At 71.8% G+C, this 56,111-nt stretch carries 52 protein-coding genes and 1 tRNA gene (1 of these 53 running past the window's edge); 27 read left to right on the top strand and 26 right to left on the bottom strand.

Annotated features, from left to right (window positions below; all coding sequences use genetic code 11):
- The 3 genes from ACLJN9_RS06930 to topA all read left to right on the top strand — a co-directional run.
- Window positions 1-113, top strand: partial view of a hypothetical protein gene (locus ACLJN9_RS06930; RefSeq protein WP_410810264.1) — the 3' end only. 430 nt of this gene lie to the left of the window's left edge; the window shows 113 of its 543 coding nt (coding positions 431-543); its start codon lies off the left edge, out of view; it ends in the stop codon at window positions 111-113.
- Window positions 104-874 carry a hypothetical protein gene (locus ACLJN9_RS06925; RefSeq protein ID WP_410810263.1) on the top strand — a complete coding sequence of 257 codons (771 nt, stop codon included), beginning with the start codon at window positions 104-106 and terminating at the stop codon, window positions 872-874. Before ACLJN9_RS06930 ends, ACLJN9_RS06925 begins: the two co-directional genes overlap by 10 nt.
- 372 nt (window positions 875-1,246) lie before the next feature.
- On the top strand, window positions 1,247-4,147 hold the full coding sequence (gene topA / locus ACLJN9_RS06920) for a type I DNA topoisomerase (protein WP_410810262.1): 2,901 nt from the start codon (window positions 1,247-1,249) through the stop codon (window positions 4,145-4,147).
- A gap of 187 nt (window positions 4,148-4,334) precedes the next feature.
- Here the strand turns inward: topA and ACLJN9_RS06915 are convergent, their stop codons facing one another.
- The gene (locus ACLJN9_RS06915) at window positions 4,335-5,651 is read right to left on the bottom strand and encodes a D-arabinono-1,4-lactone oxidase (protein ID WP_410810261.1); all 1,317 of its coding nucleotides are present in this window, start codon (window positions 5,649-5,651) and stop codon (window positions 4,335-4,337) included.
- Window positions 5,652-5,876: 225 nt separating this feature from the next.
- Here ACLJN9_RS06915 and ACLJN9_RS06910 point away from each other — a divergent pair, with 225 nt between their 5' ends.
- Window positions 5,877-6,476: a TetR/AcrR family transcriptional regulator gene (locus ACLJN9_RS06910; protein ID WP_252416343.1), complete on the top strand. Its 600-nt coding sequence runs from the start codon at window positions 5,877-5,879 to the stop codon at window positions 6,474-6,476.
- 49 nt (window positions 6,477-6,525) lie between these two features.
- On the opposite strand, the gene ACLJN9_RS06905 is transcribed toward ACLJN9_RS06910, so the two are convergent.
- A complete protein-coding gene (locus ACLJN9_RS06905; RefSeq protein ID WP_410810260.1) occupies window positions 6,526-7,734 on the bottom strand; it encodes an amino acid deaminase/aldolase in 1,209 nt (402 codons plus the stop codon).
- A 341-nt stretch (window positions 7,735-8,075) separates the two neighbouring features.
- Here ACLJN9_RS06905 and tmk point away from each other — a divergent pair, with 341 nt between their 5' ends.
- From tmk to ACLJN9_RS06875, 6 genes are all read left to right on the top strand, one after another.
- Window positions 8,076-10,175 carry a dTMP kinase gene (gene tmk / locus ACLJN9_RS06900; protein ID WP_410810787.1) on the top strand — a complete coding sequence of 700 codons (2,100 nt, stop codon included), beginning with the start codon at window positions 8,076-8,078 and terminating at the stop codon, window positions 10,173-10,175.
- Window positions 10,175-11,428 carry a DNA polymerase III subunit delta' gene (locus ACLJN9_RS06895; RefSeq protein ID WP_410810259.1) on the top strand — a complete coding sequence of 418 codons (1,254 nt, stop codon included), beginning with the start codon at window positions 10,175-10,177 and terminating at the stop codon, window positions 11,426-11,428. Before tmk ends, ACLJN9_RS06895 begins: the two co-directional genes overlap by 1 nt.
- A gap of 122 nt (window positions 11,429-11,550) precedes the next feature.
- Complete coding sequence (locus tag ACLJN9_RS06890) at window positions 11,551-11,880, top strand: YbaB/EbfC family nucleoid-associated protein (protein WP_410810258.1); 330 nt, start codon at window positions 11,551-11,553, stop codon at window positions 11,878-11,880.
- A gap of 1 nt (window position 11,881) precedes the next feature.
- Window positions 11,882-12,187, top strand: a complete 306-nt coding sequence (locus ACLJN9_RS06885) for a hypothetical protein (RefSeq protein WP_410810257.1) — start codon at window positions 11,882-11,884, stop codon at window positions 12,185-12,187.
- Window positions 12,187-12,867 (top strand): hypothetical protein, encoded by a 681-nt coding sequence (locus ACLJN9_RS06880; protein WP_410810256.1) that lies wholly within the window; start codon window positions 12,187-12,189, stop codon window positions 12,865-12,867. The genes ACLJN9_RS06885 and ACLJN9_RS06880 overlap by 1 nt, the downstream gene beginning before the upstream one ends.
- Window positions 12,868-13,166: 299 nt before the next feature.
- Window positions 13,167-14,003: a stage 0 sporulation family protein gene (locus tag ACLJN9_RS06875; protein WP_410810255.1), complete on the top strand. Its 837-nt coding sequence runs from the start codon at window positions 13,167-13,169 to the stop codon at window positions 14,001-14,003.
- Window positions 14,004-14,113: 110 nt separating this feature from the next.
- On the opposite strand, the gene ACLJN9_RS06870 is transcribed toward ACLJN9_RS06875, so the two are convergent.
- Window positions 14,114-15,877, bottom strand: a complete 1,764-nt coding sequence (locus ACLJN9_RS06870; RefSeq protein WP_410810254.1) for a metallophosphoesterase family protein — start codon at window positions 15,875-15,877, stop codon at window positions 14,114-14,116.
- A 144-nt stretch (window positions 15,878-16,021) separates the two neighbouring features.
- Between ACLJN9_RS06870 and ACLJN9_RS06865 the strand changes: the two genes are divergently transcribed.
- A tRNA-Thr gene (locus ACLJN9_RS06865) sits at window positions 16,022-16,098 on the top strand.
- 197 nt (window positions 16,099-16,295) lie between these two features.
- Here ACLJN9_RS06865 and ACLJN9_RS06860 read toward each other — a convergent pair.
- From ACLJN9_RS06860 to ACLJN9_RS06830, 7 genes are all read right to left on the bottom strand, one after another.
- Window positions 16,296-19,343 (bottom strand): AfsR/SARP family transcriptional regulator, encoded by a 3,048-nt coding sequence (locus ACLJN9_RS06860; protein ID WP_410810786.1) that lies wholly within the window; start codon window positions 19,341-19,343, stop codon window positions 16,296-16,298.
- 290 nt (window positions 19,344-19,633) lie between these two features.
- Window positions 19,634-21,022 carry an N-acetylmuramoyl-L-alanine amidase gene (locus ACLJN9_RS06855; protein WP_410810253.1) on the bottom strand — a complete coding sequence of 463 codons (1,389 nt, stop codon included), beginning with the start codon at window positions 21,020-21,022 and terminating at the stop codon, window positions 19,634-19,636.
- Window positions 21,022-21,180, bottom strand: a complete 159-nt coding sequence (locus ACLJN9_RS06850) for a hypothetical protein (RefSeq protein WP_410810252.1) — start codon at window positions 21,178-21,180, stop codon at window positions 21,022-21,024. Before ACLJN9_RS06850 ends, ACLJN9_RS06855 begins: the two co-directional genes overlap by 1 nt.
- A 317-nt stretch (window positions 21,181-21,497) precedes the next feature.
- Complete coding sequence (locus ACLJN9_RS06845) at window positions 21,498-22,040, bottom strand: ALF repeat-containing protein (protein ID WP_410810251.1); 543 nt, start codon at window positions 22,038-22,040, stop codon at window positions 21,498-21,500.
- A 143-nt stretch (window positions 22,041-22,183) separates the two neighbouring features.
- On the bottom strand, window positions 22,184-22,837 hold the full coding sequence (locus ACLJN9_RS06840) for a class I SAM-dependent DNA methyltransferase (RefSeq protein WP_410810250.1): 654 nt from the start codon (window positions 22,835-22,837) through the stop codon (window positions 22,184-22,186).
- Window positions 22,838-22,865: 28 nt separating this feature from the next.
- A complete protein-coding gene (locus ACLJN9_RS06835) occupies window positions 22,866-23,366 on the bottom strand; it encodes a hypothetical protein (protein WP_410810249.1) in 501 nt (166 codons plus the stop codon).
- Window positions 23,367-23,420: 54 nt separating this feature from the next.
- Window positions 23,421-24,038, bottom strand: a complete 618-nt coding sequence (locus ACLJN9_RS06830; protein WP_410810248.1) for a pyridoxamine 5'-phosphate oxidase family protein — start codon at window positions 24,036-24,038, stop codon at window positions 23,421-23,423.
- A 184-nt stretch (window positions 24,039-24,222) separates the two neighbouring features.
- Between ACLJN9_RS06830 and ACLJN9_RS06825 the strand changes: the two genes are divergently transcribed.
- From ACLJN9_RS06825 to ACLJN9_RS06815, 3 genes are read left to right on the top strand one after another with little or no spacing between them, the layout of a single operon-like run.
- The gene (locus ACLJN9_RS06825; RefSeq protein WP_410810247.1) at window positions 24,223-24,729 is read left to right on the top strand and encodes a DUF2231 domain-containing protein; all 507 of its coding nucleotides are present in this window, start codon (window positions 24,223-24,225) and stop codon (window positions 24,727-24,729) included.
- Window positions 24,726-25,280: an Hsp20/alpha crystallin family protein gene (locus ACLJN9_RS06820; protein WP_410810246.1), complete on the top strand. Its 555-nt coding sequence runs from the start codon at window positions 24,726-24,728 to the stop codon at window positions 25,278-25,280. The genes ACLJN9_RS06825 and ACLJN9_RS06820 overlap by 4 nt, the downstream gene beginning before the upstream one ends.
- 9 nt (window positions 25,281-25,289) lie before the next feature.
- Window positions 25,290-26,399 (top strand): glycosyltransferase family 9 protein, encoded by a 1,110-nt coding sequence (locus ACLJN9_RS06815; protein WP_410810245.1) that lies wholly within the window; start codon window positions 25,290-25,292, stop codon window positions 26,397-26,399.
- 13 nt (window positions 26,400-26,412) lie between these two features.
- On the opposite strand, the gene ACLJN9_RS06810 is transcribed toward ACLJN9_RS06815, so the two are convergent.
- Together ACLJN9_RS06810 and rfaE2 are read right to left on the bottom strand one after the other, a co-directional pair.
- Complete coding sequence (locus ACLJN9_RS06810) at window positions 26,413-27,291, bottom strand: glycosyltransferase (protein ID WP_410810244.1); 879 nt, start codon at window positions 27,289-27,291, stop codon at window positions 26,413-26,415.
- The gene (rfaE2, locus tag ACLJN9_RS06805; protein ID WP_410810243.1) at window positions 27,288-29,177 is read right to left on the bottom strand and encodes a D-glycero-beta-D-manno-heptose 1-phosphate adenylyltransferase; all 1,890 of its coding nucleotides are present in this window, start codon (window positions 29,175-29,177) and stop codon (window positions 27,288-27,290) included. Before rfaE2 ends, ACLJN9_RS06810 begins: the two co-directional genes overlap by 4 nt.
- Before the next feature lie 121 nt (window positions 29,178-29,298).
- On the opposite strand from rfaE2, the gene ACLJN9_RS06800 reads away from it, so the two are divergent.
- Together ACLJN9_RS06800 and ACLJN9_RS06795 are read left to right on the top strand one after the other, a co-directional pair.
- Complete coding sequence (locus ACLJN9_RS06800) at window positions 29,299-29,841, top strand: type 1 glutamine amidotransferase domain-containing protein (RefSeq protein WP_410810242.1); 543 nt, start codon at window positions 29,299-29,301, stop codon at window positions 29,839-29,841.
- Window positions 29,842-29,951: 110 nt separating this feature from the next.
- A complete protein-coding gene (locus tag ACLJN9_RS06795; protein WP_410810241.1) occupies window positions 29,952-31,628 on the top strand; it encodes an MDR family MFS transporter in 1,677 nt (558 codons plus the stop codon).
- Window positions 31,629-31,644: 16 nt separating this feature from the next.
- Here the strand turns inward: ACLJN9_RS06795 and ACLJN9_RS06790 are convergent, their stop codons facing one another.
- A complete protein-coding gene (locus ACLJN9_RS06790; RefSeq protein WP_410810240.1) occupies window positions 31,645-32,136 on the bottom strand; it encodes an NUDIX domain-containing protein in 492 nt (163 codons plus the stop codon).
- A gap of 71 nt (window positions 32,137-32,207) precedes the next feature.
- On the opposite strand from ACLJN9_RS06790, the gene ACLJN9_RS06785 reads away from it, so the two are divergent.
- Window positions 32,208-33,842 (top strand): fatty acid--CoA ligase, encoded by a 1,635-nt coding sequence (locus ACLJN9_RS06785; RefSeq protein WP_410810785.1) that lies wholly within the window; start codon window positions 32,208-32,210, stop codon window positions 33,840-33,842.
- 151 nt (window positions 33,843-33,993) lie between these two features.
- On the opposite strand, the gene ACLJN9_RS06780 is transcribed toward ACLJN9_RS06785, so the two are convergent.
- The 6 genes from ACLJN9_RS06780 to ACLJN9_RS06755 form a co-directional block, all read right to left on the bottom strand.
- Entirely contained in the window at window positions 33,994-35,004 is a 1,011-nt protein-coding gene (locus ACLJN9_RS06780) for an NADPH:quinone reductase (RefSeq protein ID WP_410810239.1), read from the bottom strand.
- Between the two features lie 101 nt (window positions 35,005-35,105).
- Complete coding sequence (locus ACLJN9_RS06775; protein ID WP_410810238.1) at window positions 35,106-35,762, bottom strand: HAD family hydrolase; 657 nt, start codon at window positions 35,760-35,762, stop codon at window positions 35,106-35,108.
- Between the two features lie 65 nt (window positions 35,763-35,827).
- Window positions 35,828-36,658 (bottom strand): SCO6745 family protein, encoded by an 831-nt coding sequence (locus ACLJN9_RS06770; RefSeq protein ID WP_410810784.1) that lies wholly within the window; start codon window positions 36,656-36,658, stop codon window positions 35,828-35,830.
- A 189-nt stretch (window positions 36,659-36,847) separates the two neighbouring features.
- On the bottom strand, window positions 36,848-37,570 hold the full coding sequence (locus tag ACLJN9_RS06765; RefSeq protein ID WP_410810237.1) for an FKBP-type peptidyl-prolyl cis-trans isomerase: 723 nt from the start codon (window positions 37,568-37,570) through the stop codon (window positions 36,848-36,850).
- A 111-nt stretch (window positions 37,571-37,681) separates the two neighbouring features.
- Window positions 37,682-38,320: a DUF4241 domain-containing protein gene (locus ACLJN9_RS06760; protein WP_410810236.1), complete on the bottom strand. Its 639-nt coding sequence runs from the start codon at window positions 38,318-38,320 to the stop codon at window positions 37,682-37,684.
- 73 nt (window positions 38,321-38,393) lie between these two features.
- A complete protein-coding gene (locus tag ACLJN9_RS06755) occupies window positions 38,394-39,416 on the bottom strand; it encodes a Ku protein (RefSeq protein WP_410810235.1) in 1,023 nt (340 codons plus the stop codon).
- An 85-nt stretch (window positions 39,417-39,501) separates the two neighbouring features.
- On the opposite strand from ACLJN9_RS06755, the gene ligD (ACLJN9_RS06750) reads away from it, so the two are divergent.
- From ligD (ACLJN9_RS06750) to ACLJN9_RS06735, 4 genes are all read left to right on the top strand, one after another.
- Complete coding sequence (ligD, locus tag ACLJN9_RS06750) at window positions 39,502-40,443, top strand: non-homologous end-joining DNA ligase (RefSeq protein ID WP_410810234.1); 942 nt, start codon at window positions 39,502-39,504, stop codon at window positions 40,441-40,443.
- A complete protein-coding gene (ligD, locus tag ACLJN9_RS06745; RefSeq protein WP_410810233.1) occupies window positions 40,433-41,344 on the top strand; it encodes a non-homologous end-joining DNA ligase in 912 nt (303 codons plus the stop codon). The genes ligD (ACLJN9_RS06750) and ligD (ACLJN9_RS06745) overlap by 11 nt, the downstream gene beginning before the upstream one ends.
- A 100-nt stretch (window positions 41,345-41,444) precedes the next feature.
- Entirely contained in the window at window positions 41,445-42,002 is a 558-nt protein-coding gene (locus ACLJN9_RS06740) for a TetR/AcrR family transcriptional regulator (RefSeq protein ID WP_410810232.1), read from the top strand.
- An 84-nt stretch (window positions 42,003-42,086) separates the two neighbouring features.
- Window positions 42,087-43,511, top strand: a complete 1,425-nt coding sequence (locus tag ACLJN9_RS06735) for an MFS transporter (RefSeq protein WP_410810231.1) — start codon at window positions 42,087-42,089, stop codon at window positions 43,509-43,511.
- Window positions 43,512-43,577: 66 nt separating this feature from the next.
- Here the strand turns inward: ACLJN9_RS06735 and ACLJN9_RS06730 are convergent, their stop codons facing one another.
- Window positions 43,578-44,726, bottom strand: coding sequence for a hypothetical protein (locus tag ACLJN9_RS06730; protein ID WP_410810230.1), 1,149 nt, complete (start codon window positions 44,724-44,726; stop codon window positions 43,578-43,580).
- A 141-nt stretch (window positions 44,727-44,867) separates the two neighbouring features.
- Here ACLJN9_RS06730 and ACLJN9_RS06725 point away from each other — a divergent pair, with 141 nt between their 5' ends.
- Window positions 44,868-45,623, top strand: a complete 756-nt coding sequence (locus ACLJN9_RS06725; RefSeq protein WP_410810229.1) for a TIGR03089 family protein — start codon at window positions 44,868-44,870, stop codon at window positions 45,621-45,623.
- A 112-nt stretch (window positions 45,624-45,735) separates the two neighbouring features.
- On the opposite strand, the gene ACLJN9_RS06720 is transcribed toward ACLJN9_RS06725, so the two are convergent.
- Window positions 45,736-46,002 carry a hypothetical protein gene (locus ACLJN9_RS06720; RefSeq protein ID WP_410810228.1) on the bottom strand — a complete coding sequence of 89 codons (267 nt, stop codon included), beginning with the start codon at window positions 46,000-46,002 and terminating at the stop codon, window positions 45,736-45,738.
- A gap of 479 nt (window positions 46,003-46,481) precedes the next feature.
- Here ACLJN9_RS06720 and ACLJN9_RS06715 point away from each other — a divergent pair, with 479 nt between their 5' ends.
- Window positions 46,482-46,691 carry a GntR family transcriptional regulator gene (locus tag ACLJN9_RS06715; RefSeq protein ID WP_410810227.1) on the top strand — a complete coding sequence of 70 codons (210 nt, stop codon included), beginning with the start codon at window positions 46,482-46,484 and terminating at the stop codon, window positions 46,689-46,691.
- A 6-nt stretch (window positions 46,692-46,697) separates the two neighbouring features.
- Here ACLJN9_RS06715 and ACLJN9_RS06710 read toward each other — a convergent pair whose 3' ends face one another.
- From ACLJN9_RS06710 to ACLJN9_RS06700, 3 genes are all read right to left on the bottom strand, one after another.
- Entirely contained in the window at window positions 46,698-46,886 is a 189-nt protein-coding gene (locus tag ACLJN9_RS06710) for a hypothetical protein (RefSeq protein ID WP_410810226.1), read from the bottom strand.
- Window positions 46,887-47,162: 276 nt separating this feature from the next.
- Window positions 47,163-47,951, bottom strand: coding sequence for a hypothetical protein (locus ACLJN9_RS06705; protein ID WP_410810225.1), 789 nt, complete (start codon window positions 47,949-47,951; stop codon window positions 47,163-47,165).
- 143 nt (window positions 47,952-48,094) lie between these two features.
- Window positions 48,095-49,774 (bottom strand): DNA repair helicase XPB, encoded by a 1,680-nt coding sequence (locus ACLJN9_RS06700; protein ID WP_410810224.1) that lies wholly within the window; start codon window positions 49,772-49,774, stop codon window positions 48,095-48,097.
- A gap of 163 nt (window positions 49,775-49,937) precedes the next feature.
- Here ACLJN9_RS06700 and ACLJN9_RS06695 point away from each other — a divergent pair, with 163 nt between their 5' ends.
- Together ACLJN9_RS06695 and ACLJN9_RS06690 are read left to right on the top strand one after the other, a co-directional pair.
- Entirely contained in the window at window positions 49,938-50,822 is an 885-nt protein-coding gene (locus ACLJN9_RS06695; protein ID WP_410810223.1) for a L,D-transpeptidase family protein, read from the top strand.
- Between the two features lie 93 nt (window positions 50,823-50,915).
- A complete protein-coding gene (locus ACLJN9_RS06690) occupies window positions 50,916-51,152 on the top strand; it encodes a hypothetical protein (protein ID WP_410810222.1) in 237 nt (78 codons plus the stop codon).
- Between the two features lie 35 nt (window positions 51,153-51,187).
- Here the strand turns inward: ACLJN9_RS06690 and ACLJN9_RS06685 are convergent, their stop codons facing one another.
- On the bottom strand, window positions 51,188-53,674 hold the full coding sequence (locus tag ACLJN9_RS06685) for a helicase-associated domain-containing protein (RefSeq protein ID WP_410810221.1): 2,487 nt from the start codon (window positions 53,672-53,674) through the stop codon (window positions 51,188-51,190).
- An 84-nt stretch (window positions 53,675-53,758) separates the two neighbouring features.
- On the opposite strand from ACLJN9_RS06685, the gene ACLJN9_RS06680 reads away from it, so the two are divergent.
- Window positions 53,759-54,382, top strand: a complete 624-nt coding sequence (locus ACLJN9_RS06680) for an HAD family hydrolase (protein ID WP_410810220.1) — start codon at window positions 53,759-53,761, stop codon at window positions 54,380-54,382.
- Between the two features lie 28 nt (window positions 54,383-54,410).
- On the top strand, window positions 54,411-54,797 hold the full coding sequence (locus tag ACLJN9_RS06675; RefSeq protein ID WP_410810219.1) for a cold-shock protein: 387 nt from the start codon (window positions 54,411-54,413) through the stop codon (window positions 54,795-54,797).
- Here ACLJN9_RS06675 and ACLJN9_RS06670 read toward each other — a convergent pair.
- Window positions 54,758-55,606 (bottom strand): 1,4-dihydroxy-6-naphthoate synthase, encoded by an 849-nt coding sequence (locus ACLJN9_RS06670; RefSeq protein WP_410810218.1) that lies wholly within the window; start codon window positions 55,604-55,606, stop codon window positions 54,758-54,760. The two genes, ACLJN9_RS06675 and ACLJN9_RS06670, sit on opposite strands and share 40 nt — an antisense overlap.
- Between the last annotated feature and the right edge of the window lie 505 nt (window positions 55,607-56,111).

Genomic DNA, 56,111 nt, shown 5'->3' with positions numbered 1-56,111 from the left:
GCGCCGCGGTGGAGACCCTCAACAAGGAGTACGACGCCAGTGCGCTGGACACCAGCCGGCTCAACTCCGAAGAGCTGAAGAAAGCCTTCGACGAGGTGCCGGAGTGTCGCTGAGCGGGTCCGGCGACACCGGTGCGGCTCAGCCGCTGCCGGCGCTGTTCCCAGCGCCCGAGCCTGACGGGTCGGCACGACCACGCAGCGGCCCGGCCACGTCGTCGCCACGACGGCGCAGCGGCCCGGTCACGTCCGGGGCGAGCCCGCCGTCTCCCGCGGCACAGCAGGCCGAGGACGCGATGCGGCAACTGGTCTTCTTCGGTGCGGAGGCGGCCGAACCAACGGTCGCCGATCTGGCCGGACTGCTCGCCGGCCCGGGCGAGGTGGTGCGGATGGGCGGCACCGCCCGCCTCTCGGTGCGGGTGGACGCCGCCTGGCGGGTGCACGTGCTCGTCGCCGAGTTGGCCCTGCGCGGGCTGGCGGCGAGCTGGGAGCCGATCGGGGACGAGCGACACGCCGTCCGCACCTCGTACACCCGGGTTGTGCAACCGCTCGCGGTCGCCTGGCTGCACGGCCCGGTGAAACGCCCGCCGGCCACCTTCCACCTCACCGGTCGGCGGCTGCGGCTCTGGCTCGCCGCCGCCGGGACGCCGGAGCCCTCCGGCGGCTTCCTGCTGGGGCTCGGCGAGGGTGACCAGGAGTGCTGGGAGCCGATCGGCACGGCACTCGCCGCCGCCGGCCTGGACGGCGCCCTCATCGGCCCGGGCGAGGGCGGCCCGGGGTACCGGATCAGCGGCCGGCGCCGGTTGGGTCGGCTCGCCGAGCTGGTCGGGGGGCCGCCGCGCGCGGCGCCGGCAGACGCCTGGCCGACTCGACCCTGATCAGGCGACGAGACCGGTCACTGCGCCCAGAGGAGCAGGTGGCCGGCATGGCGGCCGCGTGTCCGGTGCCGGACAGCCGGCGGGTCGATACAGGCGGAAAACGGGCCGGTCGGACCTCGACCGAGAGTCCGCCATCATCACAGTGACCCGCTTCGAGCCCTACCCACGGTGTACGGTGGCGCCGTCCGGCAGTGCCGAGCACGGCGGGGCGGGAGTTGACCGCCGCGCCGGAGCGGTTTGCGGCCCGCGAAACCCGAAACGCGGGCGGCGCGTTACGTTGGACATCCGGACCGCCGGTGCGACGGCGGGGTCGAGAGCGGTCGCTGTCCGGGCGCCGGCAGACCACGAGCAGGAGTGAGGTCGGGGAGAGACGTGCCGAGCAACGCTGGAACCACCCGTCTGGTCATCGTCGAGTCACCGGCGAAGGCCAAGACGATCTCGGGCTACCTCGGCCCGGGGTACGTCGTGGAGGCCAGCTTCGGTCACGTCCGCGACCTGCCGCGTAACGCCGCCGACGTGCCGGCCAAGTACAAGAAGGAACCCTGGGCCCGGCTCGGGGTGGACGTGGACAACGGCTTCCACGCGCTCTACGTCGTCTCCGCCGACCGTAAGCAGCAGATCAGCAAGCTGATAAAGCTGGCCAAGGAGGTCGATGAGATCTTCCTTGCCACGGATGAGGACCGCGAGGGCGAGGCGATCGCCTGGCACCTGGTGGAGACGCTCAAGCCCAAGGTGCCGGTCAAGCGGATGGTGTTCCACGAGATCACCAAGCCGGCGATCCAGGCGGCGGTGGCCAACCCGCGGGAGATCGACCGCGACCTGGTCGACGCCCAGGAGGCCCGGCGGATCCTCGACCGGCTCTACGGCTACGAGGTCTCCCCGGTGCTGTGGAAGAAGGTCATGCCGAGGCTCTCGGCGGGCCGGGTGCAGTCCGTGGCGACCAGGATCGTGGTCGAGCGGGAGCGCCAGCGGATGGCCTTCCGCACCGCCGAATACTGGGACATCCTGGCCACCCTCGCCGTGCAGAACCCCGGCGAGGGGCCGCGCACCTTCAACGCCACCCTGATCGCGCTGAACGGCGACCGGATCGCCACCGGCAAGGACTTCGAGCCGACCACGGGTCGCGTCCGGGCCGGCGCCGGCGTCGTCCACCTCGACGAGGGCGGGGCAAGGGGCCTCGCGGCCCGGCTCGACGGGCGGCCGTTCACCGTCACCCGGGTCGAGGAGAAGCCCTACCGTCGCCGCCCGTACGCGCCGTTCATCACCTCCACGCTCCAGCAGGAGGCGGCCCGCAAGCTGCGCCTGTCGTCGCAGCAGACGATGCGCACCGCCCAGCGGCTGTACGAGAACGGCTACATCACCTATATGCGTACCGACTCGGTCAACCTGTCGGAGACCGCCATCTCGGCGGCCCGCCGTCAGATCGTCGAGCTGTACGGCGAGCGCAGCGTCCCACCGGAGCCGCGTCGCTACACCGGCAAGGTGAAGAACGCGCAGGAGGCGCACGAGGCCATCCGCCCGGCGGGAGACAACTTCCGCACCCCGGGCGAGGTCGCCAAGGAGCTGTCCGCCGAGGAGTTCAAGCTCTACGAGCTGATCTGGCGCCGGACGATCGCCTCGCAGATGACCGATGCGGTGGGCTCCAGCGTCTCGGTGCGCATCCGCGCGGTCTCCACCTCCCAGGAGGAAGCCGACTTCGGCGCCACCGGCAAGACCATCACCGACCCGGGCTTCCTGCGGGCGTACGTCGAGTCCAGCGACGACGAGAACGCCGAGGCCGAGGACGCCGAGCGCCGGCTGCCGAACCTGGTCCGCGATCAGGCCCTCACTGCCGACGAACTGGCCGCGCAGGGCCACCACACCCAGCCGCCGTCGCGCTACACCGAGGCGTCGCTGGTCAAGGCCCTGGAAGAGCTGGGCATCGGCCGCCCGTCCACCTACGCGTCGATCATGCAGACAATCCAGGACCGGGGGTACGTCACCAAGCGCGGCCAGGCGATGATCCCCACCTTCCTGGCCTTCGCGGTGATCGGGCTGATGGAGCGGCACTACCCCCGCCTGATCGACTACGACTTCACGGCCAGCATGGAGAACGAGCTGGACGAGATCGCCGGCGGTGACCACGCCGCGGTCGACTTCCTCACCGCGTTCTACTTCGGCAGCGCCAACGGTGCCGGCGACCAGGACATCGCCCGCTCCGGCGGTCTGAAGAAGCTGGTCACCGAGAACCTCAGCGACATCGACGCGCGCAGCGTCAACTCCATCCCGCTCTTCACCGACGACGACGGCCGCGAGGTCGTCGTGCGGGTCGGCCGGTACGGGCCGTACCTCCAGCGTGAGTTGCCTGGCGGCGTGGCTCAGACCCCAGCGGGCTCGGCGTCAGCGGGCTCGGCGTCAGCGGATTCGGCGTCAGCGGGCTCGGCGTCAGCGGGCTCGGGTGAGGGCGAGGAGGGCGGTGCTCAGGGTGACCGGGCGCCGATTCCCGAGGGCCTGGCTCCGGACGAGTTGACCCCGGAGAAGGTGCACGAGCTGTTCCTCGGCGGCAGCGGGGAGCGCAAGCTCGGCGACGACCCGGGCACCGGCGAGCCGATCGTGCTCAAGTCCGGCCGGTTCGGCCCGTACGTGTCCAGTGGCGAGCGGAAGTCCTCGCTGCTGCGCTCGCAGACGCCGGACTCGCTGACGCTGGAGGAGGCGCTGAAGCTGCTCAGCCTGCCCCGGCTTGTCGGCGTCGCACCGGACGGCGTGGAGGTGTTCGCCAACAACGGCCGCTACGGTCCGTACGTCAAGCAGGGCGAGGAGTTCCGATCGCTGGACTCCGAGGACACGATGTTCACGGTGACCCTGGACGAGGCGCTGGCACTGCTGGCCGCCCCGAAGACACGGGGCCGGCGGGCAGCCGCGCCGCCGCTGCGCGAGATGGGCGTCGACCCGTCGACCGAGAAGCCGCTGGTGATCAAGGACGGTCGGTTCGGCCCGTACGTCACCGACGGGGAGTTCAACGCGTCGTTGCGGCGCGGACAGACCCCGGAGGCGCTGACCATCGAGGAAGCCTCGGAGATGCTGGCCGACAAGCGGGCCAAGGGACCGGCGCCGAAGAAGAAGGCAGCGGCGAAGAAGGCTCCGGCGAAGAAGGCCACCGCAACCAAGAAGACGGCCGCCGCGGCGAAGTCCACCGCCGCGAAGAAGACCACCACCGCCAAGGCGACCACCACCGCCAAGAAGACCCCGGCCAAGAAAGCCACCCCTCGCAAGGCCCCCACCAGCACGGAGTGACCCTGCGCTACGAGATCCGTCAAGGACGCGCTCTCCAATGCGCCAGACGTAACCGGCCCCTAGATCTTGGACAGTTCCCGTGAAGGCGGAACGGTAACTGTCCAAGATCTACGACTTGCCGCGGCCGGGGTGCGTCTGTGTCACCTGGCGACCCGCGTCGGGCTGGTCTGGTCGGCGAGGACAGGCGTCAGGCGCCGAGGATTCGGTTCAGGTGGGGGTTGGTGAAGACTCGGTCGGGGTCCAGGCGGTCTCGGAGCGTCTGGAAGTTGGCGAAGCGGGGGTAGGCGGTGGCCAGCGAGGCGGCGTCGCGGTAGTGCAGCTTGCCCCAGTGCGGGCGACCGCCCAGCCCGGCGGCCACCTCCTCGAAGGCGCGGAAGTACGGCTCGTACGGCATGCCGACGTACTGGTGCACGGCGATGTAGGCGTTGTCCCGGCCGTAGCCGTGCGACAGCCAGATGTCGTCGGCAGCGGTGAACCGCACCTCGACCGGGAAGAGCACCTTGAACGGCAGCCCGTCGACGATCCGTTGGAGCGCGGCCAGCGCCTCGGGTAGTGCCTCGCGGGGCAGGCCGTACTCCATCTCCACGAAGCGGACCCGGCGCGGGGTGCAGAACACCCGGTCGGAGCGGCCGGTGTAGCGGCGTTCGGTGAGCGCGCGGGCGGACACCGCGCTGATTCCCGGGGCCAGCGCCGGTACGGCGCGGCCGACCCGGCAGGCGCCGGCGAAGACGGTGTTGGCCAGGAAGTCGTCGTCGAGCCAGCCGCGCCAGCGGGGCAGCGGCCGGTCGTCGACGGGTACCCGGTTGTTGGTCTTGACCTGGACGCGCGGGGTGTAGGGGAACCAGTAGAACTCGACGTGGTCGTGGGCGCCGATCAGCGTGGGAAGGTCGCCGAGCACGTCGGCCAGCGCGGCGGGGCGTTCGTGGGCGTGCAGCACGAAGGCGTCCACGCAGCGCAGGGTCACCTCGACCAGCACGCCGAGCGCGCCGAGCGACACCCGGGCGGCGGCGAGGACGTCGGGGTGCTCGCCGGCGGAGCAGCGCAGCACCTCGCCGGTGCCGGTGACCAGTGTGATCGCCTCGACGAAGGTGGACAGACAGCCGTAGCCGGCGCCGGTGCCGTGGGTGCCCGTGGAGATCGCGCCGGCCACCGTCTGCGCGTCGATGTCACCGAGGTTGGGCAGGGCGAGGCGGTGCCGGGCGAGAAGGGCGTTGAGCGCCCGCAGGGTCATCCCCGCCGGTACGGTGACCAGCCGGCGCTCGGTGTCCACCCGTACCTCGGTGTTCAGCTCGGACAGTTCCATCCGCCGGTCGTCGGCGAGCGCGATGGCGGTGAAGGAGTGGCCGCTGCCGGTCACCCGGATCCGGCCGCCGTCGTTGGCGGCGGCGCGTACGGCCTCGGCGACGTCGGCCGGTGAGCCGGGGCGCAGGATGGCGGTGGCGCTGCCCCGCTGGTTGCCGGCCCAGTTGGACCAGGCGGTGGTGAGTGGTGCGGTACCGACCATGCGCACTCCCGGAGATGAATATGAACTGACTTCATATCAGGAACGTTGTACCTGGTAAATACCGCAATCGAGGTCCGCTCGTTGTACCGGTAGTCACGGTTTCGTGACGTGGAGATATGTTCATCCGTCGAAGGGGGGTGGCGCCGAGTGTCCACACCAGCCGCCACGACCGGGCCGCTGCGCCGCGTACCGGTGCAGGGTCGAAGTGTCGCGCGGGTACAGCGCATGTTGGATGCCTGCGCCGAACTCGTCGACGAGGTGGGGTACGAGGGTTTGACCACGACCCTGCTCGCCGAGCGTGCCGAGGTGGCGATCGGGTCGGTCTACCAGTTCTTCCCGGACAAGCGGGCGATCGTGCAGGCGTTGACTCTGCGCACAATGGAGTCCTACCTCCAGCGGCTCGACGAGCGGTTCGCCTCTGACGAGATGACACACTGGTGGGACGGCGTCGACGCGGGGATCGATGAATACATCACGATGCACCGCACCGTTCCAGGTTTCCGTACCCTTCACTTCGGCGACGTGGTCGACCTGCACCTGCTCGACGAGCAGCGGGACAACAACGGCGTCATCGCCGACCAGTTGGCCCGGGTGCTCACCGAGCGTTTCGGGCTGACCGACGTACCGAAGCTGCGATTCGTGCTGGAGATCGCCGTGGAGGCGGCCGACGCGCTCATCAAGCTCGCGTTCCGCCGACGGTCCGATGGCGACGAGCGGGTGCTGCTCGAGGCGAAGGCGCTGATCCGGGAGTACCTGCACCGCCAGGTCGACGGCCCGGAGAGCGATCGGTACACCGCCGAGCAGCCGGCGACCCAGCCGGCCTGACCCCGCCCCGCGCCCGCCCCGGCGGGCCGGCGCGGTGCAGCGGGTCAGTTCAGAGGAACGCCTGACCCTCGCCCCGATAGGTGGGCACGGTCGCCACCACCGCGTCGCCCTCGACAAGGTGCAGTTCGTTGACCCGCTCGCACAGCTCACCGGCCTTGGCGTGCCGGAACCACACCCGGTCGCCGATGCGCAGGGTGGCCGCCGCCGCGCCGGAGAGCGGGGTCTGCACCTCGCCGGCGCCCTCGGTGCCGACGAGCTTCAGGCCGGGCGGCAGCCACGGCCGGGGCAACCTGCTGTCGGCGGCCGGGCCGGAGGCGATCCACCCGCCGCCGAGCACGGTCGCCAGCTCCGGCGTCGGCCGGCGGACCACCGCGCAGGCGAAGAACGCCGCCGGGGTGGGGCGCCAGGCCCGGTAGGCGTCGAACAGCGTCGGCCCGTACAGGCCCGATCCCGCGGTGACCTCGGTGACCGCGGGATCGGCGCTGGTCGCGGCCACGCTGCCGGTCCCGCCGCCGTTGACGAACTCCAGGTCGGCGTGCTCGCGGACCGCGGCGACCGCCGCGCCCCGGCGGGCCAGCAGTTCACGGTACGACCCGCGCTGGGCCAGCCGGATCGCGCCGGCCAGCAGCGTCTGCCCCGGCGGCGCGTCGCCCAGGCCGGCGATCTGCGCCTCGTACGACATGAGCCCGACCAGCCGGAAGCCGGCCCGACCGGCGACGGTGGCGGCGAGCGCGCCGGCCGCCCGCGCGCTGTGCACCGGTGAGCGGCGGACGCCGACGTGCACCCGTCCGCGCAGCGGTCGCCAGGAGGCGTCCAGATCCAGGCAGACCCGCAGCTCGGGGCGCTGCCCGGGGGGTCGTACGGCGTCGAGGAGGTCGAGTTGCCCGGTGCCGTCGATCATCAGGGTGATCGCGGTGGCCAGCGTGGGGTCGGCGGCCAGCTCGGCGACCGCCGCCCGGTCGGCGCTCGGGTAGGCGACCAGCACGTCGTCGCTCACTCCGGCGCGGACCAGCCAGATGGCCTCGGGCAGGGTGAACGCCATCACGCCCCGCCAGCCGGGTCGGGCGAGCGCGCGGCTGATCAGCTCTCGGCTGCGGACCGACTTGCTCGCCAGTCGGACCGGCTTGCTGGCGGCGCGGTCGGCCAGAGCGGCCGAGTTGGCGTCGAAGGCGGTGAGGTCGATCACCGCGTACGGCGGGTCGAGGTGGGCGGTCGCCCGATCCAGACGCTCGCGAAGTTTGTCGCTTTCGATGGCCACGTGTGCACGCTAACTGTCCGACGATGAATGCGAAACACCCTCGCGTACGTCCGGGCTGCGGCTGGTGCCTTCGGCGGCCTAGGCTCAGCGAGCAGGAGAATGTCGCCGGTGGGGTGGCCCCCCACCAGGTCTAGAGTGTTCCACCGGAGGTGCCCAGCGATGGGCCGGCACGTGGAGGTACGGCCATCGAAAGCCAGAACAGCGGCGAGTCGTCCGGCGTGTCGCGCTCCGGCGGCCAGCCCCGCAACGCCGACAGCGCCGGTGCCGCCGCGGACTCCGGAAACCCGGCCAACCAGTCCGACAGTCAGGTGGACCCGTCCGGCTACGCCGCCATCCGGTCGGTGCTGCGCATCCGACCGTTCCGGCGGCTCTGGCTCGTGCTCGGCGCCGCCTCCTTCGGTGACTGGCTCGGCCTGCTGGCCACTGCCCTCTTCGCCGCCTCCCAGGTGCAGGGCAGCGGTGCCCAGGGCGCCGCGTTCGGCGGGGTGACCGCGATCCGGCTGCTGCCCGCACTGGTGCTCGGCCCGGTGGCCGGCGTCTTCGCCGACCGCTTCGACAGGCGTTGGACGATGGTCATCTGTGACCTGCTGCGCTTCGTGCTCTTCGCGTCCATCCCGCTCTACGCCCTCACCGGCGCCGCGGGCGGCCTGGTGGTCGGCTGGGCGCTGATCGCCACCTTCCTGATCGAGTCGCTCACCCTGCTGTGGATCCCGGCCAAGGAGGCGGCGGTCCCCAACCTGATCCCCCGCGCCCGACTGGAGGCGGCCAACCAGCTCACCCTGATCACCACCTACGGCCTCACCCCGGTCGCCGCCGCCATCGGCCTCGCCGTTCTCGACCGCGGCGTCAGAGGCGCCGTCGGCGGTGATCTACCCTCCTGGGCTGAGCCGGCTCAGCTCGCACTCTGGATCAACGCCGTCTCCCGGCTCGCCACCGCGCTGGTGGTGGCGTTCGGGATCAAGGAGATCAGCGAGGCGCAGCGCGGCGAGACGGAGCGTGCCGAGCAGAGTATGTTCCGGCAGTTCTCCCAGGGCTGGAAATACATCGGCCAGACCCCGCTCGTCCGCGGCCTGGTGCTGGGCATCTTCGGCGCGTTCGCCGGCGGCGGCATCGTGGTCGGCACGGCCAAGTTCTTCGCCAACTCGCTGGGTGCCGGTGACGCCGCGTTCTCTCTGCTCTTCGGCGCGATCTTCGTCGGCCTGGCGCTCGGCATCGGGCTCGGCCCGATGATCGTCAAGGACATGTCCCGGCGCCGCTGGTTCGGCATGAGCATCGTGCTGGCCAGCGCCGCCGTGATGACGCTCGCCTTCGCGATCCACCTGTCCATGGCGATCGTCGGCGCGGTGCTGGTCGGCGCCGGCGCCGGGATGGCCTTCCTGGCCGGCACCACCCTGCTCGGCGGGGAGGTGGCCGACGAGGTACGCGGTCGGGTCTTCGCGGTCGTGCAGATCGGCACCCGACTGGTGCTGATCCTGGCCATCGGGCTGAGCAGCGTGCTGGTCGGCGTCGGCGGCTCCCGAAAGCTGACCATCGCCGACCTCGGCATCTCCGTCTCCTCGACCAGGCTCCTGCTGCTCGCCGCCGGTGCCGCCGGCATCTTCGCCGGGATCAGCGCGTTCGGCCAGATGGACGACAAGAAGGGTGTGCCCGTCCTCGCCGACCTCTGGGGCTCCATTCGGGGCCGGCCGCTGATGCCGGCCGAACCGTTCGTCTCCGCCGGGCTCTTCGTGGTCTTCGAGGGCGGCGAGGGCGCCGGCAAGTCCACCCAGCTCGCCGCGCTCGCCGAACGGCTGCGCGGCCAGGGACGCGACGTCCTGGTCACCCGCGAGCCGGGGGCGACCGCGGTCGGTCAGCGGATCCGGTCGCTGGTGCTGGACACCTCCGGCGACGAGGCGCCGTCCCCCCGGGCCGAGGCGCTGCTCTACGCCGCCGACCGGGCGCACCACGTGGCCGCCGTGGTCCGGCCCGCACTGGTCCGTGGCGGCGTGGTGATCAGCGACCGGTACGTGGACTCGTCGCTCGCGTACCAGGGCGCCGGGCGGACGCTCCCGGTCGACGAGGTCTCCTGGCTCTCCTCCTGGGCCACCGGCGGGCTCAAGCCCGATCTGGTGGTACTGCTGGACGTCGAGCCGCGGACCGGCCTGTCCCGGGTGGCGTCGCGCAGCGCGGGCGTCGACCGGCTGGAGGCCGAGTCGGTCGCCTTCCACGAGCGCGTCCGGTACGCCTTCCTCGACCTCGCCGCCGCCGACCCGAAGCGTTACCTGGTGCTCGACGCGTCCCGACCGGCCGAAGAGATCACCGGTCAGGTGGTCCGTCGGGTCGAGGAGATGCTCGGCAAGCCGGGCGGCATCGTGCACCCGCGCCCGGCTCAGGGCCCGGACACCTCGGTGCAGCCCGAGTTATCCGACGCGGAGCTGGTGACGATGGAACATCGGACCTGATGCCGGACGTCTTCGCCGACCTGGTCGGTCAGGAGGAGGCGGTGCACGAGCTGCGCCGGGCCGCCAGCGCCGCGTCGGCCGTGCTGCGGGTCGGCGCGGCCGAGAGAGCGCCCGCGCTGATCGCCGCCGCCCCGGTCGAGGGTGTCGCACCCGACGGGCCGGATCCATCCACCGGAATGACCCACGCCTGGATCTTCACCGGGCCACCTGGCTCCGGCCGTTCCGTCGCCGCGCGGGCCTTCGCCGCGGCCCTGCAGTGTGTGCACGGCACCGGCTGCGGCGAGTGTCCGGGCTGCCACACCACGATGGGCGGCACACACGCCGACGTTCGGATGGTCGTGCCGGAGGGGCTCTCCATCGGTGTCGGCGAGATGCGTGCGCTGGTGCTGCGCGCGGCCAGCACCCCGTCCGGCGGGCGCTGGCAGGTGGTGGTCATCTCCGGCGCCGACCGGCTCACCGAGGCCGCCGGCAACGCGCTGCTCAAGGCGATCGAGGAGCCCCCACCGCGTACGGTGTTCCTGCTCTGCGCCCCGTCCACCCACCCGGACGACATCTCGGTGACCATCCGGTCGCGCTGTCGTGTCGTACCCCTGCGTCAGCCGCCGTCCACGGCGGTGGCCGAGGTGCTGGTCCGTCGGGACGGTGTCGCGCCCGATGTCGCGCAGTGGGCGGCGGCGGCCGCGCAGGGGCACGTGGGTCGGGCCCGGCGGCTGGCCCGCGACCCGGAGGCTCGCAAGCGACGCGAGGCGGTGCTCGCCGTGCCGCGACGGCTGACCGGCGTCGGTGCGGCGTTCGACGCGGCGTCCGCGCTGATCGAGGCGGCCGAGGCGGAGGCCGAGGCGTCGGTCGCCGAGGCCGACACGACCGAGCGGGCGGCGCTGGAGATGGCGCTCGGCGCGGGCGGCACCGGCCGGGGCGCGGCCGGCGCGATCCGCGGTGCCGCCGGGCAGCTCAAGGAGCTGGAGAAGCGGCAGAAGTCACGGGCCACCCGGGCCCAGCGGGACGCACTGGACCGGGCGCTGATCGACCTCGCCGGCTTCTACCGGGACGCGCTCACCATGGCGCTGCGCGCCCCTGTCGCCCCGGTGCACACCGACACCGCCGCGGTGGCCGGTGCCGGGGCGCAGAAGTGGGACGCCGAGGGGTCGCTGCGCCGGCTGGAGGCCGTTCTCGCCTGCCGGACGGCCATCGAGGCGAACGTCAAGCCGCGGATCGCGGTCGAGGCGATGATGCTCGCCCTCTGGAAGGGCTGACCCGCAGCCCTGCGCCGTTGTCCACAGGCATCGACACGCCCGATTGCTGTGCGGTACGGTCCGTGTGCCGTGGTGACGGTGACGGCACGCTCAGTGATGGCTCATCCGGGAGGAGTCGGCCGATGCCGCGGGGGGAGATCGACGAAGCCTGGATCGAGGAGGCGGTGCGGCGCTACCGCCGGATCGAGTCGCTCCAGGCCGAGTTCGACCAGGCGGTGTCGACCGTCGAGGTCACCGTCCGGTCGCCGGACGGGCTGGTCGAGGTGGTGGTCACCGCCGGCGGGCGGATCACCGACGTCCGATTTCTCGGGCCGCTGCACGGCCGCAGCCCACGGGACGTGGCCGGCTCCGTGCAGGCTGCGGTCACCGCCGCCGCCGACGCCGCCGACTGGGCTCGGGAGAAGCTGCACAACGAGACGTTCGCCGCCTACCGACCACTCGCGGGGGCCTGAGATGGAGACACTGCGGGCGCTCTCCGCCCGGCTCGACGAGGCGAGCGCCACCCTCACCTCGCTGTCCCGCACGGTCACCGCCAGCGACCCGGCCCAGGTCGCGTTCGGTGCCGACGCCCCGGGCCGGCCGGGCGAGATCGGCCGCGCGCTGCACCGGCAGTGGACCGCCGCCACCGACGACCGGGCCCGCGAGGCACGGGCCTGCGCCGGCCGGCTGGCTGCCGCCGCCTCGGCGGTGCGCGAGGCCGCCGACCGCTACGGCGAGGTGGACCGCGCCGCCCGCCGCCGGATCACCGGGGAGCCGTGATGGACCCGTTGGACCGACTCGCCGAGCCCAGCCTGGACCTGCTGCGCAGAGTGGACGCCCTGCTCGCCGCCGGTGTGCCCGAAGGCCACCGCGTCTGGCCGCTGCTGCGCCGGATGCAGGTGCTTCCGGGCGATGCGGTCCGTGGCTTCCTCGACCTCCACCCGGCGCCGCTCGCCGGCGCCGGGCACGCGGTGCGGCGGCTGATCCGGGGGTACGACGACGTCTCTGCCGCGTTCACCGACCCGGTGCTCTGGTCCGGCCCGGCGGCCTCGGCGTACGGGCAGGAGCGGGCTGCGCTTCTGCGCCACCTCGACGAGGGGCCGGAGAGCCTGGTCGGGCGACTGGAATCCACCGCCGGATACGCCGACGCGCTCGCCGACTGGGTCGAGGGCAGCCGCCTCGCCCTTGCCCGGACGCTGGCCGACGTGCTCCGCTCGGCCGAGGCGGTCAGCGTGGTCGCGGTGACCGCGGCCGGTGCGCCCCTCCGGCCCGGTCCGGTCGGGCCCGGGGTGGCCGACGCGGCCGAGATCGCCGCGCGGGTGCTGGCGGTGCTCTGCGTCGCCTACGACGGTGCGGAGACGCTGCTGCGGCAGTGGGCGCCAAGCCTGGCCGAGTCCGCTTGGCGGCCGTCGGCTGACGACCGGCCCCGATACGGCCAGCCCACCCGGGTCGGCTGGTAGCCGACCTACCGACGCCCGGACAGGCCACGACGTCGCTCGCGGGCACCCCGGCCGGAGCCGGCACCGGCGGCGACGCCGTGGTCTTCCCCCTGCACCCCCCGCAGGTCTGCCTCCACTCAACGCCGCCCCGGCGCGTTTGTCCCCTGCCCCGCGCCGGATTCAACCGTCCGGGCGAGGTGTAACGGCACGACGGGATGGCTCGGCCATCGGTCAAGTCGACGGTCGTGGATGGCAGCGGGGTGTAGTCGGCTGGCGACGGCGGCGTGCCCACCCGTGGCGATTCGTCGTAGGGTGGGGGGATGGGCATGCTCTGCGCGGTCAGCTTCAACCGGTACGGGCGCCTCTACTACCTCGACCCCGGTGAGTTGCGTCCGCAGGTTGGCGACAAGGTGCTGGTGCCCACCGACGACGGGCCCGAGGTGGCCGAGTGCGTCTGGGCCGCGCAGTGGGTGACCGAGGAGACCGACGGCTTTCCCCGGCTGGTGGCGCTGGCCGGTGACGACGATCTGCGCCGTGACGAGGCGTTGCGGCGGCGCAAGGCCGAGGCCAAGGTGGCGGCGAAACGACTCATCCGCGCGCACGGTCTACCGATGAAGGTGGTGGCCGTCGACCACGTGCTCGGCTCCGCCGACGGCGGCGAGCGAAGCACCGTCTACTTCACCGCCCCGCACCGGGTGGACTTCCGATCCCTGGTCCGCGACCTGGGCGCCACCCTGCACTGCCGGGTCGAGCTGCGGCAGCTCTCCGCACGGGACTCGGCGCGGGTGCAGGGCGGCATCGGCTCGTGCGGCCGGGACCTGTGCTGCGCGACCTTCCTCACCGATTTCGAGCCGGTGACCATCCGGATGGCCAAGGACCAGGACCTGCCGCTGAACCCGCTGCGCATCTCGGGTGCGTGTGGCCGGCTGATGTGCTGCCTGAAGTACGAGCATCCGCTGTACCAACGATTCCAGGAGACCGCCCCGCCGGTTGGCAGTCGGGTCTCCACTGCCGACGGTGACGGCCGGGTGGTCGGCCACAGCGTCCCCCGCGACGCGGTGACGGTCCGGTTGGACGCCGACGGCTCCCGCTGCTCCTGCTCCCGTGCCTCCGTCTGCGCCCCCCGCCAGGCCCACGACCAGCACTACACACCCTGAAACCCACCCACGGGTCCGCCCTGTTGATCATGAGATCATCGCCCGCCTCGCCGGCGGGTCGCCGCGATAACTTCATGATCAACGAGACCTGTGGGCTCCCCGCGGCTGGGTTAGTGCAGGGTTATGGGGGGCTCGGCTAGGTGGGGGGTCAGGGGGGTCTTCGGGGTGAGCCAGCTTGCGGTGGGGGACTGGTCGGGGTTGAGCTGCCAGTCGCGGGCCACCCGGTCGACCGCGATCGGGTAGATGGTCAGTGTGCCGTCCGGGTCGATGCGGAACCGGAGGAACGCCTTCGAGTCCTCGATGCCCTGACCGGCGAACAGCTCGTTGACGTTGACCCCGAACGAGCCCGCCACCAGCAGGTACGCCGCCACCAGCTGGCTGGCCACCAGGCCGCTGACCGGGCCGTAGAGCAGCACCGCGGCGACCGCCGGCAGCGGCCACGGCCAGTCGTAGAACGGCAGCGCCAACCAGGCCCAGGTGCCAGCGGCGGCGAGCCCGACATGAGCCAGGCCGTGGCCGATACCGAGGATCCAGTGCCGCGCGTGCCGCTTGCCGCCCGCAGTGGGCGGCTTGGCGAACAGGGCCGCCGCCACCACCGTGACGAGCACCATCACCACCAGGGGCACGCTGACCAGGCGCTGCGCGGTGGTGTCCGTCCAGTTCGATGTCACCCCCGCCATGGCCAGCATCACCAGCGTGTGCAGGGTGCCGAGCAGCGTGGTGAATCCGGGATTGCGGAACGGCAGCCGGCCGAAGATGCCCCAGCCGTAGCGCCGGGAGCGGGCCGCGTCGGGATAGCGGGCCACCAGGTCGTACGGCTGGGTGCGGCTGGCCCGGCGGGACAGGGTGTCCCGAGGAGGCACCTCGATCCGCTCCGGCAGCTTGTGCGTGGGATAGAGGTAGGCCCCGCCGCTGCCGCACGTGATGAGCTGCCGGTCCGACCCGGTGTAGCGGGCGTAGTGGTGCAGATCGCCGGAGAGCAGCAGCCGGACCTGCGCCCCGGTCGGGTCGATGATCGTCCGGATGAAGTAGTCGATCGAGTCGTACGCCGTCGGATGGTCGGCGGCCTTGACCCACGTCGGCGCCGGCGCCGCGATGATCACTTTGGACTCCGGGCCGAGTTGCCGCGCCACCTCGTCGAAGTAGGCCAACTGCGGGTCGTCCAGGTACGAGCCGGACTGGTCGTCCATGCCGAGCAGCCACCAGCCCGCCGGCAACTCCACAGCGAAGTACGACCGGGACTGCCCGGTTCCCCAGCCGCCGAAGTGCCGATCCCGCGAGCGGACGAACAGCCGCAGGAAGGCGGTCAGACCGTCGTACCAGTCGTGGTTGCCGGGCACCGCGAAGAGCGTTGGCCGCTCCGGCGGGGCCGCCGGCAGCGCGGCCTGGTACGGACCCTTGCAGCGGTCCTCGTAGGAGGCGTAGGCAGCTGACGGGTACACCTGGTCGCCGCCCATCACCAGGGTCTGCGCCCGGGGCAGCCGGTGCCCGTCCACGGTCAGCTCCGGCTGCGCCAGCAGGTACGCCACGGAATAGGTGGCGTCGAAGCCGTCGCCCAGGTCCGCCACGTAGTCGAGCCAGAGCCCGCCGTCCGGCCCGACCTGGCGAAACGCCTCGTCACCGAACGCGTTCTGCAACTCGCGCTTGTCCAGGTACGCCCCGAAGAGCATCGCCAACAACGTCCGGATGCCGGTGCTGATGAGCAGGAACGGCGCCAGCCACGGCACCGGCTTGCGCGGCGTGAAGCCCAGCTCCAGTGGGTCGGTGGAGCGGGGGCGGCGCGCGGCCCGCTCCCCGGCCGACGGGCTGTCGGGACGCCCGTCCGCCGGGTCCTGCGGGTCGGGGTCGTCGAGGGGGACGCGATCGTCGCTCACCCGCCGCAGCGTAGTCCCGACCCCGGTGATCCGCTGTCCGGTAAACGTCCAGATGACGGCCGTTGTCCGGATGTCGGCAACGCTCCGGGAGGGGGTATCCCGTTCGGTCGGTGGCCGTGGGGTGCCGTACACTTGCTGATCGTTGCCGCCTTAGCTCAGTCGGCTAGAGCGACGCACTCGTAATGCGTAGGTCGACGGTTCGATTCCGTCAGGCGGCTCCAAGAGCGAGGCCCTGACCAGCAGGAATGCTGGCCAGGGCCTCGCGTTTATCTATGTGGTCTCGAATCGCCCGCCGAGACTGCCCGAAAGAGCCCGAAAGTGGTCAGGTTCCACATACCCGCCGATCTCCCGGGGTTCGAGGTGGCCACCGGTGCGCGCCGGGGTCTTCGCGGGGACGGCATCGAGAACCGGTGCTCGGTCAGGCGTGGGCGGATGCGAGTGCCCGCTGTTCGCTGTCGGTCAGCGCGAACTCTCCGCTGGCACGTAGGCGCTCCACGGTGTGCAGCAAGGCCGTCCGGTCGGCGGTGGGCCACACCGCGATCAGCAGTACGCCGACTTCGACCATCTCCCGTCGCTTACCTTGGCGCTCGAAACCCCGCAGCGCGGCACGCCATGACTGCAGCGCGCGATGCCGGTCGCCGCGGCGACGCGCGATGAAGCCGGCGGCCAGATCGAGGTGGGGAACCTCGGCCTCGTCGAGTTCCCACGCTGCCCGTCGCGCGTCGGCCAGGCGCGCTTCCGCGGCATTGATCTCCCCGAGCACGCACTCACACATGGCCAGTCGGCTGTTGGCCCTGGCGCTCAGCAGCGGTTCGCCCAACAGCTGCAGGAGTGCGACAGCTTCCGCATACGCGTCGCGGGCCTCGCGGTCGCGGCCGGCGAGCCGAAGGAGTTCAGCTTGATTGACCGCGACGATCGCGTGGGCGCGCGAGCCGAGGGTCAGTGTGGCAGCGACCCGGTCCAGCCGTCGTCCGGCTGCGGCATACCGCCCGCATCGTAGGTCGTCGAAGACGAGGTTGTTCCGCGCGCTGGCGGTTCGCCGCGCGTCTCCGATTCGCGCCGCCAGTCGGAAGGCGCCTACCGCGGCGGCGGTGCCCTCGCCGAAGCGGCCCTGGTCGCGTAGCGCCCGAGTCAGCAACATCAGGACGTCCACCTGCGGGGGCAGGTCGTCGAGTTGCTCGTACAGATCGAGCGCCAACCGGAGGTGCCGCTCGGCCTGCGGGTGGTCTGACTCATAGACCAGGACTCTGGCGAGTTGGAGGTGATGGTGAGCGCGATCACCAATCGTGGTCGACTCGGGAAGCAGGCGCTCGAGGTAGTCGCGACCGATCCGGGTGTGGGATCTGGTGCACCAGTACCGGCCGAGCGCGGCCGCGGTCTCCAGCGCGGCGCGCCGGCTGTGCCGCTCCGAGACGGCGAGGGCCGCGACGATATCCGGGAAGAGGTGGTCGAGTTCCCGGCCGCACGAGACCTGCTCCGGCCCGTTCAGCCCGGCGGACCACCGGGTGGCGGCTGCCAATACAGCGTCGGCGTGCCGCCGCCGTGCCGCCGCGGAGGCGTCGGACGAACTCCATCGCTCCAGGACGAGGTGACGGACGCTGTCCAGCATTTGGAAGCGCGTGGTGGCATCGTCCTGTGTGCCGCTGACCAGACCCAGTTCACACAACCGGTCGACGGAGCGCTCGAGTTGCCCGGCGTCCGACACGACGGCGGCAACGAGGGGAAAGGTCCAGGACCCGGCGAAGACAGCGGCCTCCTCAAGCACCCTCCGCTCCCCGTGGCCGAGGCTGTCGACGCTGCGCTCGATGACGGTGCGGAGGGATCCGGTGAGCTGCAGCATGTCTGAGCCGTACTCCCGAAGCAGCTCCGTCGGCGTGAAGATGCGGGCATGGCCGGCGGCAAGGTCCAATGCCAATGGCAACCCGTCGAGCCGGCGTACGAGCGTCGCCACCGCGGGTGCCTCGTTGTCGGTCAGCTCGTAGCTGGGGCGGCGCTGTCGCAGCCGGGCAACGAACATCTCGACGCCCGACACCGTGGCGAGTTCGGCAGCCGTGGACGCGTGTACGGGCGGCACGGCCAGAGGCGGAACGATCCACTCCTGCTCGAACCCGAGTTGTGTCGGCCGGGCGCTCGTGAGCAGTATTCGCAGGCTCGGATGCGCCGCACGCAGCCGATCCAGGTAGTGCCGGGTCCCGCCCGTGTGCTCCACCGCGTCGAGGACCAGCACGCCCCGACGGTGGGCGAGTCGACGGCCGGCGTCGTCGGGCAGGACGTGGGCGGCCGCGTCAGCCAGCTCACCCGGGGGCCCACCTGACGACGTCCGGCAGGACGCCCACCAGATCTCCCAGTCCAGCTCGTGCAGGCGGTGAGCCACTGCTGCTGCCAGCGCGGTCTTGCCCACACCGGAAAGTCCGCACAGCGTGATGATGCTGTGCGTGTCGGTCAGGCCAGCGACCAGGCGGCTGACCAGTTCGATTCGGCCGATCAGCCCACCGGGCGGGAGCATTGCCACCGCGTCGACCGGCAGCGGACCGGCCGCCGAGGGCGCGTCGCCGCCCCGCGCGGCGGTCGTCAGCCGGTCACGGTCGGCATCGGCGAGGCCGAGTCCACGGCCGACGAGACGGACCGACTCGCCATGGGGGTGCTGGATGCGACCCGCCTCGAGGTTACGGATCGTCCGTACGCTCAGCTGGGAACGGTCCGCCAGCTCTTGCTGTGTCAGGCGGGCCGCCAGCCGGTATCGGCGCAGCATGGGTCCCAGATCCGTACCCGCCGAAGGCGGCCGGTCGAGCTCTTGCGGACGTGGTGGGCGCGGATCGACCTGGCCACCGGGTGGGCCGGCCGCCGCGCGACGGTGCAGCCGATCCGCGCCGGCAAGTGTCGCATCGTCACGGAGCAGAGCGACTTCGAGCGACCGCAGCCGCTCGCTCGGTTCGAGTCCGTACTCCTCTCGCAACCGTCTCGCGACCGACCGGTAGGTGTGCAGCGCATCGATGCGCCGCCCGCAGCGATGCAGCGCGAGCATCAGCAAAGCGACCGGGCCGTCACGATCCGGATTGGCGAGGGCATAGTCGGTGAGCTCGGCCACCACCTCCCGGTGCCGGCCGGCCGCGAGCTCGGCGTCGAACCGGGCCTCCGTGGCCGCCATCCGTTGCTCGGCGAGCGCGGCGCGGGCAACCGCGGCAAATGGCGCGCGGACGTCATCCAGCGGCTCACCGCGCCACAGCTCGATCGCCGTCCGGAAGATTCGAGCACGGACGGAGTCGTCCGGTTCACGACGAGCGCGCTCGACGAGGTCCTGGAACACCTGGACGTCGCTGGCGAGTGGCCCGGCGGTCAACCGGTAACCGGCGCGTCCATACTCGATCGAGGCGTCGATCTCCGCCTCCCGCAACAGCTTGCGGGAGGCGGAGACGATGTTCCGCAGTTGGGCGGTCGCCGTGGCTGGCAACGCCTCGCCCCACATGTCGTCCACGATCCGATCGAACGACAGTGGACGGTTGGGATGCAGTGCCAGCAACGCCAGAAAGTCACGATGCTGCGGACGCGCGTGTACGACGATCCGAGGTGGCACGCCGATCTCGACTTGACCTAACAACCGAAACGGGGGAGCCGGGGAAGCGTCGCCCACGCGTCAACCATAACAGCGCATCTATACGTCCGCCGTCGCCCGATCCGAGACGCCGCCATGGCGGATCAGGTGCGATCCCTCACCACCCGGGCCCCGGCGCAACCGGGTCCCCGCGACCGGCAAGGCTAGGGGGACACGGCAGCCGGGCTACCCTTGGCCGGTCCGCCCAGATCCTCCCAGGCCGACCAGCCAGCTGACCGGTCGTAATATCGGTGTACCAGTCGACTCTGACCGTTGACGGCAAAGACGTCGAGGCGTCCGACGCCCCACGAGCTGACGGCGGGTGAACCGGTCACCGGTCCGCCCAGCCCTTCCCAGGGCGACCAGCCGCCAGCGGCGTCGAACCAGCGGTGGTTGACCAAGCCGGCGGGGGTGAGCGCCACGACGTCGAGCCGGCCGGGGCCCCACGAGGTGATGGCCGGAGTCCCGATGGCCGGCCCCCCGATGCTCTGCCAGCCCGACCAACCCTTGCCCCGCTCGTACCAGCGGTGGTTGATGGTGTTGGCCGGACTCAGCGCGACCAGGTCGATCCGGCCGTCGCCCCAGCTGGTGGCCGCCGGCGGGCTCAGAGCCGGTCCACCGAGGTCCTCCCACCCCGACCATCCGGAGCCGCTGACGAACCAGCGGTGATTGACCGTGTTCGCCGGTGTCAGCGCGAACAGGTCGAGACGCCCGTTGCCCCAGGTGGACAGCGCGGGCGCTCCCTTCGCCGGGCCCCCCAGATCCTGCCATCCCGACCAGCCGGACCCCCGTGCGTACGAGCGGTAGTTGATCCGGTTGCCCGGGTTGAGCGCCGCCAGGTCGAGCCGACCGTCACCCCACGACGCCAACGCCGGCGAGCTGCCAGCCGGTCCGCCCAGATCCTCCCAGCCCGACCAGCCGGCGCCGCGCCGGTAGTAGCGGTGGTTGATCGTGTTGCTCGGGGTCAGGACCGCTATGTCGATGCGCGGTACCGGTGCGGACGGCCCGCCGGAGAGCTGTGCGGCCACATCGCGGCGCATCCTGTCGAGGTCGATCAGGCCAGGATCGATCTTGCCGGTCGTACTGGTCTCGCGATGACCACGGGCGTAACTGGCGTCCTTGCCGAGCCGCCGCAGTACGGCCGCGGTTCCGCGCACCGCGGCGTCGTACTGCGCACCGGTCATGGCCTGGTCGACGCCCTGATAGTCGATCTCCCACCCGACCAGGAGCGTGTTACCGTCGCCAGCCGGTATCGGCCCGCTGCCACCGCTCTCCCCGGCATGGTTCGCCCGCCCGGCCGCAACGAGGTGAAACACGCCGTCGAAGTCGATCAACGCATGGCACAACGGCCCGGACAGGTCGGGACGGCCACCGATGACCACATCGAGAGACGGGGCCGGATTGTCCGCGCTGGAGACCGCGGCGGTGTGATGCCACAGCACGCCAATGGGGGCGAAGCTGCCAGTCGCGGCGCGCGAACGCCAGTCGCCTTCCTCTACCACCTGGCATCCTTCGGCCCGCAGGACGTCGATCAGCCAAGGAATCGTCGCCATCACGCAGCCTTCAGGTCGGCGAGGCACTCGATCCGTTGCCGTGGTGCGGCCGACGCCGGAGCCTGCTCCAACAGCACAACGCCGGCCAAGACGCCACCGGCCAAGCCGAGCAGTTTCCGGCGATCGACACCTCGCCGGCCACCATCGCGAACAGCCATGCTTCCTCCCTCGCCCTCGACCGGTGCTACGACCGGTTGGCGTCAGGATCCATGCTTGCGTTCATGCGGCCGCTCATTCGTGCGCTCACACGGCTCGCGTGCGTGCCACCCGCTTCGCGCTCGTCCGGTCGGCGCTGCAGTGTTGGTTGGCGGGCCTCGGCGGTCAGACGGTGGGCCACGCTGGCCAGCCGGGTCCGCCGTGGCCACCGGTGGGCTGCCCCGACGAGTTGATCGTCAGGGCCGTGACGAGGGCGATGTCGCGTCAGGCAGCGGTATACCCGACCACCTAGACCGACGATGCCGTCACCAGGCCGACATTAGGCATCGACGGCGGATGAGGAGGGGAAAGTAGCAGGCAACTTAGAGGCAAGGTGGCACCTGTCGGCGTCAGGGGCAGGGGTTCTCCGTCCCTGTGACACGGTCCGGTAGACAACGTCGGCGAGCCGTCGTTCGAGGCAGGGCATAGCGGGCTGCGACGCGCAGGCAAGCGCACGCGCGGCGTACAGGCCGTCGTTCAGGTAAGCCAGGTAGGCATCGATGGTCGCGGTGTCGAGCGTCTTCTGCGTGGCCGCCCGCACGTTGGGACCAGCGTCCGTCAACGTTCGGACCACCGTGATCCGGAGAGCCGTTGACCACGCTTTCTGCACGTCCGTCTTGAGGAATGCGCGGAGATCATCCGCAGTGCCCTTCAGTCGATCCTGAATGACGTCCGGCAGAACAGGCAGGGAGTCGGCGTTTGCCGCAGCCAGGATCTGGGCGGCCAACACCCGCACCTCGACAGTGGTGGGTTCGATCCCGTCGGGCGGATCCAGCAGGTCATTCGGCCGGAACCTGATCAGGACCACGAAGCGCCGCGTCACGCCTGGCAGTCGTTGGGACCGGCACCGGCACCGGCACCGGCGGCTGGTGGGGCAGTGGGCGGGCTCGGTTCTGGACGACCCGCTTCGCGACCTGCCGGTCCAGGAGTAGCAGGTCGACGTACACAGTTCGCCGAGCAACGCGATCAGGAAAGAACTCCAGGGGTACGCCCGAAGATGATGCCTCCGAGCGAGCTCTCGGCCGAGGTGAGGCTCATCTGCGCCTCGACCGTGAACCCGCTCTCGCGCAGCCACGCCGCCACCTGGGCGGGCTGGCGACGGTGGACGTGCACCTTCATCGGGTGGCCGCCGTACCCCTGCGTCTTGAGCCTGGTCTCGTCGCCCACGTGGAAGCTGAGCAGTAGCGGGCGGCCGGGTCGTAGCACCCGCCGGAAGTGTGCGAGGACCCGGGCGATCTGGTCGTCCGGGATGTGGATCAGCGAATACCAGGCGACCAGGCCGGCGACCGAGCCGTCGCCAAGATCGAGGTCGGTCATCGAGCCCACCTCGAACCGCAGGTCGGGGTGATCCCGCCGGGCCATCTCGATCATGCCTGGTGACAGGTCGATCCCGAAGGCGTCGACGCCGAGCCCGGCCAGGTGGGCGGTGATGCGCCCTGTTCCACAACCGACGTCCGCGACCGGCCCGCCGCCTGCGGCGCGGACGAAGTCGGCGAACAGGCTCAGAGTCGCGCGTTCGTAGGGTGTTTCGGCCAGGAGGCCGCGGACCAGGTCGGCATAGCTGGCAGCGACCGTGTCGTAGGAGCTGCGGGTGTCGGCCAACCAGCCGTCGACGTCCATGGCGGCAACGCTAGATCAGCGACCGGGTTCAGGTGAGGGCGCGCGGGGCGGCGGTGATCACGAAGAAGAGCGCGATCAGTGCGGCCGAGACGACTCGTACCCGTCGTGACCGGCTGAAGAGACCCACCACCACCGCCACCCCTGCGCCGAGAAGCCAGTGCCCGACTTCGGAATTCCGGTCGGGCTCGAAGCCCAGATGACCCAGGGCCGTACGGCCGAAGCCGACGAGCGCCGCGCCCACGGCCCAGACCGCCAGGGCCCAGGCGCACCGCCCGCCGGGGCGTTCCGTCAGTCGCGAGCCGTGGCGGGTGAGCGTGCCGAGCAGGTAGGTCAGCGTCAGCAGCGCCACCGCGGCCGCGAGCAACAGGAGCTGCGGCCCGACGAAGAACACGAGCAGCACCCAGGGGCCGCTGGTTGTCTCCCGCAGGAACAGAGCTGCCGCCGTACCGACCACGACCGTCTGTCCCACCGCCAGACGGTGGGTGTTCAGCGGCTGCCCGCCGGGCAGGGTCGAGTGGGGTGGAGGCATCAGGGCAGCGTTTCGCAACTCCTACCGGAGCGCCTGAGTGCCGCTACTCACCGGTCAGGTGTAGATGCTCCTGGCGTACTCCGGGCCGTAGTGTCGTTCCAGGTCCTGCAGGCTCTCCATCGGGGCCTCGACCTCCTTGATGAGGCGGGCACGGGACGGCAGCACGTCCGGCTGCCAGGTCTCCGGTCGCCACAGTTCGGAGCGCAGGAACGCCTTGGCGCAGTGGTAGAAGATCTGGTCGATCTCCACCACCACGGCGAGCACCGGCCGGTGTCCCTTCACCACCATGTCGTCGAACCAGGGCGCGTCCCGCACCAGCCGCGCCCGCCCGTTGACCCGCAGCGTGTCGGTCCGCCCCGGGATCAGGAAGAGCAGGCCGACGTGGCGGTTGTCCAGGATGTTGCGGTAGCCGTCGGCCCGCTTGTTGCCCGGCCGCTCTGGCAGCGCGATGGTGGTGTCGTCCAGCACCAGGGCGAACCCGGCCGGATCACCCTTGGGCGAGACGTCGCAGCTGCCGTCCGCGCCGGCCGTGGCCACCAGGCAGAACGGCGCTGCGGCGAGCCAGTCGCGGTCCCGCTCGTGCAGGCGGGCGCGTTCCTTGTTGGCGGCCCGCGCGTTCGGCACGCCGAGCAGCTCGCGCAGCTCCTCGTGTGAAGTGATCTCCACCGTCACGTGATCCTCCCCCAGCCGTTGACTCCGGTGGCGGGCGCCACCGTTCGACGGCCTCGGCCGCCAGCCTAGGCCCGCGCGGCCAGCGGGAGGTTTGCGCCCGCCTGTCGGGGGTAGGGCCTCACGCGGACGCGCCCGCCCGCACGAGACCGTCACGCCAGGTACGTCGACCAGTGGAGGCCGGGGAATGGAGAGCCGACTCAAGGTGCTGGGTCACCCAGTCCATCCGATGCTGGTCATGTTTCCGGTCGCGCTGCTGGTCACCGCGGTGCTGTTCGACCTGGTGGACACGGTCGGCGGGCCCGACTTCCTCGGCGAGGTCGCCTACTGGAACATCACGGTCGGCCTGGTCGGCGGCCTGCTCGCCGCGGCGGCCGGCTCGTTCGACCTGTTGGCCATTCCGACCGGTACCCGCGCCAAGCGGGTGGGTCTGCTGCACGCCGCCGCGAACGTCGCGGTGATCCTGCTCTTCGCCGCGGTCTGGGCCGTTCGGCTCAACGCGGACTCCCGGGCCGCCGGCGGCGCGCTGATCGCCATCGAGGTGGTCGCGGTGGCGATCCTCGGCATCAGCGCCTGGCTCGGCGGCGAGCTGGTCGACCGGCTCGGCGTGGGTGTCGACCGCGATGCCGGCCTGGACGCGCCCAGCTCGCTGCGGCCGCCCGCGGGCACCCAGCGGATCGGAGAGGTGCGATGAGCGAGGAGCAGCAGCAGACCGGTGGCTTCGGCCGGGGTCGGCGGGGCCGGCAGCAGGGCTGGGATCCCATGGGCGAGCTGCAGTCGCTGCGCGCCGAGCTGAGCAGGCTGGTCGGTGGCCGTGCCGGGGGCTCCGACGTGGAGCTGACCGAGACCGCGGACGGCTGGGAGGTCGTCGTCCGGCTGCCCGGTGTGGCGCCGGAGGAGGTGGCGGTCGAGCTGGACGACCGCGAGCTGTGCGTGCGGGCACGATCCGAGGCGGAGGTCAACGCCGACCAGGGCATACCGGGCGGCTTCGAGACCCGCGGCTTCGAGTACCGCATCGACCTGCCCTCCCGGGTCGACCCCGAGGGCATCGACGCGGTGATGGACCACGGCCTCCTGCGGGTCCGTCTGCCCCGGGCGGCCCGACCCACGCCGCGCACCATCACCGTCGGCCGCACCGGGCCGCGCACCGGTGGCCCCTCCGGTGGTACGCCGATGCCGGCCGATCCGGCGGCGGACCGGGAGCTGCACCGCCCGGACACCGTCGGCGAGATCGACCGGCCGTAGCGGGACCGCGTGGTCACCCCGGCCCTGTTCGGCCCCACGGACGGGCACGTGCCCGACGTGCGGCGGATCGCTGTGCTGCGCGCCAACGCGCTCGGGGACTTCATCTTCGCTCTGCCGGCGCTGGAGGCGCTGCGCGTCTCGTACCCTGGGGCGGAGATCGTGCTGCTCGGCGCGCCGTGGCACGCGAAGCTCTGGCGCGACCGGCCCGGCCCGGTGGACCGGGTCCTGGTGGTGCCGCCGGCGCCCGGCATCCGCGCACCGGAGCCGGATGAGCCGCAATCGGCGATGGACGACTTCGTGGCCGCGGCCGCCGACGAGGGCTTCGACCTGGCGGTGCAGATCCACGGCGGCGGCGCCAACTCCAACCCGCTGGTCAGCCGCCTCGGCGCCCGGGTCACCGTGGGGCTGCGCGCCGAGGACGCGCCGCCGCTGGACCGGTGGGTCCGCTACGTCTACTACCAGCACGAGGTGATCCGCTACCTGGAGGTGGTGGCTCTGGTGGGCGCACCCGCGACCACCATCGTGCCCGCGCTGGCGGTCATCGACGCCGACCGGGCCGAGGCGGCCCGGGTGCTCGGCCCGGCGGGCCGACCCCGGGTGGCGCTGCATCCGGGCGCCACCGACACCCGCCGCCGTTGGCCCGCCGAACGCTTCGCGGAGGTGGCCCGCGAGCTGCACCGCGACGGCTACGAGGTGCTCGTCACCGGTACGCCCGCCGAGCGGGAGGTGGTGGACCGGGTGGTTGCCGCTGCGGCGGGGGTGCCGGTGCGGCCGCAGGTGGGCACGCTCAGCCTCGGCGCGTTGGCCGGTTGCTACGCCGACTGTGCGCTGGTCGTCTCCAACGACAGCGGCCCGCTGCACCTGGCCGCCGCGGTGGGCGCCTCGACGATCGGCATCTACTGGGTCGGCAACCTCATCAACTCGGGTAACCCGCTGCGCGGCCGGCACCGGCCGATCATGTCCTGGATGGTGCGCTGCCCGGTCTGCGGGGTGGACTGCACGCCGGGCATCTACCCGCACCGGCCCGGCGACGGCGAGTGCCCGCACCGGGATTCCTTCGTCACCGACGTACCGGTGGTCGAGGTGCTGGAGGCCGCCAGGGACCTGCTCGCGGGGTAGGGCGGTGCCGCTCTCAGGCCGGTTGCGGGGTGTCCTCGTCGGCGAGCACGACCTCCCACGCCTCGACGTCCCGCTCGGTGACCGTGGTGGGGGATTCCAGGTGGTAGGCGCCGCTGGGCAGGATTCCGGCGCCTCCGTGTCGGGCCAGCACCGCGAGTTGGGCGGCGACGTCCTCGCCCTGATGCTTCTCCGGCAGGCGGCGCCAGAAGTCGAACCCGCCGGAGTCGACGAGCTTGGCACGGTCGTAGAGCACGCATCCGCCGATCCAGGAGATCTTGTACGCCCGCCACGCCCCCGGCGGCGGCGCCAACCGCTCGGTGACGTGCAGCAGGTTGGCCGCCGAGTGGATCTGGGCCCGGTTCCACTGCGGTGTGCCCGGCCGGATCCGTTCCGGCGTGGGCGGGCCGATCCACTCCTCGTAGCGCCCGTGCGTCTCCGGTCGCAGGTCCTCGACGTAGGAGAGCCCGTGCACGCCGTTGCCGACGAACCCGCAGCCCAGGTCCTCGAGCGCGGTGACCAGCCGGTGCAGCGCCCCCGGTTCCAACCAGACGTCGTCGTCGAGCGTGAGCACGTACCGGGCGGCCGAGGCGGCGAGCAGGTACGCCCGGTGTTCGGCCAGCCCGCGTCGGGGCAGCCGGCGGGTCAGCAGCACCGGGTGACCGCGGTGGCGCAGCGCCCGGACCATGGTGGCCGCGGCGGGGTCGGCGTACGCGGGCTCCCCGTCGGACTGGTCGCTGACCACCACCCCGAAGCCGGGCACCCCCTCCTGAGCGGCGAGCCCGGCCAGGGTGACCGCCAGTTCGGCGGGCCGGTTACGGGTCGGGATGAGCACGTCGACCTGCCGATCGGCGCGGAACGACGCCGGGGTGTCGAGGTCGAGGGGTCGGTTCACGATGCTCGGGTGCGGCTGCTCAGCGACGGATCGGCCTGCCGGTCCTGACCGTGCGACGGATCGAGCTGCCGGTCCTGGCCGTGCGACGACGGGTCGGGTCCCGGGTCCTGGCTGTGCGACCGGATCCGCTCGATGATCGCCGAGGTGGACCGGTCCGGCACGTACCCGAGGGTGCGCACCTGGCCGCCCAACCGGCGCACCAGCGGCGCCTCCGGCACCAGCTCCGGCGGGTAGTCGCCGCCCTTGACGTAGACGTCCGGCCGGACGGCCTCGATCAGGGCGGCCGGAGAGTCCTCCTCGAAGACGACGACGTGGTCCACGCAGGACAACGCGGCGAGCAGGGCACTCCGGTCCTCGACCGGGTTGACCGGCCGGTCCGGCCCCTTCAGCCGGCGTACGCTGCCGTCCGAGTTGACCGCCACGATGAGCAGGTCACCCAGGGCGCGGGCCTGCTCCAGGTAGCGCACGTGCCCACGGTGCAGCACGTCGAAGCAGCCATTGGTGAACACCACGGACCGCCCGGCGTCGCGATGATCGGCGACGATCGCGTCCAGTTCGTCGGCGCCGACGAGCGCCGGGTGCCCGCTGGTCCCCGTTGGCTGGTCGAGGGCGGCGAGCAGGTCCTCGCGCCGGCACACGCAGGTGCCGGTGTCGGAGACGGTGATGGTGGCGGCCAGTTGGGCGAGCTGCGCGGCGGTGGGCAGCGGTGCGTCGGCGGCCAGGGCCAGCGTCATCGCCGCCAGGTACGCGTCGCCGGCACCCACGGCGTGGCTCGCCGGAACCGGCGTGCTGTGACTGCGCCGGGGCTCCCCGTCGGCGCCGCCGACCACCGCACCCTCGGTGTCCAGGGTCACCGCGACCACGTCGGCGCCGGTGTGCGCGCGCAGCTCGGCCAGACGCGACTCGGCCAGCACGGCCCGGTCGACCCCCTCCCCGGCCTCGGAGTTCACCGTCACGCCGGTGCCGGTGACGCTGAGCCCGTCGCCGGTGAAGGCCACCCGGCCCTCGCCCGGGGTGGGCTCGCCGACCGGTCCCGGACGGTCGCCGTGCGTCGGGTCCGGGGTGGCCACGGCCAGGACCTCGTTGGCGTGGGCCCCGCCCGGGGCGGCACCCACCGTCAGCTCGGACGGACCGTCGGCGGGGTCGCTGTCGGGGTGCTCCAGGTGCAGGCCGGCGCCGGCTGACGGTCGGGTGGCACCGCCGGCCCGCGCCAGCAGCCGGGTCGCCTCGGCGAAGCTGGGGGTGACCACGGTCGGCGCGAGGCCCCGCCAGTCGGCCAGGTCGTGGGCGTCCAGCGCGACCGTCGCGTACCGCTCCCGCTGCTCGACCAGCCATGCGCGGACCGGCGCGGGCAGGGCGCCCAGGCCGTAGTCGCAGACCACCAGGGTCGGCGCCTCTCCGCCGGCGGCGGCGCGCAACTCCTCGGTGGCGCAGGTCAGGGCGGTGAGCAGCCGGGTCACGCCGTCCGGCTCCAGTGCGTCATGGGGGCCACCGGAATCCTCCCGGAGCAGGATCTGGTTGCCGGCCAGCATCCGCCGCTTCACCGGCGTGGGCCGGCCGGGCTGGTTGACCGTACGGTCCCAGACACCGGCGCGGTCCAGGCAGTCGTGCAGCTCGTCCCCGGCGACGTCCGCACCGACGGGCGCCACCAGCACCGCCCTACCGCCGAGGGCGGCGACGTTGACCGCGGTGTTGGCGGCCCCACCGGCGGCGGAGATCCGTCGCCGCAGGGTGAGGACCGGGGCGGGTGCCTCCCGGCAGAGCCGGTCGGAGTCGGCGAACCGCCACTCGTCCAGCATGGCATCGCCGATGATCAGGACCGGGCGCCCGAGCCAGCTCTCCACGACGGTGGCGAGCCGGCGCTGTTCCGCTGCTGCTCCTGCCATGCCTCCCCGGGTCCCCAGGGGCCCCGGCGTCAAACCTGCACCGTGATCGACTTCAGGAACGTTTCGGCTGTTTGAGGCCCGGGAAGGACATCGAGGTACCCCGGAGAGGAGATGCATCGAGATGGCAGCGACGACACTGCAGGGCAAGCGGATCGCCTTTCTGGCCTCCGACGGCGTCGAGGAGGTCGAGTACGTCCAGCCACGCGAGGCGGTGGAGAACGCCGGCGCGACGGTCGAGCTGGTCTCGCTCGAGCCCGGCACCATCCAGTCCTTCAACCACCTGGACCAGTCCACCACGTACGACGTCGATGTCACGGCCGACAAGGCGGACGCCGGCGGTTACGACGCGCTGGTGTTGCCCGGCGGTGTGGCGAACCCGGACTTCCTGCGGTCCGACCCGGACGCCGTCCGGTTCGTGCGGGCGTTCTTCGAGGCGGGCAAGCCGGTCGCGGTGATTTGCCACGGCCCGTGGACGCTGATCGAGGCTGACGTGGTGCGCGGTCGACGGATCACCTCCTGGCCCAGCCTGCGCACCGACCTGACCAACGCCGGTGCCACCTGGGTGGACGAGGAGTGCGTCACCGACGGCAACCTGACCAGCAGCCGCAAGCCCGACGACCTCCCCGCCTTCTGCCAGCGGATCATCGAGGCCTTCGCCGCCTGAGCAACTCCGTTCCTCAGGTGGATCACGACGAATCGTGATCCACCTGAGGACGCGTGGGAGGTTTTTCCCGGTCCGGCGCATGTTCCGTGGTGGTCGGGAAAGAAGGCGTGATGACCACCGAAGCCTCCGCCGCGCCGGTGCTGAATCGCCAGCAGATCCGGCTGCTCATGATCGGTCTGATGACCGGCATGCTGCTGGCCGCTCTGGACCAGACCATCGTCGGTACGGCACTGCCGACCATCGTCGGCGAGTTGGGCGGAATCAACCACTACTCCTGGGTGGTCACCGCGTACCTGCTCGCCTCGACCGCGTCGACGCCGCTGTACGGCAAGATGGCCGACCTGTACGGGCGCCGCCCGGTCTTCCTCTTCTCGATCGGCACGTTCCTGGTCGGGTCGTTGCTGGCCGGCCTGTCGCAGAACATGACCCAGCTCATCGTCACCCGGGGCATCCAGGGCCTAGGCGCGGGTGGTCTGCTGACGCTGGCGTTCACCATCATCTCGGACGTGGTCTCACCGCGCGAACGTGGCCGCTACCAGGGCCTCTTCGGCGCGGTCTTCGGTATCGCCTCGGTGGCCGGGCCGCTGGTCGGTGGTTACTTCGCCGAGACCGACTGGCGGTGGATCTTCTATATCAACGTGCCGCTGGCGATCCTGGCCATCGTGGTCTGCTACCACGTGATGCGCCTGATCCCGTTCGAGAAGCGCGACCACGCCATCGACTGGGTCGGCGCGGGCCTGCTGGTCGCCGCGGTGAGCTGCCTGCTGCTCGCGCTGAGCTGGGGTGGCAACGAGTACCCCTGGGGCTCCGGCCTGATCATCGGTCTCTTCGTGGCGGGCGCGGTGCTCGCGGTGCTCTTCCTGCTCCAGGAGGCGCGGGTCGCCGAGCCGATCCTGCCGCTGCGGCTGTTCCGCAGCGCCACCTTCGCGCTCGCCAACTCGGCCGGTTTCGTCCTGGGTCTGGTGATGTTCGGGTCGATCATCTTCATTCCGCTGTACCTGCAGATCGTCAAGGGCGCCTCGCCGACCCGCAGCGGTCTGCTGATGCTGCCGATGATGGCCGGCATCATCGTCACCTCGATCCTCACCGGCCGGGCGATGAGCCGGATCGGCCGGTACAAGTGGTTCCCGGTGGCCGGGGCGGTGACCCTGCTGGTCGGCATGTTGCTCTTCACCCAGCTGCAGGTGCGCACCTCGCTCTGGGTCGCCTTCGGCTTCATGGTGGTGATCGGCGTCGGCCTGGGCCTGTGCATGCAGTCGCTGGTCCTCGCGGTGCAGAACGCGGTCTCCGTACGTGACCTGGGCGCGGGCACCTCCTCGGCGACGTTCTTCCGGTCGCTGGGCGGTTCCTTCGGGGTGGCGATCCTGGGCGCGGTGCTCTCCTCCAGGCTCGCCGGAGGGCTGGGCGACCGGCTACCCGGTGCGATCGCCCAGCTTCCGCCGCAGCAGCAGGCCCAGGTGGCGGCCAGCGGAGGCAAGAACATCTCGATCAACGACCCGGCAACCATCATGGCCCTGCCCGGGCCGGTGCGCGCGGCCATCCAGAACGCGTTCGTCGACGCCCTGAGCATGGTCTTCCTCACCGCCGGACTGATCGCGATCGTGGCTGTGCTGGTGACGCTGGCGCTGCCGAACAACCAGCTCCGGGGCGCCGGCCCGGAGGGCGCCAAGGGCGGTGTCGACCCGCTCGGCGGTGAGGCTCCGGCGCCGGGTGGCAAGCCGCTGACCCGCGAGTCCAAGGAGGAGGCGGCCGCCGACATGGAGGGCAAGTCCCAGACGATGATCTGACCGGGTACGGGCTGACCTACTTCAGGATCAGCCGGTTGGTCTGCTCGAAGACGTCCAGGTCGGCCAGCGTCTCGGTGACCGAGACGGAGAGCGGAGCGGGCAACCGGTCCCGGGGAAAGAAGCCGGCGTCGGTGGTCTCGTCGGTGATCCGGGTCAGCTGCCCGTCCCACTCCTCGACCTTGAAGGCGGTGGTGAAGACCTGGTAGGTGTGCCCGTACATGTTGGTGCTGGTCCGGTCCGGGCCGGTGTAGAGCGCGAACGCGCAGACCCGCAGCGCCCGCAGCCCGGTCTCCTCGCGGACCTCCCGTACCGCACAGTCCGCGATCGACTCGCCGAGTTCCATCGCCCCGGCCGGCATGGCCCACTGGCCGTTGTCCGAGCGTTGGATCAGCAGGATGCGCCCGGCGTTGTCGCTGACCACGGCACGGGCACCGACGAACATCAGCGTCCGGTCCCCGGCGAGCGCGCGCAGCTGCCCCACGTACGAGTCGGCCCAGGAGATGCTCACCTGCGCCAATTTACGGGGGTTCCCAAGCTGTGACCGCCGACACTAGCTTGTTACCCATGCGTAGCACGATGATGGACGCCCCTCTGCAGATCTCCCGGATCCTCGAGCACGGCGCGACCGTGCACGGCACGGCCGAGGTGGTCACCTGGACCGGCGCGGAACCCCGCCGGATGACGTACGCCGAGGTGGGGCGGTCGGCCGCGCGGCTGGCTCACGCGCTGCGCGACGAGTGCGGGGTGACCGGCGACGAGCGGGTCGCCACCTTCATGTGGAACAACAACGAGCACCTGGTGGCCTACTTCGCGGTGCCGAGCATGGGCGCGGTGCTGCACACCCTCAACATCCGGCTCTTTCCCGACCAGGTCGCCTACATCGCCAACCACGCGCAGGACCGGGTGGTGCTGGTCGACAGCACGCTCATCCCGCTGCTGGCCAGGGTGATCGGCGAGCTGGCCACCGTGCGGCACGTCGTGGTGGTGGGCGGCGGCGATCCGGCACCGCTGCTGGCGGCGGCCGGCGACCGGATCACCGTGCACCACTGGGACGCGCTGCTCGCCGACCGGCCGGAGGTGTTCGACTGGCCCGAGGTGGACGAGCGGGACGCCGCGGCCCTCTGCTACACCTCCGGCACCACCGGCAACCCCAAGGGCGTCGCCTACTCGCACCGGTCGATCTACCTGCACTCGTTGCAGGTCTGCATGCCGGAGGGCTTCGGCCTCGCGCCGACCGACCGTGAGCTGGCCATCGTGCCGATGTTCCACGCCATGTCGTGGGGGCTGCCGTACGCCGCGTTCCTCTCCGGCGCATCGCTGATCATGCCGGACCGGTTCCTCCAGGCCGCGCCGATCGCCGAGATGATCGCCGCCGAGCGGCCCACCCTGGCCGGCGCGGTGCCGACCATCTGGACGGATCTGCTCGCCTACCTGGACGCTCACGAGGTGGACACCTCCTCGCTCAAGGAGGTGATCGTCGGTGGTTCGGCGTGCCCGCCGGCGTTGATGCACGCGTTCGACGAGCGGCACGGCATCGACGTCGTCCACGCCTGGGGCATGACCGAGATGTCCCCGCTGGGGTCGGTGGCCCGTCCGCCCGTCGGCGCGACCGGCGCGGAGGCGTGGCGCTACCGCTACACGCAGGGCCGGGTGCCGGCCGGGGTGCAGGCGAGGATCGTCGGCGCGTCGGGCGAGCCGACGCCCGCCGATGGCAGGGCCGTGGGTGAGGTGGAGGTCCGTGGGCCGTGGGTGACCCAGCGGTACGTCGGCGACGACGCCCCCGACGAGGAGAAGTTCCGGGACGGCTGGCTGCGCACCGGCGACGTGGGCACGCTCTCCCCGGATGGCTACCTGACCCTGACCGACCGGGCCAAGGACGTCATCAAGTCCGGCGGTGAGTGGATCTCGTCGGTGGAGCTGGAGAACGCCCTGATGGCCCATCCGGCGGTGCTGGAGGCGTGCGTGGTGGGTGTGCCGGACGAGCGGTGGGACGAGCGGCCCCTGGCCACGGTGGTGGTTCGCGAGGGCGCCTCGGTGACCGCGGAGGAGCTGCGGGACTTCCTGGCCGGGTCCGTGGCCCGCTGGCAGTTGCCCGAGCGGTGGGCGTTTCTCGACACGGTGCCGAAGACCAGCGTCGGCAAGTTCGACAAGAAGGTCGTCCGATCGCGGTACGCGGACGGCGAGCTGACCGTCCGGGAGCTGACCGCCCCGTAACGTTCTGGCGAAGGATTCCCCGAAGGGGCGGCCCCGGCGTTCGCACCGCGCCGGGGCCGCCCACTACGTGCGGGGCGACCCGCATCGTCATTGTTGCGAAACTTATTCGCTTCTGTCCCGCTGATGACGAAATCTCGTGGTCGGTGATCGGTCAGGTCTCACTGGTGGTGATCAAGACCTTGCCCACCGTCGAGTTCTCCACCGCCTGGTGGGCGGCGGCCGTCTCGGCCAGCGGGTGGTGGTGCAGCGGCAGGCCAGCGTCCACCCCGACCCGGATGCCACCCTGCTCGGCTGCGGCGGCCACATCCCGCACCGCGTGCGCCTTGGCCGCCGTCGGCTCCGTGTAGACCAGCACGAACTGCCAGCGGGCGTTCACCATCATCAACGGTCGGATCGGAATGCCCACCTCCGGCTCGTCGTCGGCGTAGACGCAGACCGCACCGCCGTGCCGGAGCACCTGCACGTCCGTCGCGGCGTTACGGGACGGAGACACCTCGACGATCGTGTGCACCCCGTCGGGCGCGATCTTGCGGACCTCCTCGACCACGTCCTGCTCGCGGTAGTTGATGACGAAGGAGGCGCCGGCTGCCGCCGCGAGCTGTGCCTTCTCCGCGCTGCTCACCGTGGTGACCACGGTGGCGTCGGCCCACCGGGCGAGCTGGATCGCGGCATTGCCGACCGCACCGGCCCCGCCCTGCACCAGCACGATGTGGTCGGCCAGCGCGCCGGGGCGCAGCGAGTCCGGCAGAAGCTCACCGGCGGTCAGGCAACGGTGCGCCGTGAGGAACGGGATGCCCAGGCTGGCCCCCAGGTCGAACGAGGCGTCACCGAGGCGGACCACCTGCCGCACCGGGACCAGCGTGTACTCCGCCGACGTTCCCCACGGCCGCTGCCAGGCCGCCTCCCAGATCCACACCCGCTCGCCGATCAACTTCCGGTCCACCCCGGTGCCGACCGCCTCCACCACGCCCGCGCCGTCCTGCCCGGGGATCTGCCACCCCACCGGCAGGGGAAAGGAGCGTCGGGCCTTCCAGTCCGTCGGGTTCACCCCCGACACCGCCACCCGGACCAGGACCTCGCCCGCCGCCGGCTCCGGCACCGGCCGGTCGACCAGCTCCAGCACCGAAGGGTCACCGGTCCGCTCGTACACGATGGCTTTCATCCGCCGTCTCCTTCCCGCCGCCGACGTGCGGCACCCGGGTCAGGCACCGCCGGCTGCGGTACCCCGCCCACTCCCCGTCATGCCGATCCGACCTGCCCACCTCAACCGAGTCGCGCCACCAGCTCCGGAGTGAGCAGGTCGATCGAGGGCAGCAGCACGGCCGCCAGCGCCTCCGCGTCCGGATCCAGCGGGTAGGAGCCGTGCGGCACGGCCACCACCCGGCAGCCGGCGGCGGCCGCCGAGCGGACTCCGTTAGAGGAGTCCTCCACCGCCACGCACCGGGCCGGGTCGACGCCCATCCGAGCCGTCACCGCCAGCCAGACGTCCGGTGCCGGCTTGCCGCGCTCGGTCTCCTCGGTCGACAGGGTCGCGCCGAACGCATCGGCCAGGCCCGTCGCGTCCAGCGCCGCCGCGATCAGCCGGGTCGGCGACGAGCTGGCCAACCCCAGCCGCCACCGTGCGGCCAGCCGGCGCACCACCCGGTCGGCGTCGTCGATCAGCGGTACGTGCTGCGCGTACCGCCGGGTCATCTCCTCGACCACCTCGTCGGCGACCTGCCGGGCGGTGCGTGTCACGCCCAGCTCGCCACTGAGGTAGTCGGCCCACTCGCCGGTGCTCATTCCCATCAGCCGCCGCTGGGTGTCCGGCTGCCAGGTGCCGCCGTGCGCCGCCACGTACGCCCGTCGGACCTCCTCCCAGACCGGTTCGGAATCCACGATCACGCCGTCCAGGTCGAAGAGCACCGCATCCACCGCCATGGCCTCATCCTGCCGGAGCGATTGGCCGCCGCCGTGCCGGCCCGCCGCGTGAGCCGCCGCCCGGGTCAGCTCGACCGGGCGACCGGCAGACCGATCGGGCTCTGCCGGGGAATGATCGTGCGGCATCGACGAGCGATCGGGTCGAGCAGCTCGCGTAGCCGCCGAGCGCGCTCGTCCCCCAACTCGACCCACGGGTGGGCAGCCGCCCGGTCGGTGGCCTGCTCGACGGCCTGGAACGTGCTGCTCCCGTGCTCGGTGGGTGCGTACTCCGCGGTCAGCCAGCCCTTGGCAACCAGCCGTTGCTCCGCGGCTGTCCACTCGTCGTCGGTCCAGCCCCGGGCCGGCTGGTGGAACGCGCGGGACTGGTCCACCCGGCAGCGCCACGCCAGCACCTCCAGCGGGTCGAGCCCGGTGGTGAGCAGCGCACCGACGTGCCCGTCGCCGCGGTGCTCGCGCAGGGTGGTGGCGGCCTGCCAGAGGCGGGCCAGCGGGTACTCCCCGACGGGCAGCGCCGCGTTGACGGCACCGAGCACCCGGCCGGCCGTCTGTACGTTCGCGGCGGCCCGCTCCAGCAGACCGGCCGCCTCGGCCAGGTGCTCCTCCGGCAGCTCGTACGTCAGCTCCGCGAGGGCCTGCACGGCACCGGTCAACCGGGCGCGCAGGGCCTCCTGCGGGGTGACCAACCGCCACACGGCCGGCAGCGCCCGGCTCACCATCGGCGGTGCGAAACTGAAGAACGCGGCGATCACCGGTGCCGCCTCGGCGGCGCCCAGCGGCGCGGCCCGTCCGGCGAAGTAGCCCCGCCAGTAGCCGCGCAGGCCCACGGCCTCGTACGCGGCGCGGGCCCGCGGGTGGAAGTAGGTGACCGCGTGCACCGGCTCGACGTGCGTCCACATCAACCGGGCGGTCCGCCCCTGTTCGTCCAGCGCCGTCACGTGCACCTCCGCGTCCCGGTCCCGGATGCTCACCCCGGGCGGCAAACCGCCCGGGGTGACGCCGAACCTACTGCCGGTGGGTGACGGGCCGGAAGCCCCTTGGAAACAACTCCATCGCGCTCCGGCGACAACCGGGGCGATCCGGACGCCTCACTTGGCGGCGAGCACGTCCACCACGAAGCGCAGCGGGCCGGTGGGCCGACCGCCGGCCGCAGCCTCGTCGTTGCCGTACGCCAGCTCACCCGGAATGTCGAGCTGCACCCGGCTGCCCACGGTCACGCCGACCAGAGCCTGGTCCCAGCCGGGGATGACCTGGCCCACGCCGATCGGGAAGGAGGCCGGCTGCCCGCCGTTCCAGGAGGAGTCGAACTCCTTGCCGTCCTTGTAGAACACGCCCACGTAGTTGGTGGTGATGGTCTGCCCCTTCGTGACCGCCGGGCCGGTGCCCTTGATCAGCGAGGTGACCGCGAGCTTCTTCAGCTCACCCTTGCCCGCCGCCACCTTCGGCTTGCTGCCCAGCGCCGGGTCGGCACCGGCCGGCAGCTGCGGGGCGGGGGGTGCGACGGCGTCGTCCGGCGCAGGACCGGAAGCGGACGCGGACGCGGAGGAGGTCGAACCGGCCTGGTTCGCGGGCTTGTCGTCGTTCTGGCCGACAATCACGAAGACGGTGATCAGCACCGCCACCACGGCGACACCGGCGAGCCCCCCGGCCCACGCCTGGCGGCGCCGCTTCGCCTCGGCCGCCTTCTGCGCCGCCAGCTGGGCGGCCAGCCGGCGGCCCGCCTTGGTTGCCGGACCCTGGCCTTCCGACCGGTTCTCCTGCGTGCGCTCGCTCACGTCGTCGACTCCCTGCTGCGAAGGTGTGGCCGGCACCGAAGCGCCGGGGGGAAAGCCGACGCACACGGTACTCGCCCAGCCGCCCGCTGTGCCCGCCCCGGACCGGTCGAATCACCCTGCGGCACCGTTACGAGCATTCGGGGGTCGCTAATCAGGGACCACCATGAAGTCGGTCACGAACGAGGTCACCCGGCCGTCGGCGGCCCGCCCGATCCAGGTGCCGTAGCAGCCGTCCCCCCAGCCCGTCGCGACGGTGACGACGTTGGCGCCGGTGGCGTCGTCCAGGACCGCGGTGATCAGCCCCGGCACCGGCGAGGCGGGCAGTTCGGCCGGAATGAAGACCTCCTCCACCTGATCTTCGTCCCAGCCTTCGAGGACGCTGAGCGCCGTCGGGTCGGCGAGGGTGCCGGCGCCGGCGTCCACCCCGTATCCGAAGTAGTCGTCCGTGCCGAGGGTCGCGACGTCCTGGTCGCCGGCGACGGCCAGCTCCCAGCGGACCGTCGGCTCGTCGGAGAGCACCAGCTCCAGCGCGGCCACCCGCCTGTCCACCTCGGCGTCCTCCCGCAGCACCACCGCCACCCAGGCCCGGGCGGGATGCCGGCCCGGCGGCACCGTGACCGTGAACGGCTCGGCCTCCGGGCAGACCAGCGGGTCACACCCGACCACCCGGCCGGTCGGTAGCACGATGTCGCCCACCGGGTGGGCCTCGACGAGGTACGCCCCGTGCTCGTCGGTGAAGCGGGCACCGGGCGTCAACAACCGGTCCAGGTCAGGGGTGTACGGCATGGGAGCTCCTCCGGTGGCCAGCGGCCGGCGGAGCGTACCCGGTGCGGCAGACGCCCTCGGCGCTGCCGTGCGGTCAGGCGGTCTTGCGGGGCGCGGCCTTCTTCTTCGCCGGCTCCGCCTTCTTGGCCGCAGTCTTTCCCGCGGCGGTCTTTGCCGCCGGTTCGGCCTTCTTGGCCGGAGTCTTCTTCGCGGCGGTCTTCTTCGCCGGCGCCTTGGCCGCCTTCTTCTCGGCCGCCTTCTGCGCCGAACGCGCCGACGAGATGGGCGTCGGCTCGCCACCACCGCCGCCGCCACCGCCGCCGCCGCGGGCGGGCTCGCCGCGGGCCGCCTTGGCGCGCTCCACCGACGCCTTGAGCGCGGCCATCAGGTCGACCGCCGCGGCCGGGGCCTCCTCGGCCTCCTCCGGCTGGACGACCTCCCGACCCTCCACCTTGGCGTCGATGACCTCCTGCAACGCCGCCCGGTAGTCGTCGGTGAAGACGTCCGGCTCGAACTCGCCGGTCATCGAGTCGATCAGCGAACTGGCCATCGCCAGCTCCGGGGGGCGCACCTTCAGGTCCTCGTCGAGGAAACCGAAGTCCGGGGTACGGATCTCGTCCGGCCAGAGCATGGTGTTGAGCAGCAGCACGCCCTCGCGGACCCGCAGGGTGGCGAGTTGCTCCCGCTGGCGCAGCGCCACCTTCACGATGGCCACCCGCTCCGAGTCGGTCAGCGCGTCGCGCAGCAGCACGTACGGCTTGGTCGCCGTGCCCTCCGGCTCCAGGAAGTACGCCTTGTTGTAGAGGATCGGATCAACCTGCTCGGCCGGGACGAACTCCAGCACGTCGATCGCGCGGGAGCTGGTCAGCGGCAGGTCGGCGAAGTCCTCGTCGGTGAGGATCACCATCTCGCCGCCGCCGATGTCGTAGCCCTTGGCGATGTCGTCGTAGGTGACCTCCTCGCCGCAGACCGAGCAGGTGCGCTTGTAGCGGATCCGGCCGCCGTCCTCACGGTGGACCTGGTGGAACCGGATGTCCTTCTCCTCGGTGGCGGAGTAGAGCTTCACCCCGATCGAGACGAGCCCGAACGACACGGCTCCCTTCCAGATGGCACGCATCCTGCGCTCCCTTCCCCGGTATCGACCATGCTCGCATCCGAAAGAACCGGAAGCGAGGTGTTCGGCCTGCTACTACAGTCGGGTCGTGCCCGGCGCGCCGCTCCAGCCGATGCTCGCGATGACCGGGCCGCTCCCGGCGGGTGACGGCTGGGCGTACGAGTTCAAGTGGGACGGGGTACGCGCGCTGGCCGACATCGCCGGCGGCGGTCAGCACCTGTACGCCCGATCCGGCGTGGAGATCACCGCCGCGTACCCCGAACTGGCCACCCTGCACGAGCAGGTCGACGACGCACTGCTCGACGGCGAGGTGGTGCTGCTCGGCGAGACCGGGCAGCCCTCGTTCACCGCCTTGGCGGAGCGGATGCACGTGCGGGACCGGAACAGGGCCGCCCGGCTGGCCGCGGTCATGCCGGTCACGTACATGATCTTCGACCTGCTCCGCCTGCACGGCGAGGACCTGACCGGCTGGTCGTACGAGCGCCGCCGGGACGCCCTGGACGCGCTCGCGCTCGGCGGCGCCCGGTGGGCGGTGCCGCCGGTGTTCGCCGACGGCCCGGCCACCTACGAGGCGGCCGGCGAGCACGGCCTGGAGGGGGTGATGGCCAAGCGCGTCGCCGCCGTCTACCGCCCCGGCGTGCGCTCGCCGGACTGGGTGAAGGTCAAACTGGAGGTGACCGGCGATTTCGTCATCGGCGGCTGGCGACCGGGTGCGCGCCGGATCGGCGGGCTGCTGGTCGGGGTGCCCGGCCCGGACGGCCGGCTGATCTACCGGGGTCGGGTCGGCGGTGGCATCGGCGCGGCCGTCGAGCGCCAACTCCTCGCCGAGTTGGAGCCGCTGCGCTCCGGCGTGTCTCCGTTCGCGCCCGGTGTGCCGCGCGAGGATGCCCGGGGCGCCATCTGGGTAACTCCCCGGGTGGTGGTGGAGGTGAAGTACGGGCAACGCACCCCCGATGGCCGGCTGCGCTTCCCCCGGGTGCTGCGGTTGCGCCCGGACAAGCCGCCGGAGGAGGTCGACGATGCCGGCTGACCGGCTACGGGTGGACGTCGAGGGTCGCGCGCTCGAGCTGTCCAACCTGGACAAGGTGCTCTATCCGGCGGCCGGCTTCACCAAGGGCGAGGTGATCGACTACTACACCCGGATCTCCCCGGTGCTGCTGCCGCACCTGCGGGACCGGGCACTGACCCGGATCCGATTTCCCAACGGCGTCGACGACAAGTCCTTCTTCGAGAAGAACAAGCCGGCGGCGACGCCGGACTGGGTGCGGGTGGAGACGCTGCCCGCCCCCGGGTCGACCAAGGGCCGGGAGACCATCGACTACGTGGTCGCCGACGACCTGCCCACCCTGGTCTGGCTGGCCAACCTGGCCGCATTGGAGCTGCACACCCCGCAGTGGAGGGTCGGCACGCACCCGGACATGATGGTCGTCGACCTGGACCCGGGGCCTCCGGCGGGGCTCGCCGAATGTTGCCCGGTGGCGGTGCTGATGCGCGACCGGCTCGCTCGCGACGGGATCGAGAGCTATCCGAAGACCTCGGGCAAGAAGGGCATGCAGCTCTGCTGCCCGATCGCCGGCACCCAGACCGCCGATCTTGTTTCCGACTTCGCCCGGCGGATCGCCCAGGAGCTGGAGAAGGCGCACCCGAAGCTGATCGTGTCGAAGATGGCGAAGAACCTGCGACCGGGCAAGGTCTTCATCGACTGGAGCCAGAACAACGCGGCGAAGACCACGGTGGCGCCGTACTCGCTGCGGGCCGAGCGGAAACCGTCCGCCTCCACCCCGCTGACCTGGGACGAGGTCGAGGCCGGCGCCCGCGGCCGGAAGCCGGCCGTCCGCCAGTTCACCGCCGCCGAGGTCCTCGACCGCGTCGAGGAGTACGGCGACCTGCTCGCACCGCTGCTCGACGGCGGCCCGAAGTTGCCGGCCTAGGGCGCCCGAGGGCGGTGCCGAGTCGGCCGGCCACCCGTTCCGTGGCGCGGGCCACCTCGCCTGGTTGTCGATGTAGTGATTGCTCACTAACATCGGTGCCATGAGTGCTGCCGTGCGTCTGAGCGCTGCCGAGCGCCGTGGTCACGTGCTGGCCGCCGCGCGGATCGAGTTCGGTCGTACCGGGTTCTCCGCCACCAGCACCGAGGCGATCGCCCGGCGGGTCGGAGTGTCCCAGCCCTACCTTTTCCGACTCTTCCCATCGAAAAAGGCGATTTTCCTGGCCACGATCGAGGATTGTTTCGACCGGATCGTGCGGTTGCTCGAGGAGGCCGCCGGGGCCGAAACGGGAGAGACCGCGCTCAAGGCGATGGGTCGGGCGTACAACGAACAACTCGACGATCGCTCACTGTTGCAGATGCAGCTGCAGATGTGGGCGACCGCCTGCGAGGACGAGGAGGTCCGCCAGCTCGCGCGCCGGCAGATGGCACGGGTGTGGGGGCTGGCGACCAGGATCTCCGGCGCCAACGACCAGCGGGTCATGCAGTTCATGGCGAGCGGAATGCTGCTCAACGTCTTCGCCGCGATGGATCTGCCCCGGATCAAGGAGCAGTTGGGCGACTCGCTGACGGGCTTGTCGTCACCGCCCGACCCGACCTGACCGAACACCCACCGGCCGGCGGATCGCCGGTGACCGTCGTGTGAACGGCGAAGTTAGTGACTGATCACTACTCAAGGAGCAGAGATGGTACGGAGCGCACGAGCCGGGTGGACCTTTCTGGTCACCGGCATCGCGGTCTTCATGGTCGCGATGGACAACCTGGTGGTGATCAACGCCCTGCCGGTGATGCGGGTCGATCTCGGCACCGGGCTCGAAGGGCTGGAGTGGACGGTGAACGCCTACACGCTCACCTTCGCCGTCTTCCTGCTCACCGGCGCCGCCCTCGGTGACCGCTTCGGTCGCCGTCGGCTCTTCACCGTGGGTTTGGGCATCTTCACGCTGGCGTCGGCGGCCGCCGCGCTGGCCCCCGACATCGGCTGGCTGATCGCCGCGCGCGCCGCCCAGGGAGTGGGCGCGGCGATCCTCACGCCGCTCGCGTTGACCCTGCTCGCCGCCGCGGTGCCAGTGGAACGCAGAGGGGCGGCCTTCGGGATCTTCGGCGCCATGAGCGGGCTCGGCGTCGCCCTCGGACCGGTCATCGGCGGCGCCGTCGTCGAATACTTCTCCTGGCAGTGGATCTTCTGGATCAACGTGCCGGTCGGCCTGCTGCTCCTGCCGCTCGCCCGCACGATGGCCGAGAGCCGGGGCGGCGCCGGACGGCTCGACCTGGCCGGCGTCGGGTTGGCCACCGGTGGACTCTTCGGCGTGGTCTTCGGGCTGATCCGTGGCGGCGGTCACGGCTGGGGCAGCCCGCAGGTGCTCGGCGCGCTGATCGGCGGAGGGCTGCTGGTGCTGGCCTTCGTCGCCTGGCAGGCCCGGGCCGCGCACCCGATGATGCCGCTGACGCTCTACCGCAGCCGCGGCTTCTCCATCGCCAACGCCCTCGGCTTCGTCATGGCGTTCGGGATGTTCGGTGCGGTCTTCCTCGGCGGACAGTTCATGCAGACGGTCCAGCACTACTCGCCCCTGGAGGCCGGGCTCCGGACGCTGCCGTGGACGGCCATGCCGGCGGTGGCCGCACCCCTTTCCGGGCTGCTCGTCGACCGGCTCGGCGCCCGCCGGGTGCTGGTCGTCGCGCTGGTCCTGCAGAGCGCCGGGATCGCCTGGCTGGCCGCGGTGAGCCGCACCGACGTGCCGTACGTTCAGCTGATCCCGCCGTACGTCCTGGCCGGCCTCGGGATGGGGTTGTTCTTCGCGCCGATCGCCCGGACCACCCTCGGGTTCGCACCGCGGCACCTGGAAGGCGTGGCATCGGGCACCGCCAACGCGCTGCGCCAACTGGGCACGGTGCTCGGCATCGCGGTGCTCGGCGCTGTTTTCACGGCCGCCGGCGGGTACGCCAGCGGTGCGGAGTTCGTCGACGGCATGCGGGCCGCCCAGACGGTCGGAGCCATCGTCCTCGCGGCGGCGGCGCTGCTGGCGGTCTTCCTGCCGGCCTCGCCATCCAGGCCCGCCGAGGTGGCGGAGTCGACGATGCCCGGTGCGCCGGTCGCCGTGGCTGCCTCCTGACGCACCATCGGGAAACTGCCGACCTGACCCGCCGGTGGCTCGCTGAGCCACCGGCGGGTCGTTCGCTCAGCTCCGACCGAAGACCGTCCGGCGGCGCAGCCGCCACCAGGCGCCACCGATCAGGACGGCGGTGATCACGGTTACCGCGAGGTCGCCGGCCAGGGACGCCGCTGGCGTCGCCGGGGCGTACGGCGGCACGAGGTACGCGAATCCGGCCGCGCTGACCAGGCTCGCCGTGCCGGCGGCCAGGACGTGCCGCTGTCCCCAGCCGGCGCGACCGGCCCAGTGCACGATCATCGCTCCGACGGTGGCGGCGGCCAGTAGCGCGACGGCCACCCCGAGCCAGCCGGCCACCAGACCGACGGCGAGCTGAGCGGCGAGCACCAGCAGGGCGACCCAGAGTGGGCGTGGTGCCCCTGCCCTGCCGACCGGCACCGGGCCCACGGTCGAGCTCGGCTGTCCCACGGCCGGCGCCTGCTGTTCCGCCGGCGTCAGATCGCCTGCCGGCATCCGATCGGTGACGGGCGGGTGGCGCCGGCCGTGCCGCCAGCGGGGCAGCAGGGCCAGGCTGACCAGGATCAGGGTCAGCGCGGCGGCGCCGACGAGCTGGGCCGGGGTTGCCAGAAAGCCCTTCCGGCCGCCGTCGTCGGAAAAGATCAGCAGGCTGCCCAGCAGATAGAGCACGGCGACGACGGCGAGCCCGCGCCGGCCCAGCCACGGCCGGCTCCGGCGGGCGCGGTCGAGGAAGGACTCCACGAGCGCGATCGGCGCGCACATGCTCAGCAGGATGTGGTTGCCGACGAAGTCGATGACCTGACGGGTGTCGACCCCCATGCCGGGCAGTGGCGTCGTCCGCGCGGCGACCGCGGTACCGGCGTACTCCGTGTGGTCGAGGTAGCCGGGGTTGAACAGCGACTGGTCGACCAGACCAGCCTGGAGCACGCCGAACGCCGCGGCCAGCAGCACGATCGCCGGCCACCCCGCGCCGAGGTGCCGGGCGGTCTCCCGGATCAGGATCGCCGCGCCGCCGTACATCGGGCCGAGGAAGATCACCACTGCGAGGAAGTTGGTCAGGGTGAAGCCACCCCAGGAGCATTCGGCGGCCCAGGGCGCGAGCACGAGCAGCGCCAGCACCGGCGCGAGCCGCCGCCATCGCGGTGCTGCCGGGTCGTCGTCGGCGGGCGCGTCGGTGGCGATGTGGGGCTCGGCTGGCATGAGCGGCTCCTCGGCGGCGCATCGTGGTCACCCGTACGGTGCGCCAGCCACCCGGACGCCCGCCAGGGCCATCGGCCGACGACGGGTGCGACCAAAGTCGTTGGGTAGGGTGGTTCGACGTCGTCACCGGGGAGCGTGGACATGCAGCGAACCGTTGCGGCCGACCTGGCGGCCCGGCCCGCCGATGCCGAGCGTCCGATGCTCAGCTACCGCGACGAGGCGACCGGCGAGCGGGTCGACCTGACCGCGCCGCAGGTCGGCTCCTGGTCGGCGCGCAGCGCCAGCCTGCTGCGGGACGGCTGCGGGCTCGGCCCGGGCAGCCGCGTGGCGGTGTTGCTGCCGCCGCACTGGCGTACCGCTGCGGTTCTGTTGGGTGCCTGGGCCGCCGGCCTGGCAGTGTCGTTCCGGCCGCGCGCCACCGCCGGCCTGCCGGTCCTCGAACCGGGCGGCGACCGGCCGTTCGACGCGGTCCTCGTGACCCCGCAACGGCAGGACGACTGGCTGGAGGACGTACCGGACGCCCCGCACCGCTACCTCGTCGGCACCGGGCCGGGGCGGCTGGCCGACGTGCCGCTGGGCTGGCTCGACTGGTCCGCCGAGGTGCTCCGGCACTCCGACACCACGCCCGACCACACCGCCATCCGCCCGTCCGACCCGGCCAGCGCGGACGGCACCACCTACGGCCAGTGGGGCGCGATCGCCCGAGGAACCGCCGAGAAGCTGGACCTGCGCGCCGGTGACCGGTTGCTGGTCGACGCGGCCGAGCACGAGCAGCCGCTGAAGTGGCTGCTCGCCCCGCTGTCGGTGGGCGCCTCCGTGGTGATCAGCGCCAACCTCGACCCGACCCGGCGGGACGCGGTGGTCGCCGCCGAGCAGGTCACCCGGGTCCTCGCCTAACATGCAGCGCGAGAACGTCCTGAGCCCCCAGTCAGCCGCCCTTCCTCCGGCGTGGTGAAGGCGGCCTGGCTGTCTCCGAGTGAGCGGCTATGGACCTGATGCCGTAAACGATTCAGCGCCGCCGGACCCACGGCGGGCGCGGCGCGCACGCTGAGGTGTGATCGGCCGGCAGGGCACACCGGCCGGCGACGGGCAGTGGACGGTCGCAGAAGACCCAATGTCGTACGCCCTGCTGGTCCTCGGCCGACACGGTGACGCCGCCCGGCTCGACGCGGGCGCTGAGCCGGGCCAGCACGCGGGCGGCGGTCCGGGCGAGGATCCTGGCCCGGAGCAGGTCGGGTCCGGTGACCGGCAGGTGGATCACCCAACGCTCGGTCATCGGTAGCGATGGCTCGTCGACTGGGCGCTCGGCGCGTTCTTGATGCGTTCGATGGGACGTTGTTCCTTGCATCGGCTTCGTGGCCGGCGAATCAGAGTGCGCACGCGGTGACCACCCTTCGTCGGGTCGCGCCGAGGTGGAGGGGGCGGCCTCCGGCCGGTTGCGGGCGGCGGAGACCACCCCGCCCTGCCACCGCAGCCTCGATCGGCGGTCCGGCAGCAGGGCCGCGCCGGGGGAGTGCGGAGGGTGAGGTCCCGGCGGCGATGCGAGACCGGCACGAGAGGCGCCAACCGACCGCAGCAGCACCGCATCACCGAGAGCGACGCTATTGCCACCGAGTCACCTATGTCAAGGATGTCGGCGAGTTAGCTACCCACTTATGTCACTCGCGCTACATGTGTTGCTTGTGTCGAAACGGCTGATCAATACTGGGCGGGCCAACCGACTGCAAGGGGCCCCACGTGCCTATCCCGCCCACGATGGACGAGCTGCTCGACGATCTCCTAGGCAAGATCAAGAACGGTGCCTATCCGCCCGGCTCTCAGCTTCCCTCCGGCCGGGTGCTGGCAGACGAGTACGACGTCTCACAGTCCACGATCAGCCGCGCGGTCGCGACACTGCGGCAGCGGGGCGTGCTGGTGGGTCGTCCGGGTCGCGGCGTCTTCGTCGCGGAATCCACCCGGCGCTGACCCGCGTTAATTCTTCTCCTGGAAGGGTTCCGCCGTCCGGCGATGTTTTCGCGCGAGTATGAAGGCAGCCAGACCAAGGATTGCCAGCGCGCCTGCAATCCAGGCCGAGGTCTGAAACCTCTGCTCGAACGCGAGGGTTTCCGCGCCCTGCTGCTGGATGGCCTCAGGCGTTGGGTCCTGATCAGGCAGGGTCATCCCATTCCAGAATGTGAGGCAGGGAAGCAGACACGAGGCCACCATCAGGAGGACCCCGACGACCCTCAGCACGCGCGCACGGAACACCGCTGCAGGCTCCCACAGCCTCGATTGTCACGCTGTCCCCGGAGGCTCCGGGATCGAGGAAGCGGGGCGTGCCGGCTTCTGGACTGGCCGACGAATGCCAAATCCGCCTGGCGACGGAAGCGGGCGGACAGTAGTCCGAGGTCGCGCGGACAGACGACGCCGGACGCCCCGCGCATCGTGGGCGCTGAATCAGTGCGGGTACTTTCCGAAAGCGCTGCTCAAGGCGGTCTGCGCGGTGCAGCTCATCTCGCCCGGGCTCAACTGCGTGTGCGAGGGACGCCAGAGCTCCGGCCCCTTCGAGGTGACGCGGGCCAGGATGCAGTCGTACTGCGAGGCTCGCAGAGCGATCCCGACCGTGCCGTCCCGCGCGGTGATGTCCTGGCGGATCGCCGGGTCGAGCCGCAGACCGGCGACCGCCGCGCGGACGGCGGCTTCGTCCGAGCCGGCGGACCGCAGGTCGCGCTTCAGGCGGTCGTCGACGCCGTCGAATGACGGGTCCTTGGTGACCGGTACGGGAGCTTGCGTCGGGCATCCGATGTCGTCGTCACGAGTGTCCTTCTTGGGGCCGAGCTGGATCTTGAAGCAGATCTGCTCGTCGCGTTCCCTGATCACCGAGCCGTCCGCGCCGATCTCCACGCCATGGCCGGCTACCTGGATCGTCAGGCTCACACCGGTCTGCCAGTGCGTCTCGCCCGTGACCGCGAGAACCTTGACGTCGGGGTGCTGGCCTGCGGAGTGCGCGTACTTGTCCGCCTGGTAGAGGTGGTCGTACTCGAACTTCTGGAGGACCGTGTCGACCTTCTCGGCGGCGTCGGTCACCGCGCTCTGGTGGAGCCGAATCTCCCGACGGTAGTCGCCGATATCGGTCCGGATGCGGATCTGCAGATTGTCGAGGAAGTGCCACGACAGGCCGCCCACCAGCCCCGCAACCAGAAGCACCACGGCGCCGGACGCCATCCGCTGTGTCCTGCGATCCATGACGGGGAGTATGCCCGCGCCAGGAAATTCGCGCCGTCCCGTAGAAACCCGCGAGCCTGCGCCGGGAGCTGGCCACACAGGCCGCCGAGGACGGCCTGAGCCTCAATCAGTGCGTCCTCCGCAAGCTCCGCACAAAAGAGTGGTCAGTCCACAGTAGGGAGCTTCGGGCCCAGCACGTCGTCGGCGTCGATGATGGTGTACGCGTACCCCTGCTCGGCGAGGAAGCGCTGCCGGTGCGCCGCGTACTCGGTGTCGATCGTGTCCCGGGAGACCACCGTGTAGAAGTGCGCCTGCCGGCCGTCGGCCTTGGGCCGGAGCACCCGCCCCAACCGCTGCGCCTCCTCCTGCCGCGACCCGAAGGTGCCGGACACCTGGATCGCCACCGCCGCCTCGGGCAGGTCGATGGAGAAGTTGCCGACCTTGGAGATGACCAGCGTGCGGATCTCCCCGGACCGGAACGCGTCGAACAACCGCTCCCGCTCCCGGTTGGTGGTCGAGCCCTGGATGATCGGAGCGTCCAGGTATTCGCCGAGCTGGTGCAGCTGGTCGATGTAGGCGCCGATCACCAGCACCTGGTCATCCGGGTGCCGCTGCACGAGAGCACGAACCACCGGCAGCTTGGTGCGGGCGGTTGCCGCCATCCGGTAGCGCTCCTCGGCCTCGGCCGTCGCGTACGACATCCGCTCCGCGTCGGTCAGCGTCACCCGGACCTCGGTGCACTCGGCCGGAGCGATCCAGCCCTGCGACTCGATGTCCTTCCACGGCGCGTCGTACCGCTTGGGGCCGATCAGGCTGAACACGTCGCCCTCACGGCCGTCCTCGCGTACCAGTGTCGCCGTGAGGCCCAGCCGGCGACGGGCCTGGAGGTCCGCGGTGAACCGGAAGATCGGCGCGGGCAGCAGGTGCACCTCGTCGTAGACGACCAGACCCCAGTCGCGCGCCCCGAACAGGTCGAGGTGGGTGAACACGCCGCCGCGCCGCGCGGTGAGCACCTGGTACGTGGCGATGGTGACCGGCCGGATCTCCTTGCGGTCGCCGGAGTACTCCCCGATCTCCTCCTCGGTCAGCGACGTGCGGGCGATCAGCTCCCGCTTCCACTGCCGACCGGCCACCGTGTTGGTGACCAGGATCAACGTGGTCGCCTTCGCCTCGGCCATCGCCGCCGCGCCCACCAGGGTCTTTCCGGCGCCGCAGGGCAGCACCACCACGCCCGACCCGCCGGCCCAGAACGATTCGACAGCTTCCCGCTGGTACGACCGCAGCGTCCACGGCTTGCGGCCGTCCTTGCCGGCCTCGGCCAGCTCGATCGGGTGCGCCTCGCCATCGACGTAGCCGGCCAGGTCCTCCGCCGGCCAGCCCAGCTTGAGCAGAGCCTGCTTGAGCCGGCCCCGCTCGGACGGGTGCACCTGGATGGTGTCGTCGTCGACCTTGTTGCCGAGCATGCCGGCGAGCTTCTTGCTCTTGGCCACCTCGATCAGCACCAGCCGGTCCAGCGCCCGCAGCACCAGGCCGTGTGCCGGGTCGTTGGCGAGTTGGAGCCGGCCGTACCGGTCCATCGTCTCGGCCACGTCCACCAGCAGGGCGTGCGGCACCGGATAGCGCGAATACTTCAGCAGCGCGTCCACCACCGCCTCGGCGTCGTGCCCTGCGGCCCGGGCGTTCCACAGGCCGAGCGGGGTCAGCCGGTACGTGTGCACGTGCTCGGGAGAGCGCTCCAGCTCGGCGAAGGGCGCGATCGCCATCCGGCAGGCCTGGGCGTCCGGGTGGTCGATCTCCAGCAGCAGGGTCTTGTCCGACTGAACGATCAGTGGTCCACCGCTCACGCCAGCGTCCTCTCCTCGGTTGGCCGACCAGCCGCTCACCCGCCGCCGGCCGACCATCCAGTGTTGCACGGTGCCGACTGTCGGAAGAAAGATGCGCGGCGGGCGCAACCAAGACGGCAGCTGTGAACGTCTAGCAATGGGACGACTGTTCAGGGGAGGTCCGATGAAACGTGTCAGGGTCATTTCCCGACTTGTCGCTCTGATGGTGGTCACGCTGGTCGGCGCCGGTGCGTGTGCGTTCGATCCGCAGGCCGGCGGGGGTGGTGGCGGGGGAGCCGCCCCGGCGGGTGCGGCGGAACAGACAACGGGGGCGAGCGGCACGCCCGGGCCGGACCAGCGTGGCCGGCCTCCGGCGGCCGGGCCGACGCCGACGCGGAGCGCCGCGCCGAAACCCACACCGAAACCAACTCGCAGCACCCCGGCACCGACCACCACCAGCACCGTCGCACCAGCCGCCGGCTGCGCGCAGGGCGAGCAGCAGCGCGCGGTGGAGACGTACCTGACCAGGTTGGGCGGGTTCGGGCCGGTGACCGTGGACGGCCGGCAGTCCGCCGCCGACTGCGCGGCGATCAAGAAGTTCCAGCGGCGGTACGGAATTCGCCCCGCTGAGGGTCGCGCCGGGCCCACCACCTACGACGTGGCCAAGCGGCTCGCCACCACCGATCCGGCCAGTTGCGGGGCCGGCTCGGGCACCACGTTCTGTGTGGACCTGACCCGGCAGACCGTCTGGGCCGTCCGGGGCGGAAAGGTGATCATGGCGCCGACGGTGACCCGGACCGGCATGTCCGGCTACCGCACCCCCGCCGGCACCTACAAGGTCAACTACCGCAATCCGAAGGAGTGGTCCAACCCGTACGAGGTGTGGCTGCCGTACTGGCAACACTTCACCCAGGGGATGGGCTTCCACGAGACCACCACCTACCTGCACGAGAAGTCGATCGGCTCGCACGGCTGCGTCAACCTGTTGCACGTCGACGCCGTCCGGATGTGGGAGCTGGGGAAGGTCGGCACGCGGGTGGTGCTGATCGGCCGCCGCCCCGGCACCTGAGCCACGCGGCGAAACGCGGAAACAACCCCCTGTCCGACCGGTCCGGCGAGTGACACCCTGGGAGTCCAGGACCGACCGGCGGGGAGGGCGGGTATGACGGTCGACCGTGACGTGATCGAAGCACATGAGCAGGCACCACCCGACGAGGTCTCCCGCGCGACCGTCATCGCGTACGCCGTCGCGGCGACACTCCTCGTCGGGTGGTTCCTCTTCGGTTGGCTGGTGCAGAGACAGGGCTTCATCAACTCGGTGGGGGAGTCCGCCGGCGCCGGTTCCGCACTCCTGTTGATCATCGCAGTCGTCGGCACCGTACGTCGCAGCCGTCGCTGACCGGCGCGGCCCGGCTGCCGCCCGACGCCCCTCGGTCAGTCCGCCACCACCGCCGCGGTGATCCGGTGCAGCGCGAAGGTGTGCAGCATCTCGGTGCGCTCATCCTCGGCGCGCAGGTAGCCGGCGCCGATCGAGACCGGTTTGACCAGCCGTGAAGCTGTGGCCCCGTGCGCGTCCACGTACCCCACCCAGACCAGCACCCGGTCCCGGACCGCCTGTTGGAGCACGGCCAGCGCCTCGCTGTGCGTGTGCGCCGGCACCGGGCCGCCACCGAGCCCCGCCGCCCCACCGCGAACCACCGCCGGTGCCCGTCGGGCCGCCCGCGCCGCCGCCTCCCCCCGTCGGATCTGCTCCACCACACCCAGCAGTCGTGGCATGGGCAGCTTCTGGACGGCCAACGGATCCAGCGTCCGGGCGGTCACCGTCACCCGGGCCGGCGCTCGCCGGATCCGCGGCCGGGAGAGCACCGTGCTGCCGCTGGCGTCCTCGGGCACCGGGGCGTACCCGGCGTCCCGTAGCGCGTTCAGCAGTCGACCGACCTGGTACGGGGTGCTCAGCACCGTCGGCGCCAGCCGGCGGAGCGTCAAGGACTCCAACCGCCGGTCGGCCAGCACCTCGCTGAGCAGCGCCTCGTCGTCGCTGCGCAGGTACGCCCCGGCCGAGCCGACCCGCAGCCCACCGTGCTTGCGGGCCACGTCGTCCACCAGATAGCTGAGCCCCTGCGGCACCGGTGTGCGGGACCGCCGCCGGAACAACTCGTGCAGGTCGTCAGCCGAGTAGCCGGCATCCAGCGCCCGCCGGATGCTCGCCGTGGTGACCCGGTGCACGCTCGCCCCACCGGCCGACTCGAGTTCGGTCATCGCCTCCAACTCGGCGGCGAGTGCCGGCTCGGGCGGCCCGGGCACCACCACGGTCAGGTCGGCCTGCACGAGGAAGTGGTCGATCGGGGCGGGCAGCAGCGCGTCCAGCGCTCGGGCGGCACCCGACGGGTCACCGCTCTCGACGTCCGCGTGCAACCCCAGCGGGTCGTCGCCGCTCCGCTCGTCGGCAGAGGTCACGTCGTCCAGCAGCAGCCGACCGTACGACGTGAGCGCGCCCAGACCGGTGACGCCGAGCTGCGCCGCCTCGGCCAGCACCTCCCGGTGGGCGGCCTCCCGGCCCCGGCTGCGCCGCGGCGCCCGCCAGTCCAGCAGGGCCTGCACCTCCTCGGGGGTGGGCGCGGTCGCCGGCTCCAGGTCAGCGAGCACGCCGAGCACCGCCCGCCGGGTGGCTGGTGCGCCGGCCCGCTCGGCCTCGGCGGAGAGGGCGGTGATCGGCCGGTCCCGGTCGTCGCGTCGGCCGACCAGACCCACCTGGCGGCTCATCGTCAGCCACGAGCGGGCGAGATGCTCCCAGCGCTGTGCCAGCGAGGCGGCACGCCACACCTCGTACCCGCCGGTCGGCAACACCTGCTGGTCCGCCCCGTACCGCGTGGTCGTCGCGCCGGGCAGCTCCAGCTCGCCGGCGAGCCCCGCCGCGTACGCGACCTCCAGCAGCAGCGCGGCGGTCGGCTCGTCCAACCCGGCGGTACGGGCCAGCCGGCGCAGGTCCCGGACACCGATACCGCCCGAGCGCAGCACCGGCGCGGGTTCGACGGCGAGCTGCTCCAGCAGCCCTTCGGTGTGCCGAACCACCTCCATGGTCTGCCCGGCCCCGGCCGAGTCGACCGCCTTGGCCTCGCGTGGCGCGGCGGCCACCGGCGGCGGGCTGGTGCGCAGCGGGCCGAGCGGGCCGCTGTCGCGGCGCAGCAGCAGGCCGACCTCGCGGGGCAGTTCCACCGTGCCGCTGGCCGTCGACGAGCCGTTCGACACGGATACGAGCAGTCGGTTGTCGACCAGCCAGCGCACCGGGGAGCCGGCCGGGGCGCCGCCGTTGGTCGGGTCCGAGAGCACGGGATCCTCCGCGCCGAGCGGCGGCGCCTGCAACGCGCCCGGGGGCACGCTGCCCACCGGCGGGCCGGCGGCCAACCGGTCCAGGATCGCCCGGGCGGAGGGCGGCGCGGCGAGCAGCGTCCGGCGCAGCTTCGCCGGGTCCGCGCAGAGGGCGGCCGTGCGTGGGTCCAGCTCCGCGGCCGGGCGACCGAGCCCCGCGGGGTACGGGGCGACCTCGTCGACGGCGGTCACCACCTGGAGCGCGTGCTCCGGGCCGTAGAGCAGGAAGAGCGCGCGTAGCCGGCCGACAGCGGCACGGATGGCCGCCGGCGCCGGTGGGCGGGGCCCGGCGGTCGCCATGGCGAGCACGGCGTCGGTGGCCGTGGTGTCCTCGTCCGGATCCCGGGTGAGTCGGGCGGCGTCGAGGATCTGGAGGGTGAACTGGTCCAGCCCGTCCAGCGCGCGGGCCACCGAGACCCGGGACTGGGCCCGGATGGCCAGGGCCGAGATGTCGGCCGGCACGGGCACGACGAGGTCGGGCCGCAGCTGGAGAAGGGCGGCCAGCGACTCGTCGGGTAGCGACCGCAGGTGGTCGGCGAGTGAGGTGGTCATCGTGTTTCCACGCTAGCCCGGCATCGGCCCGTCGCGCCCCTCGGACGTCCTCGTGGCTGTGAGTCGCCGGGTACGTTTCTCGACATGCCCGCTCTGACCGTCGGATTCGATCTCGACATGACCCTGGTCGACTCCCGCCCCGGCATCGCCGCGGCCTTCCGGGCGCTGACGGCCCGGACCGGCGTGCCGGTGGACGCCGACCTGGCGGTGTCCCGGCTCGGCCCACCGCTGCGCACCGAGATCGCGCACTGGTTTCCGCCGGAGGAGGTCGAGTCGGCTGTGCACGTCTACCGCGAGCTGTACCCCGCGTACGCGATCACCCCGACGGTGCCGCTGCCCGGCGCGCAGGCGGCGATCGACATGATTCGCGCCCGGGGCGGTCGTGTGCTGGTCGTCACGTCCAAGCTCGGCCGACTGGCCCGGCTGCACCTGGACCACCTCGGCCTGGTCGTCGACGAGTTGGCCGGCGACCTGTTCGCCGAGGAGAAGGCGACCGCACTGCGCGAGTACGGAGCGACCCACTACGTCGGGGACCACGTGGCGGACATGGTGGCGGCGAGGGTGGCCGAGGTGCCCGGGATCGGTGTCGCGACGGGGCCGTGCTCCCCGGACGAACTGCTGGCAGCCGGGGCGGCCGTGGTGCTGGATGATCTCACCGGATTCCCAGCGGCGCTCGACGGAGTGATCCAGCTAGCCTTGGAGCAGTAGACGGCTCAAGTGAAGCAGGGGATCTCAGGTGCCTACGGGTCGAGTGAAGTGGTACGACACGGCCAAGGGATACGGCTTCGTCACCAGTGACGAGGGCGGCGACGTGTTCCTGCCCAAGGCCGCGCTGCCGGCGGGCGTGGCCGATCTCAAGGGTGGCCAGCGGGTCGACTTCAGCGTGGTGGACAGCCGGCGGGGTGCGCAGGCCATGGGAGTCAAGCTGCTCGACGCTCCGCCGTCGATGGCGGAGTTGCGCCGCCGGCCGGCCGAGGAGCTGCACGGACTCGTCGAGGACATGATCAAGGTGTTGGAGGCGAAGGTCCAGCCGGACCTGCGCCGGGGCCGGTATCCGGACCGGAAGGCCGCGCAGAAGATCGCTCAGCTGGTCCACGCGGTGGCGAACGAGCTGGAGGTCTGAGGCACCAGCCCGGCGGTGGCGGCCCGATCCAGTAGCGCCGCCACCGCGGCGAATCCGGCCTCGCCCAGGTCGGCGGTGAACTCGTTGACATAGAGACCGATGTGCCGGTCCACCACGTCGAGTTCCATTTCCTGAGCGTGCGCGAGCACGTACTCCCGGCTGGCGGCCGGGTCCGCCCAGGCCTGCCGGACCGACTCACGGACCCAGCCGGCGGCGGCCTCCGGGTCCACCGCCCCGCGCCGGGCGAGGATCGCGCCGAGGGGGATGGGTAGGCCGGTGTCGGCCTCCCACCACTCGCCGAGGTCGACCAGCGCGGTCAGGCCGTGCCGGTGGTAGGTGAACCGGGCCTCGTGGATGACCAGACCGGCGTCGTAGCGGCCGGCCGCTACGCCCGGCATGATCTCGTGGAACGGGACCACCTCGATCCGGGCCGGCGGCCGTCCCGCCGACCAGAGTCGGAACAGCAGGTAGGCGGTGGTCCGATCGCCCGGCACCGCCACCGTGGCACCGGTCAGGTCGCTTCGGTCCGGCCCGCCGTCGCGGTCACCCCGGGTGAGCACCAGCGGGCCACAGCCGCGCCCGAGAGCTCCGCCACAGGGCAGCAGATGGTAGTCGTCGAGCAGCCACGGCAGTGCCGCGAAACTCACCTTCACCAGGTCGAACGCCCCCTGCTCGGCTGCCGTGTTGGTGACGTCCACGTCCGCGTACGTCACCTCGACCGGCGGCGCGCCGGGCACCCGACCGTGCACCAGGGCGTGGAAGACGAACGTGTCGTTGGGGCAGGGCGAGATCGCCAGGGAGAGCGCCACACCCCCACGGTAGCCCCGCCCCCGCCTCACCACCCGCGCCCACCCCGCCGAGTGTGATCCGCGCCGGACAAGCGGCTGCGGCGAAGTGCGGCACCCGTCGCATGGCGGCATCCCGTCCCTTGGCGGCACCCGGTGGCATGGCGGCATCCCGTCCCTTGGCGGCACCCGGTGGCATGGCGGCGTCCGGTGGCATGGCGGCGTCCGGTCGCATCGAGTCACCCCGTCGCATTGCGGCATCCGGTGGCATTGCGGCGTCCCCTCGCATCGCGGCATCCGGTCGGGCCGCGGCCGGGCACCCACCTTGGGGACCCTTTGGAGCTGATGTCGCAAACGATTCAGACCCAGCGCATGGCGGCGAGGCTTCAGCTGTGGTGGCTCGGACGGTGGTGGTTGGGGTTGTGGGGCTTGGACGGTGGTGGTTGGGGTTGTGGGGCTTGGACGGTGGTGGTTGGGGTTGTGGGGCTTGGACGGTGGTGGTTGGGGTTGTGGGGCTTGGACGGTGGTG

It is taken from the genome of Micromonospora sp. 067-2, assembly GCF_046549295.1.
Classification (GTDB): Bacteria; Actinomycetota; Actinomycetes; order Mycobacteriales; family Micromonosporaceae; genus Micromonospora.
This window is presented reverse-complemented; position numbering and strand designations above follow the sequence as displayed.

Coding starts and splice junctions, on each gene's coding strand:
- ACLJN9_RS06775 (WP_410810238.1), bottom strand. CDS start 35,762: ATGGCGGTGGATGCGGTGCTCTTCGACCTGGACGGCGTGATCGTGGAT.
- ACLJN9_RS06915 (WP_410810261.1), bottom strand. CDS start 5,651: ATGGTCGGTACCGCACCACTCACCACCGCCTGGTCCAACTGGGCCGGC.
- ACLJN9_RS06755 (WP_410810235.1), bottom strand. CDS start 39,416: ATGCGTGCCATCTGGAAGGGAGCCGTGTCGTTCGGGCTCGTCTCGATC.
- ACLJN9_RS06910 (WP_252416343.1), top strand. CDS start 5,877: ATGTTGGATGCCTGCGCCGAACTCGTCGACGAGGTGGGGTACGAGGGT.
- ACLJN9_RS06725 (WP_410810229.1), top strand. CDS start 44,868: ATGCAGCGAACCGTTGCGGCCGACCTGGCGGCCCGGCCCGCCGATGCC.
- ACLJN9_RS06825 (WP_410810247.1), top strand. CDS start 24,223: ATGGAGAGCCGACTCAAGGTGCTGGGTCACCCAGTCCATCCGATGCTG.
- ACLJN9_RS06740 (WP_410810232.1), top strand. CDS start 41,445: ATGAGTGCTGCCGTGCGTCTGAGCGCTGCCGAGCGCCGTGGTCACGTG.
- ACLJN9_RS06685 (WP_410810221.1), bottom strand. CDS start 53,674: ATGACCACCTCACTCGCCGACCACCTGCGGTCGCTACCCGACGAGTCG.
- ACLJN9_RS06875 (WP_410810255.1), top strand. CDS start 13,167: ATGGGCATGCTCTGCGCGGTCAGCTTCAACCGGTACGGGCGCCTCTAC.
- ACLJN9_RS06820 (WP_410810246.1), top strand. CDS start 24,726: ATGAGCGAGGAGCAGCAGCAGACCGGTGGCTTCGGCCGGGGTCGGCGG.
- ACLJN9_RS06795 (WP_410810241.1), top strand. CDS start 29,952: ATGACCACCGAAGCCTCCGCCGCGCCGGTGCTGAATCGCCAGCAGATC.
- ACLJN9_RS06840 (WP_410810250.1), bottom strand. CDS start 22,837: ATGGACGTCGACGGCTGGTTGGCCGACACCCGCAGCTCCTACGACACG.
- ACLJN9_RS06720 (WP_410810228.1), bottom strand. CDS start 46,002: ATGACCGAGCGTTGGGTGATCCACCTGCCGGTCACCGGACCCGACCTG.
- ACLJN9_RS06715 (WP_410810227.1), top strand. CDS start 46,482: ATGGACGAGCTGCTCGACGATCTCCTAGGCAAGATCAAGAACGGTGCC.
- ACLJN9_RS06860 (WP_410810786.1), bottom strand. CDS start 19,343: ATGTGGGGCGAGGCGTTGCCAGCCACGGCGACCGCCCAACTGCGGAAC.
- ACLJN9_RS06855 (WP_410810253.1), bottom strand. CDS start 21,022: ATGGCGACGATTCCTTGGCTGATCGACGTCCTGCGGGCCGAAGGATGC.
- ACLJN9_RS06705 (WP_410810225.1), bottom strand. CDS start 47,951: ATGGATCGCAGGACACAGCGGATGGCGTCCGGCGCCGTGGTGCTTCTG.
- ACLJN9_RS06690 (WP_410810222.1), top strand. CDS start 50,916: ATGACGGTCGACCGTGACGTGATCGAAGCACATGAGCAGGCACCACCC.
- ACLJN9_RS06800 (WP_410810242.1), top strand. CDS start 29,299: ATGGCAGCGACGACACTGCAGGGCAAGCGGATCGCCTTTCTGGCCTCC.
- ACLJN9_RS06885 (WP_410810257.1), top strand. CDS start 11,882: ATGGAGACACTGCGGGCGCTCTCCGCCCGGCTCGACGAGGCGAGCGCC.
- ACLJN9_RS06835 (WP_410810249.1), bottom strand. CDS start 23,366: ATGCCTCCACCCCACTCGACCCTGCCCGGCGGGCAGCCGCTGAACACC.
- ACLJN9_RS06695 (WP_410810223.1), top strand. CDS start 49,938: ATGAAACGTGTCAGGGTCATTTCCCGACTTGTCGCTCTGATGGTGGTC.
- ACLJN9_RS06680 (WP_410810220.1), top strand. CDS start 53,759: ATGCCCGCTCTGACCGTCGGATTCGATCTCGACATGACCCTGGTCGAC.
- rfaE2 (WP_410810243.1), bottom strand. CDS start 29,177: ATGGCAGGAGCAGCAGCGGAACAGCGCCGGCTCGCCACCGTCGTGGAG.
- ACLJN9_RS06760 (WP_410810236.1), bottom strand. CDS start 38,320: ATGCCGTACACCCCTGACCTGGACCGGTTGTTGACGCCCGGTGCCCGC.
- ACLJN9_RS06735 (WP_410810231.1), top strand. CDS start 42,087: ATGGTACGGAGCGCACGAGCCGGGTGGACCTTTCTGGTCACCGGCATC.
- ACLJN9_RS06785 (WP_410810785.1), top strand. CDS start 32,208: ATGGACGCCCCTCTGCAGATCTCCCGGATCCTCGAGCACGGCGCGACC.
- ACLJN9_RS06780 (WP_410810239.1), bottom strand. CDS start 35,004: ATGAAAGCCATCGTGTACGAGCGGACCGGTGACCCTTCGGTGCTGGAG.
- ACLJN9_RS06710 (WP_410810226.1), bottom strand. CDS start 46,886: ATGACCCTGCCTGATCAGGACCCAACGCCTGAGGCCATCCAGCAGCAG.
- ACLJN9_RS06850 (WP_410810252.1), bottom strand. CDS start 21,180: ATGGCTGTTCGCGATGGTGGCCGGCGAGGTGTCGATCGCCGGAAACTG.
- ligD (WP_410810233.1), top strand. CDS start 40,433: ATGCCGGCTGACCGGCTACGGGTGGACGTCGAGGGTCGCGCGCTCGAG.
- ACLJN9_RS06890 (WP_410810258.1), top strand. CDS start 11,551: ATGCCGCGGGGGGAGATCGACGAAGCCTGGATCGAGGAGGCGGTGCGG.
- ACLJN9_RS06730 (WP_410810230.1), bottom strand. CDS start 44,726: ATGCCAGCCGAGCCCCACATCGCCACCGACGCGCCCGCCGACGACGAC.
- ACLJN9_RS06770 (WP_410810784.1), bottom strand. CDS start 36,658: ATGTGGACGCACGTCGAGCCGGTGCACGCGGTCACCTACTTCCACCCG.
- ACLJN9_RS06880 (WP_410810256.1), top strand. CDS start 12,187: ATGGACCCGTTGGACCGACTCGCCGAGCCCAGCCTGGACCTGCTGCGC.
- ACLJN9_RS06895 (WP_410810259.1), top strand. CDS start 10,175: ATGCCGGACGTCTTCGCCGACCTGGTCGGTCAGGAGGAGGCGGTGCAC.